This is a genomic window from Kitasatospora sp. NPDC057940 (assembly GCF_042887425.1).
Taxonomy (GTDB): domain Bacteria; phylum Actinomycetota; class Actinomycetes; order Streptomycetales; family Streptomycetaceae; genus Kitasatospora.
This window is the reverse complement of the sequence record NZ_JBHVPH010000007.1, coordinates 282908-326745: the sequence shown is the minus strand read 5'-3', so window position 1 is coordinate 326745 and position 43838 is coordinate 282908. Positions and strand designations below refer to the sequence as shown.

Here is a 43838-nt window from a genome sequence, read left to right as displayed (position 1 = left end):
CCTCCCGGGCGCCGGGGCGCGCCCCGCAGACCTATCGCGGCCGCCTCCGGGCCTGGCCCGGAGCGCGCCGAAGTACGGGCACCTGCGATGGCGCGTCGCACTCGACCATCAAGCGCGAGCTGTCGGCAGGGCCGGCCGGGTCAGCAGGAGATGTTGCCGCCGCCGACGTCGGTGCCGAGGATGCCGACGAAGTTCCGGAAGAGGTTGATGCGGTCGTTGCGCTCGTCCGGGTTCTTGCCGTCGCATTCGAGGGCGCCGTTGATGCTGCGGATGGTCTCGCCGAAGCCCCTGCCGTTGACGATGGCGTCGTGCGCGGTCATCGTCCCGGCGCCGCTCTGGGTGTCCCAGAACCAGAGGCCGGTCTTCCACGAGACGGCGGAGTCCCGTTCCACCTGGTACGGGTCGTGCAGCAGGTCGATGTGCAGGGCGTCGCCCGCCGCCTTGTAGTTGAAGTTCCAGCTGATCTGGAGCGGGCCGCGCCCGTAGTAGGCGCTCTGGCCGGCCGGACAGCCGTAGGACTGCGAGGCGTCGCAGTAGTGGCTGTAGTTGGCGGTGTTCTGCTCGACGACGTACCGCAGGCCGCCGGTCTCGTGGCTGACGTTGGCGAGGAAGGCGGCCGCCTCCCGCTTGCGCGTCGCGTCGTCGCCGGTGGTGGCGAACCCGGGGTAGGCGCTCAGCGCATTGACCAGGCCGTCGTACGTGTAGAAGGAGTTCCGGCTCGGGAACATCTGGTTGAACTGCGCCTCACTGACCACGAACCCGTCGGCGGAGGCGGGCGTCGCCGGAACGGCGACCGCCAGCCCGCTCGCGACTGCGGCGGCGCTCAGCACGGCCAGAACGCGGGACCGGGTCCGGGAGAGGGCGCGGGATACCGACATCTGCACTCCTTGGGTGGCGTGGACCGAGTCGCTGGGCCCCTTCGGGCAGCCGGCTCGGATGCCCGAAGATTCGTGGCCGAAGCAACGTTCGCAGAATGGCACGCACTTGGAGTGAGCAGGCGCGGAACTGACGGTGATTCACTCGACGGGGGTGTGGCTCATCGAGGGTTGACGCCGCGGTGGCCGGACCCGGTGGCCTCGCGCTCCTCGGCCCGGAACGGGCGCAGCGCCGCGTCCGGGGCCCGTCCCCCCTCGCCCGTCCCTCTCGAAGGTTCCGAACCGGGCCGGGCCCGGCCGTCGGGGTCAGCCTTCCTCGCGCCAGCCCTCGTGCTCGACGGCGATGGCGTCCAGGGCGCGCAGCAGGGCCGGGGTCCAGCCGTCCTCCGGGGGCTCGACGACGACCAGCCACTGGGCGTCCTCGGCGTCGTCCTCGCCGGCCAGGGCGTCCCGGACGAGGTCGAGCTCGCCGAGGTCGGGGTGGGCGGCGCTGAGCTCCTCGGAGGCGTCCTCGGCGGCGTCGCGGTCGGGCAGGACGAGCAGTTGCCGGGCGTGCGGGTCGTTGACGTCCGGCAGGTCGGTGGTGTGGTTCTCGGTCACCGGACCATTGTCCAGGTCGGGTGACCGGCACGGTCGGGCAGGTCTGGTCAGGCGGGCCGGGCCGGAGAATCGGGGCCGGAGAGGCGGGGCCGGCGGCCAGGGGGGCCGGGGCCGCCCCGGGTGGGAGTGTCCGTGCCCCGTGGGATGCTGGTAGGCGATGGCCAGGAAGAGTGCACCCGACGACCTGCTCGCCCCGCTGACCCTCGCGGTCGGCCAGGAGGAGCTGCTGCTGGACCGCGCGGTCGCCCAGGTGGTGGCGGCGGCGAAGGCGGCGGATCCGGACACCGACGTGCGGGATCTGCCGCCCGGCGGCCTGCAGCCGGGCAGCCTGGCCGAGCTGACCACGCCGTCGCTGTTCGCCGAGCGCAAGGTGATCGTGGTGCGGGCCGCGCAGGACCTCTCCGCCGACTCGGTGAAGGAGGTCAAGGCCTACATCGAGGCGCCGGCCGAAGAAGTGATCATGGTGCTGGCGCACGCGGGCGGGGCCAAGGGCAAGGGCCTGCTGGACGCCGGGCGCAAGGCCGGCGGCCGCGAGGTGGCGTGCGCGAAGCTGACCAAGGCGAGCGAGCGGCTGGCCTTCGTCCGGGGCGAGTTCCGTACGCTGGGCCGCTCGGCGACGCCGGAGGCCTGCCAGGCCCTGCTGGACTCGCTCGGCAGCGACCTGCGCGAGCTGGCGGCCGCGTGCAGCCAGTTGACCTCGGACGTCGAGGGCACGATCGACGAGACGGTGGTGGCCCGCTACTACAGCGGCCGGGCCGAGGCGACGGGCTTCGAGGTGGCCGACCTGGCGGTCACCGGCCGGGCCGCGGAGGCGCTGGAGCGGCTGCGCTGGGCGCTGGCGGTGGGCCAGCCGCCGACCGGCATCACCTACGCGCTGGCCTCCGGCGTGCGCAGCATCGGGCGGCTGGCGACCACCGGGCGGAACATGCGTCCGGCCGACCTGGCCCGCGAGTTGGGCATGCCGCCGTGGAAGGTCGACCGGGTGCGCCAGCAGATGCGCGGCTGGACGGGCGACGGGGTGGCCACCGCGCTGACCGCGATCGCCCAGGCGGACGCCGCCGTCAAGGGCGGCTCGGACGATCCGGCCTTCGCGCTGGAGCGCGCGGTGGTGGCCGTCGCCCGGGCGGCCCGGGCCGGGTCCCGCCCGGCGTACTGACGGCGCGGCCACCGGACCGGACCCAGGACGAGCCGGACCCGGCTGCCGGCTGCCCGCCTGCCCCGCTACCCACCCGCCCGGCCCCGTTACCCGCCTACCCGGCCCCCGTCGACCCGCCCGCCCCGCTACCCGCCTACCCGGCCCCCGCCGACCCGCCTGCCCCCGCCTGCGCGCCCATCGAGCGGACGGCCTCCCAGGCGTCGGCCCGCAGCGCCGCCCGACCCTCCGGAGCCCCGTTCGCGCGTGACCGGCAGGCGACAGCGCTCGGGCCACGGAACGCGACAGGCGCCGTAGCGGGCCTCTGGGGAGAGGCCGACTACGGCGCCTGTCGTACTGCTTCGTACACCGCACCCGCGTGGCGAACGCAGGCCGCGTGCGGTGCGAGTCTCGCGCGCCTCAGGGGTCCGGGTAGAGGGCCGGGTCCGTCCCGAGGCGGTGGGGGCCGAGGCCCCCGAGGCGTCAGGCCTGGGCGGCCGCGTTGACGCGCTTGGTGATGGCCGACTTCTTGTTGGCGGCCTGGTTGGCGTGGATGACGCCCTTGCTCACGGCCTTGTCCAGCGCCTTGGAGGCGGCGCGGGCCAGCACGGTGGCCTTCTCGGTCTCGCCGGCGGCAGCGGCCTCACGGGCCTTGCGCAGGGCGGTCTTCAGCGAGGACTTGACGGCCTTGTTGCGCAGGCGCGCCTTCTCGTTGGTCTTGTTGCGCTTGATCTGGGACTTGATGTTCGCCACGAAGGAGCCTCAGTCTTGTCTAAAAGGATTGAACGGGCTGCACCGCGCGGCCGCCGGGCAGCTGAGAGGGCATGCCGGGGCCAGGTGCAGCAGCCCACGCTACCAGGGGCCCGCCACCCGCCCCAAACCGGGCGCCCGGCCCCGCGGCCGGGCCGCCTGCGCGGTAGCGGGTCGCCTACGCACTGAGCACCGGCTCCCCGTAGTGCTCGACCTCCGGGAACGGCCGGTAGAAGCGGTGCAGCAGCTCCCGCCACCGCAGGTACTCGGCTGAGCCGCGGAAGCCCTCGGTGTGGTCCGCGAGCGTCTCCCATTCCACCTGGAGGAGGAATCGCGAGCCGCGTCCTTCGTCGAGGCAGCGGCGCAGCTGCAGGGAGCGGAAGCCCCGCTGGACGGCGATCAGGGGCCGGGCCTCGGCGAAGGCGGCGAGGAATTCGTCCTCCTGGCCGGGCAGGACGTCGAGCAGGGCGCTTTCGAGGATCACGGGGTGCCATCCTGCCGCCTGGCGCGGGCCCGGAGGAGGTCCGGGCGTACCGAACGGCGGCCCGCGCCGTGGTCGTGGGAGGATGGGAGGAACTATTTCGATCGGACGAGACTGTCCGGTCCCCGGGAAAACCGGTCAGCGATGACCAGGACACCCCCGGCCCCGGACCAACGGAGAATCGGACCAAGGTGCCCGCGACCCCCAGCAATGTGCCAGAGCCCAGCCGTACCGACCCGGCGCTGATCCGCAACTTCTGCATCATCGCCCACATCGACCACGGCAAGTCGACGCTCGCAGACCGGATGCTGCAGATCACGGGCGTCGTCGACCCGCGGCAGATGCGCGCCCAGTACCTCGACCGCATGGACATCGAGCGCGAGCGCGGCATCACCATCAAGTCGCAGGCGGTCCGCCTCCCGTGGGCGCCGAAGACCGGTCCGAGTGCCGGGACGACGCACATCCTCAACATGATCGACACCCCCGGCCACGTGGACTTCACGTACGAGGTGTCCCGCTCCCTCGCGGCCTGCGAGGGCACCATCCTGGTGGTCGACGCGGCCCAGGGCATCGAGGCGCAGACCCTCGCCAACCTGTACCTGGCGCTGGAGAACGACCTCACGATCGTCCCGGTGCTGAACAAGATCGACCTGCCGGCCGCCCAGCCGGAGAAGTACGCGGCGGAGATCGCGCACATCATCGGCTGCGACCCCTCGGACGTGCTGCAGGTCAGCGCCAAGACCGGCCTCGGCGTCGAGGACCTGCTGGACCACATCGTCAACACCGTCCCGGCCCCGGTCGGCGTCAAGGACGCCCCGGCCCGCGCGATGATCTTCGACTCGGTGTACGACTCCTACCGCGGCGTGGTCACCTACGTGCGTGTCGTGGACGGGCAGCTCACCAAGCGCGAGCGGATCGCGATGATGTCCACCGGCGCCACCCACGAGCTGCTGGAGATCGGCGTCATCTCGCCCGAGCCGAAGGTCGCCGACGGCCTGGGCGTCGGCGAGGTGGGCTACATCATCACCGGCGTGAAGGACGTCCGGCAGTCCAAGGTCGGTGACACCATCACCTCGATGCACAAGGGTGCGACCGAGGCGCTGGGCGGCTACAAGGACCCGCGCCCGATGGTGTTCTCCGGCCTGTACCCGCTGGACGGCTCGGACTACCCGCTGCTGCGCGACGCCCTGGACAAGCTGCGGCTGAACGACGCGGCGCTGGTGTACGAGCCGGAGACCTCGGTCGCGCTCGGCTTCGGCTACCGCTGCGGCTTCCTCGGCCTGCTGCACCTGGAGATCATCCGGGAGCGCCTGGAGCGCGAGTTCAACCTCGACCTGATCTCCACCGCCCCGAACGTGGTCTACCGGGTGATCATGGAGGACGGTACCGAGCACACCGTCACCAACCCGAGCGAGTTCCCGACCGGCAAGATCGCCGAGGTGTACGAGCCGGTCGTGCGCGGCACCATCCTGGCGCCCAACGAGTTCGTCGGCGCGATCATGGAGCTCTGCCAGTCCCGCCGCGGCAACCTCCAGGGCATGGACTACCTGTCCGAGGACCGGGTCGAGCTGCGCTACACCCTGCCGCTCGCCGAGATCGTCTTCGACTTCTTCGACCAGCTGAAGTCCAAGACCCGCGGCTACGCCTCGCTCGACTACGAGCCCATCGGCGAGCAGTCCGCCCAGCTGGTGAAGGTCGACATCCTGCTGCACGGCGACGCGGTGGACGCCTTCTCCGCGATCGTGCACAAGGACAAGGCCTACGGCTACGGCGTGATGATGGCGGGCAAGCTGCAGAAGCTGATCCCGCGCCAGCAGTTCGAGGTGCCGATCCAGGCGGCCATCGGCTCCCGGGTGATCGCCCGTGAGACGGTCCGCGCGATCCGCAAGGACGTCCTCGCCAAGTGCTACGGCGGTGACATCTCGCGCAAGCGCAAGCTGCTGGAGAAGCAGAAGGAAGGCAAGAAGCGGATGAAGATGGTCGGCCGCGTGGAGGTCCCGCAGGAGGCCTTCATCGCCGCGCTGTCCACCGACGCCGAGGCGCCGAAGGAAAAGAAGTAACCACAGGCGCGTGAGAGGGGCCCGGGCGGACGACCGCCCGGGCCCCTCCTCGTTTTCCCCGCCGGATCGGGCCGCCGTAGCTTCCCCGCCGTAGCTTCCCCGCCGGAGCGAGCCGACGTCCGACGCACCACGGACGAGGAGCCGGGGCGGTTCGGGCCCGCCCCGGCTCGGCGCCGGCGGTGTGCGACGGTCAGTCCACCTCGGCCACGGCCTCCGCGAACTGCGCCTGGTACAGCCGCGCGTAGGCGCCGTGCGCGGCGATCAGCTCGTCGTGCGAGCCCTGTTCGACGATCGAGCCGTTCTCCATCACCAGGATCACGTCGGCGTCCCGGATGGTGGAGAGCCGGTGCGCGATCACGAAGCTGGTGCGGCCGGTGCGCAGCCGGGCCATGGCCCGCTGGATCAGCACCTCGGTGCGGGTGTCGACGGAGCTGGTCGCCTCGTCCAGGACGAGGATCGACGGCTGGGCGAGGAACGCCCGGGCGATGGTGATCAGCTGCTTCTCGCCCGCGCTGACCCCGGCGCCGTCGTCGTCGATGACGGTGTCGTAGCCGTCCGGCAGGGTGCGCACGAAGCGGTCGACGTGGGCGGCCTTGGCGGCCTCGATGACCTGCTCGCGGGTGGCTCCCTGGGCGCCGTAGGCGATGTTGTCGGCGATGGTGCCGCCGAACAGCCAGGTGTCCTGGAGCACCATGCCGATGCCGGAGCGCAGTTCCTCGCGGGACATCGCGGAGACGTCGACCCCGTCGAGGGTGATCCGCCCGGAGCTGACCTCGTAGAACCGCATCAGGAGGTTGACCAGGGTGGTCTTGCCGGCGCCGGTGGGGCCGACGATGGCGACGGTCTGGCCGGGTTCGACCTTGAGCGAGAGGTCCTCGATGAGCGGCTTCTCGGGGTCGTAGCGGAAGGACACGTCCTGGAAGGCGACCCGGCCGTGGATGGTGTCGGGCCGCTCGGACGCGGTCGGTTCGGGGGTCTGCTCGGGGGCGTCCAGCAGCTCGAAGACGCGCTCGGCGGAGGCGACCCCGGACTGCACCAGGTTGGCCATGCTGGCGACCTGGGTGAGCGGCTGGCTGAACTGCCGCGAGTACTGGATGAACGCCTGCACGTCGCCGATGGACAGCGCGCCGCTGGCCACCCGCAGGCCGCCGACGACCGCGACCAGCACGTACTGCAGGTTGCCGATGAGCATCATCGCGGGCTGGATGATCCCGGAGATGAACTGCGCCCGGAAGCTGGAGGTGTACAGCGCCTCGTTGTGCTCGCGGAAGGTCTCGGCGGACTCGCGCTGGCGGCCGAACACCTTGACCAGGGTGTGGCCGGTGTACATCTCCTCGATGTGCGCGTTGAGTTGGCCGGTGGACTTCCACTGCTGGACGAACTGGGGCTGCGCCCGCTTGCCGACCTTGGCGGCGACGGCCACCGACAGCGGCACCGAGATCAGGGCGATCGTCGCCAGCAGCGGGGAGATCCAGAACATCATCGCCAGCACGCCGATCACGGTGAGCAGGGAGTTGACGACCTGTCCCATGGTCTGCTGCATGGACTGGCTGATGTTGTCGATGTCGTTGGTGACCCGGCTGAGCACCTCGCCGCGCGGCTGCTTGTCGAAGTAACTGAGCGGCAGCCGGGCGAGTTTGGCCTCGACGTCCTGGCGCAGCCGGTAGCCGGCCCGCTGGATCGCCGCGGTGGCCAGCCGGCCCTGGACGATGCCGAACAGGGCGGAGGCGAGGTAGATGACCAGCACCCAGAGCAGGACGGTGCCGATGGCGCCGAAGTCCATGCCCTGGCCGGGGGTGAAGTCCACCGAGGAGAGCAGGCCGGCGACGCCGCCCTCGCCGTGGGCGCGCAGCCCTTCGACGATCTGCGTCTTGGAGGTGCCGGGTTCGAAGCGGGCGCCGACGACGCCGGCGAAGATCAGGTCGGTGGCGTTGCCGAGGACCTTGGGGCCGGTGACGGCGCAGCCGATGCTGAGCACGCCGAGGGCCAGCACGCCGGAGATCAGGTTGCGTTCGGGGCGCAGCAGGGCGAGCAGCCGCTTGCCGGAGCCCTTGAAGTCCATGGACTTCTCGGTGCCCTGGCCGCCCATGAAGCGGCCCGGTCCGGCGGGGCCGCGGCGGGCGGCGGCGGCCTGCGAGTCGCTGGGCAGTTCGTCGGCGGTGTCCGCGGCCTTGGTGTCCGGGTCGGGCTTCGCGGGGTCGGCGGTCCCGGGGTCCACGGTTCTGGTGTCCGTGGCCTCGGGGTCCGCTGTCGCGGTGTCCGCGGTCCTGGTGTCCGCGTCGGGCTTGCCGGGGGTGGTCACGCCGCCTCCTGCTCGGTGAGCTGGGAGAGCACGATCTCCCGGTACGTCGGGTTGTCGGCCATCAGTTCGTGGTGGGTGCCGGTGCCGACGACCGCGCCTTCGTCGAGGACGATGATCCGGTCGGCGTCGCGGATGGTGGAGACGCGCTGGGCGACGATCAGCACGGTGGCGTCGGAGGTCTCGCGGGCGAGGGCCTTGCGCAGCCTGGCGTCGGTGGCGTAGTCGAGCGCCGAGAAGGAGTCGTCGAACAGGTAGACGTCGGGCTGGCGGACCAGGGCCCGGGCGATGGCCAGGCGCTGGCGCTGGCCGCCGGAGACGTTGCCGCCGCCCTGGGCGATCGGGGCGTCCAGGCCTTCGGGCAGGTCCTCGACGAAGTCCTTGGCCTGGGCGATCTCCAGGGCGTGCCAGAGTTCCTCGTCGGTGGCGTCGGGCCGGCCGTAGCGGAGGTTGCTGGCGACGGTGCCGGAGAACAGGTAGGGCTTCTGCGGGACGAGGCCGACGCTCTCGGCGATCGCCTCGGGGGCGAGTTCGCGCACGTCGACGCCGTCGAGCAGGACCTGGCCGGAGGTGGCGTCGAACAGCCGGGGCACGAGCCCGAGCAGGGTGGACTTGCCGCTGCCGGTGGAGCCGATGACGGCGGTGGTCTCGCCGGGGCGGGCGGTGATGGCGATGCCGCGCAGCACCGAGGCCTCGGCGCCGGGGTAGCGGAAGTCGACGTCGCGCAGTTCCAGGTTGCCGCGGCGCAGCACCTCGGTGATCGGCGCGGCGGGCGGGACGACGCTGGAGGAGGTGCCGAGGACCTCCTCGATGCGCTCGGCGCAGACCTCGGCGCGCGGCACCATCATGAACATGAAGGTGGCCATCATGACGCTCATGAGGATCTGCATCAGGTAGGAGAGGAAGGCGGTGAGCGCGCCGATCTGCATGCCGCCGTTGTCGATCCGGTGGGCGCCGAACCAGAGCACGGCGACGCTGGAGACGTTCACGACCAGCATCACGGCGGGGAACATGAACGACATCAGCCGGCCGACCTGGAGGGCGGTGTCGGTGAGGTCCCCGTTGGCCTTGGCGAAGCGGGCCTGCTCGTGGTCGTCCTTGACGAAGGCGCGGATGACCCGGATGCCGGTGATCTGCTCGCGCAGGACCCGGTTCACGGTGTCGATCCGGGTCTGCATGCTGCGGAACTTGGGGCGCAGCGAGCGGACGAGGAGGACGACGACGGCGCCGAGCAGCGGGATGACCGCGAGCAGCAGGCCGGACAGCGGCACGTCCTGGTTGAGGGCCATGATGATGCCGCCGACGCACATGATCGGGGCGGCCACCATGAGCGTGAAGCTCATCAGGGCCAGCATCTGGACCTGTTGGACGTCGTTGGTGGTGCGGGTGATGAGCGAGGGGGCGCCGAACTGGCCGACCTCGCGGGCGGAGAAGCTCTGGACCCGGTCGAAGACGGCGGCGCGGACGTCCCGGCCGAAGGCCATGGCGGTCTTGGAGCCGTAGTAGACGGCGCCGATCGAGCAGAGCGCCTGGACCAGGGTGATGCCGATCATCACCCCGCCCACCTGCAGGATGTAGCCGGTGTCGCCCTTGACCACGCCGTCGTCGATGATGTCGGCGTTGAGCGTCGGCAGGTAGAGCGCCGCCAGGGTGGACACCAGTTGGAGCCCCACGAGCAGCGCGATCGGTCGGGAGTACGGGCGCAGGTACGCCCTGAGGAGTCTGATCAGCACTGGCACACTCTTGTCGTCGACGGGTGGATTCGCATCCCGATTCTCGTTCTTTGGTGGACTCGTACAGGAGATTCACGAGTTGTGGACCGCAGGTTTGCCCAGTCCTTTGCCGAACCGTACGGCGGGCCCGATGGCCCGGGTTCACCGGGGCGCGGGCGGAGTCGTCGTCGGGCACCGGCGGCGCGGCGGTGTGCCGTCCGGGTCCCGCCCTCTTACGGAATGACCGGTTTCCCCCTAGGCTGCTGATTGCCCCCTTGTTACTCGCCGGTATCGCCCGGGTTGACCGGGGGCCCGGCGACCGCCCCCCACGGGCGCCGAAACCATCCCTCAGACGGCCACCCGCCCCCGGAGGTCCTCGTTGAGTTCCGCGCAGTCCCTGATCGACTCCGGCAGTGCCGACTTGGTCGCCGGGCGTCCCGCCTCCGTCGCCCACCTCTTCCTGGAGCGGGTCGCCGCCACCCCGAACGCCGAGGCCTACCGCTACCCGGCCCCGGTGGACGAGCACGCCGCGGACAGCGCCCCGGGCGCCGAGCAGTGGCGCTCGCTCACCTGGGCGCAGACCGCGGCCCGGGTCAAGGCGGTGGCCGCCGGCCTGATGGCGCTCGGCATCCAGCCGGAGGACCGGGTGGCGCTCGCCTCCTCCACCCGGCTCGAATGGATCATCGCCGACCTCGGGAACATGTGCGCGGGTGCCGCCACGACGACCGTCTATCCCAGCACCAACGCCGATGAGACCGCGTTCATCCTCTCCAACTCCGGTTCCAGAGCACTGTTCGCGGAGAACTCCGCCCAACTCGCCAAGGCCGTCGGCCAGCTCGGACAGCTGCCCGAGCTGCGGACCGTCATCCTGTTCGACGCCCCCGAGGCCGGCGCCACGGAGACCGGCACCGCCGGGGCCCCCGAGACTGGTACCCCCGGGGCCGACGGCCTGAACGCCCTCACCGTGCTCACCCTCGCCGAGCTGGAGCAGCGCGGCGCCGAGTACCTGGAGCAGCACCCGGACGCGGTCGAGAAGGCCGTCGCCGCGCTCGACAAGGAGCAGCTGGCCACCCTCATCTACACCTCCGGCACCACCGGCCGCCCCAAGGGCGTGCGCCTGGTGCACGACTGCTGGGCGTACGAGGCCCGGGCCCAGGAGGCCAGCGGGCTGCTGCGCTCCGACGACGTCCAGTTCATGTGGCTGCCGCTGTCGCACGTGTTCGGCAAGACGCTGATCTCCGGCCAGATCGCCACCGGCCACGTGATGGCCGTGGACGGCCGGGTCGACCGGATCATCCACAACCTGCCGGTCATCCGGCCGACCGTGATGGCCTCGGCGCCGCGCATCTTCGAGAAGGTCTACAACGGCATCGCCGGCCGGGCCCGGGCCGAGGGCGGCGCCAAGTACAAGATCTTCCGGTGGGCCGCCAAGGTCGCCCGCGAGCACGCCCGCGCCGTCCAGGAGAGCCGGATCGCCACCGGCGCCGGCACCGCCCCGCTGGGCCTCAGGCTCCAGCACGGCCTGGCCGACAAGCTGGTCTACGCCAAGATCCGCGCGGCCTTCGGCGGCCGGCTGCGCGGCGCCGTCTCCGGCAGCGCCGCGCTCGCGCCCGAGATCGGCTACTTCTTCCTCGGCGCCGGCGTGCCGATCCTGGAGGGCTACGGCCTCAGCGAGACCAGCGCCGGCTCCTGCGTCAACCGCGAGGAGGACATCCGGATCGGCACCGTGGGCCGCCCGCTGCCCGGCACCGAGGTCCGGATCGCCGAGGACGGCGAGATCCTGCTGCGCGGCCCCGGCGTCATGCGCGGCTACCACGACCTGCCCGAGAAGACCGCCGAGGTGCTGGAGGCCGACGGCTGGTTCCACACCGAGGACATCGGCGAGCTGGGCCCGGACGGCTTCCTGCGGATCACCGACCGCAAGAAGGACCTGTTCAAGACCTCCGGCGGCAAGTACGTCGCGCCCAGCGAGGTCGAGGGCAGGTTCAAGGCGGTCTGCCCGTTCGTCAGCAACATCCTCGTGATCGGCAACGGCCGCAACTTCTGCACCGCGCTGATCGGCCTGGACGAGGCGGTCATCATGCCGTGGGCCGCCGAGCACGGGCTGAAGGACAAGTCCTACGCCGAGGTGGTCGCCGACCCGCAGGTGCACCAGCTGATCGAGGGCTTCGTCAAGCGGCTCAACGCCGACCTCCAGCGCTGGCAGACGATCAAGAAGTTCCACCTGCTGCCGCGCGACCTCGACATCGAGCACGGCGAGCTCACCCCGAGCCTGAAGATCAAGCGCCCGGTGGTCGAGCGGACCTACGCGGACGCCGTCACCGCGATGTACGCGGGCGCCAACGAGGCCTGATCGGCCCCGACCCCGTACGGCTCACCGGTTCGGGTGAGCCGTACGGGACAATGGGGTCATGCCCTCCGCACTCCCCGACGGCGAACCGGTGCCGTCCGACGGTTCCCTGCCCGCATCCGCCCGCACCGGACTCGGTCAGCGGCCGTTCGGCTTCTACCTGCACGTTCCCTACTGCGCCAGCCGCTGCGGCTACTGCGACTTCAACACCTACACCGCCACCGAGCTGCGCTCCTCCGGGGCCGTCGCCTCCCAGGAGACCTACGCGGACAACGTGGTCGCCGAGATCCGGCTGGCCCGCCAGGTCCTCGGCCCGGTCGACCTGCCGGTGCAGACCGTCTTCCTCGGCGGCGGCACCCCCACCCTGCTGCCCGCCCGCGACCTGGTGAAGATGCTCGCCGCGCTGCGCGAGGAGTTCGGGCTCGCCGACGGCGCCGAGGTCACCACCGAGGCCAACCCGGAGTCCGTCGACCCGGCCTACCTGGCCGAACTGCGCGAGGGCGGCTACAACCGGATCTCCTTCGGCATGCAGAGCGCCCGCCCGCACGTCCTGAAGCTGCTCGACCGCCACCACACCCCGGGCCGCCCCGAGGCCTGCGTCGCCGAGGCCCGCGCCGCCGGCTTCGACCACGTCAACCTGGACCTCATCTACGGCACCCCCGGCGAGTCCGACGACGACTGGCGCGCCTCCCTGGACGCCGCCATCGGCGCCGGGCCCGACCACGTCTCGGCGTACTCCCTGATCGTCGAGGACGGCACCAAGCTCGCCGCCCGGGTCAAGCGCGGCGAACTGCCGATGATCGACGACGATGTGCACGCCGACCGCTACCTCATCGCCGAACAGGCCCTCAGCGCCGCCGGCTACACCTGGTACGAGGTCTCCAACTGGGCCACCACCCCCGAGGGCCGCTGCCGCCACAACGAGCTGTACTGGACCGGCGCCGACTGGTGGGGCGCCGGCCCGGGCGCGCACAGCCACGTCGGCGGCGTCCGCTGGTGGAACGCCAAGCACCCCGCCGCCTACGCCCAGGCCCTCGCCGAGGGCCGCACCCCCGCCCTGGGCCGCGAGGTGCTCGCCGAGGAGGACCGCCGGGTCGAGCGCATCCTGCTGGAACTGCGCCTCGCCGAGGGCATCCCGCTCACCCTCCTCACCGACACCGGCCGCCACGCCGCCGCCCGCCACCTCGCCGACGGCCTCCTCGCCGCCGAGCCGTACGCCGGGGGCCGCGCCGTCCTCACCCTCCAGGGCCGACTGCTCGCCGACGCGGTCGTGCGTGACCTGGTGGACTGACATTCGTTAGCGTGGACGTCAGCCGTCGGAGGGAGCGTGCGATGACCGCCATCGATGACCGGATGACCGGGATCTTCGAGAACCTGGAGGTGCCGGAGGGCGTCAAGGCCGAACTCATCAGGGGGGAAATCGTGATGATGGCCGGGCCGGACCTGGTCCACAACCTCATCGTCGAGTGCATCGTGGATCAGGTCCCGAGGGCTCTCTGGCACCGGTTGCAGACCCAGGACCTGGCATTCGCGCACGAGGCCAGCGAGCCGCAGCCCGATCTGGTGGTGATCGAGCGGGGCGCGGTGGAAGCCCCCGGACGGTTGGTTCCGGCACCGGCGGTGACCATGGTCGTCGAGGTGGTGTCGAAGACCAGCGCCTATCGCGACTACCACGTCAAGCGGGAGATGTACGCGGGCGGGACGATCGAGGCCTATCTGATCGTCGACCCCTTCAAGGGGGAGTGCCTGCTGCTCACCGAACCCGGCACCGCTACTGCGTCGGGCGTCCCGGACTACGCGGTCGGGCAGCCCTTCAAGTTCGGCGACCCCGTCCGGGTCGACGCCCTGGGCGTGACGCTGGACACGGGTGAGTTCGGAACGCTCTGACAGTCACTCCGGAGTCGTCACGAAGTCGATCAACTCCTCGACCTTGCCCAGCAGTTCCGGCTCCAGGTCCTTGTAGCTGTCCACCGCGGAGAGGATCCGCTTCCAGGCCGCGGGGGTGTTCACCGGCCAGCCGAGGCGGCGGCAGACGCCCTCCTTCCACTCCTCTGCGCGCGGGACGGCGGGCCAGCCGGGGATGCCGACGGAGGCGGGCTTCACGGCCTGCCAGATGTCGATGTAGGGGTGGCCGACGACCAGGACGGCGTCGCCGGTGACCTGGGCGGCGATGCGGTGCTCCTTGGTGCCGGGGAGCAGGTGGTCGACCAGGACGCCGAGGCGCCGGCCCGGGCCGGGGGCGAAGTCGGCGACGATCGCGGGCAGGTCGTCCACGCCCTCCAGGTACTCGACGACCACGCCCTCGATCCGCAGGTCGTCGCCCCAGACCCGCTCGACCAGTTCGGCGTCGTGCCGGCCCTCGACGTAGATCCGCGACTCGCGGGCGACCCGGGCCCGGGCGCCGGGGACGGCGACCGAGCCGGAGGCGGTGCGGCCCGGCGTGCGGGAGGGGGCGGGGCCGGCCGGGCGCACCAGGGTGACGGTCCGGCCCTCCAGCAGGAAGCCGCGCGGCACCAGCGGGAACACCCGGAGCTTGCCGAAGCGGTCCTCCAGGGTGACGGTGAAGCCCTCGGCGGTCTTCTCGCAGCGCACCACCGCGCCGCAGAAGCCGGTGGCGGCCTCCTCCACCACCAGGTCCCGTTCGGCGGTCACCTCCGGGGCGGGCTGCTGCTTCTTCCACGGCGGGGTCAGGTCGGGTCCGTACTGGCGGCTGCGCATGAAAGCGACTATACGGACGGACCGTCAGAGGCCCGGCGCGCCCCAGACCGGGAACCAGCGGCTGAGGTCCTTCTCCAGCCGCAGGTCGTTCCCGAGCATCGCGTTGACCTGGAGCTCCAGCGGGCTGTTGCGCCGCTCCCCGCCGCCGGGCATCGGGGCGAAGGGGTAGAAGGTGCCGCGCTTGTAGAGGTAGACCAGGGCCAGCGACTGCCCGGCAGGGTTGCGGAAGCCGACCAGCGAGCAGAGCAGCTGCGGCCCGAAGCCGTTCGCCTCCAGCTCGCTGTTGACCGCGTGCAGGTCGTTGACCAGGTCCGGCAGTTCCTCGGGGGTGTGCCGGGCGAGCAGCCAGGAGTAGCCGTAGCCGTCCTTGGAGGCCTCCACCGGGACGCCGCCGCGCTCGGTGTCGGCGTCGAGCAGTGCCCGCACCTGCTGTTCGACCTGGACGAAGGCCGCGCCCTCGACGGCGGCGAAGCAGACCGAGCCGAGCCCGGTGGGGGTGAACCCGGCCGCGGCCTCCAGGGTGAGGGCGGCGGACGGGACGCCGAACAGCTGGTCGAGGTCGGGCTTGACGGGCTTGGTGCGCCCGAACAGGGTGTCCAGGATTCCCACGGCGGTCCTTTCGGAGGAGGGAGTCGGGAGGAGTCGGGAGGGGGTCGGGAGGGCCGTAGGCGGCGGGGCCTCAGCGGCCGAGCTGCTCGGAGATCTTCGCCAGCTCCGCGAGCCGCTTCTCCAGCGTCGGGTGGGTGGAGAACAGCTGTGAGGCGGTCTCCCGGGCGCTCAGCGCGGGGGCGAAGTAGAAGGCGTTGTAGGGCTGCGCCTGGCGCAGGTCCTTGCTGGGGATGGCGGCGATCTGGCCGGTGACCTTGGTGAGCGCGGAGGCGAGGGCGCTGGGCCGACCGGTGAGCTGGGCGGCGGCGCGGTCGGCGGCGAGTTCCCGGTAGCGGGACAGGAGCCGGGTGAGCAGGAAGCTGATGGCGTAGACGACCATCGACACCAGCGGGATGATCAGGGCGACGATGGCCGCGTTCTGGTCGTTGTTGTTGCGGTTGCCGCCCATGAACCCGCCGTACATGGCGATCCGGGTCATGGCCCCGGCGAGGACGCCGAGGAAGCCGGCGATGGTCATCACCGCGACGTCCCGGTGGGCGACGTGGGACAGCTCGTGGGCGAGGACGCCCTCCAGTTCCTCGGGTTCCAGCCGGCGCAGCAGGCCGGTGGTGACGCACACCACGGCGTTCTGCGGGTTGCGGCCGGTGGCGAAGGCGTTCGGCATGTCGTTGTCGGCGACCGCCACCCGGGGTTTGGGCATGTCGGCCAGCGCGCAGAGCCGGTCGATGGTGCCGTGCAGTTGCGGGTACTGCTCAGGGGTCACCTGGTGGGCGCCCATCGCCCGTTCGGTGATCTTGTCGCTGAACCAGAACTGGGCCACGAACAGCCCGCCGGAGATCAGGACGATCAGTGGCCAGGCGCCGCGCAGCAGCACGATCAGCAGACCGGTGAAACCGACGTACAGCAGCCCGATCACGAACATCGTCACGACCATGCGGCCGGTCAGGCCGCGGTCGGGCGCGAAACGGGTGTGCTGGCCCGAGCTCGACATTGCTTGCTCCTCCATTCGCCGTCGTCTTCGATGCTGCCACCCGGACGGCCCTGCGGCACCACCCCCGCGCCGGGAACTGCGGGCAGGATCACTCCGGCCGGGCCGTTCCTGCCGTTGGGCCCGGGCCTTACACTGGCAGGTACGGTTTTGGCACTCGCAGGTTCAGAGTGCCAAAGCGGGTGCCGGAGCCGGGATCCTCCCGGAGCGGGCAGCAGCATGCGTGACACGAACGGACAACGTGCGAAGACGGAGGTGTGTGCCCCATGGCCGGTGAGGTTCGCCAGCTGGACGACCGCAAGCTCGCCGTGCTCCGCGCGATCGTCCAGGACTACGTGGGCACCGAGGAGCCGGTCGGTTCCAAGGCCCTGGTGGAGCGGCACAACCTCGGAGTCTCCCCGGCGACCGTGCGCAACGACATGGCGGCGCTGGAGGAGGAGGGCTACATCCACCAGCCGCACACCAGCGCCGGGCGCATCCCCACCGACAAGGGGTACCGCCTGTTCGTCGACAAGCTCGCCGAGGTCAAGCCGATGAGCGCCCCCGAGCGCCGGGCGATCCGGCACTTCCTGGACGGCGCCGTCGACCTGGACGACGTGGTCATGCGGACGGTGCGGCTGCTCGCCCAGCTCACCCGGCAGGTCGCGGTGGTGCAGTACCCCTCGCTGTCGCGCTCCACCGTGCGGCACATCGAGCTGGTGGCGCTGGCCCCGACCAAGGTGATGCTGGTCCTGATCACCAACACCGGCCGGGTCGAGCAGCGGATGGTCGACTGCCCGGGCCCGGTCGGCGAGACGGTCCTGGCGGACCTGCGGGCCCGGATCAACGCGCGGGCCGTCGGCCAGCGGCTGCCGGACGTGCCGGGGTTCCTGGAGGAGCTCCCGGCGGGTTTCGAGCCGCCGGACCGCCCGACCGTCAGCACGGTCCTGGCGACGCTGTTCGAAGCGCTCGCCGAGCAGAACGAGGAGCGGATCATGCTGGCCGGCACGGCCAACCTGACCCGCTTCGGGCACGACTTCCCCCTGACCATCCAGCCGGTGCTGGAAGCCCTGGAGGAGCAGGTCGTCCTGCTCCGCCTCCTGGGTGAGACGGCGGACGCCGCGATGACGGTCCGGATCGGGCGGGAGATCGCCTACGAGGGGCTGAATTCCACCTCGGTGGTGTCGGTCGGTTACGGTTCGGGCGACGAGAGCGTGGCCAAACTGGGTGTGATCGGTCCGACCCGGATGGACTATCCGGGCACAATGGGGGCGGTGCGTGCGGTGGCGCGGTACGTGGGCCAGATCCTGGCCGAGTCGTAGCACAGGCCGCCGTCGGAACCTCTGACGGCGGTGTCCAGTCGCAGCACTACTACAGGCGGAACAAGCGGAGCATTTGGTGGCCACGGACTACTACGCGGTACTCGGCGTCCGACGGGATGCGGGGCAGGACGAGATCAAGAAGGCCTTCCGGCGCCTGGCACGCGAACTGCACCCGGACGTCAACCCGGACCCGAAGACGCAGGAGCGGTTCAAGGAGATCAACGCCGCTTACGAGGTGCTCTCCGACCCGCAGAAGCGCCAGGTCTACGACCTCGGCGGTGACCCGCTCTCGCCGGGCGGCGGGGGCGCGGGCGGCTTCGGCGCGGGGGCGGCCGGATTCGGCTTCTCCGACATCATGGACGCCTTCTTCGGCGCCGCGGCCGGCCAGCGCGGCCCGCGCTCGCGCACCCGCCGCGGCCAGGACGCCATGATCCGGCTGGAGATCACCCTGGAGGAGGCCGCCTTCGGCACCACCAAGGAACTCCAGGTCGACACCGCCGTCACCTGCACCACGTGCAGCGGTGAGGGCGCGGCCCCCGGCACCTCCGCGCAGACCTGCGACATGTGTCGCGGCAGGGGCGAGGTCTCCCAGGTCACCCGGTCGTTCCTGGGCCAGGTCATGACCTCCCGGCCCTGCCCGCAGTGCCAGGGCTTCGGCACCGTCGTGCCGACCCCGTGCCCGGAGTGCGCCGGCGACGGCCGGGTCCGCGCCCGGCGCACCCTGACCGTCAAGATCCCGGCCGGTGTCGACAACGGCACCCGGATTCAGCTGGCCGGCGAGGGCGAGGTCGGCCCCGGCGGCGGCCCGGCCGGCGACCTGTACGTCGAGATCGCCGAGACCACCCACACCGTCTTCCAGCGGCGCGGGGACGACCTGCACTGCACCGTCACCATCCCGATGACGGCCGCGTCCCTCGGCACCCAGGTGCCGCTGCAGACCCTGGACGGGCTGGAGGAGGTCGACATCCGGCCCGGCACCCAGTCCGGCCAGTCGATCCCGCTGCACGGCCGCGGCATCACGCACCTGCGCGGCGGCGGCCGGGGCGACCTGATAGTGCATGTCGAGGTGCAGACGCCCACCAAGCTCGACCCCGAGCAGGAGGAGCTGCTGCGCCGGCTCGCGGTGCTGCGCGGCGAGGAGCGGCCGTCCGGCCAGTTCGCGCCGGGCCAGCAGGGCCTGTTCTCGCGCCTCAAGGACGCGTTCAACGGCCGCTAGGCCCTAGGCCGGGGCCGCTACTGGGCCCTGGCCGTCCGCGCGGGGGTGCCGGGTTCCGCCCGGCGCCCCTTTCGCGTTCCCGATCCGCCCCACCCCCCGGAGGTTCCCCGCATGACCGCCCCCGTCTTCGTCGTCGAGACCGAGCGGATCGCCGCCGCCGCGCCCGGCTCCGTGGTGCGCCTCGACGGGCCGGAGGGGCGGCACGCGGCCGCGGTGAAGCGGCTGGCGGCGGGCGAGGCGGTGACCCTCGCCGACGGGCTGGGCCTCGGGGTGGACGGGACGGTCGCCGCGGTGCTCGGCAAGGACGCGATCGACGTCACGGTGGCCGCCGTCCGCCGGGAGCCCGAGCCGGCGCCGCGGATCGTCGTCGTCCAGGCGCTGCCCAAGGGCGACCGCGGCGAGCTCGCGGTGGAGACCATGACCGAGGTCGGCGTGGACGTGATCGTCCCGTGGGCCGCCTCGCGCTGCATCACGCAGTGGAAGGGCGACCGGGGCGCCAAGGCGCTCGCCAAGTGGCGGGCCACCGCCCGGGAGGCCGGCAAGCAGTCCCGCCGGCTGCGCTTCCCCGAGGTGCGCGAGCCGGCGACCACCCGGCAGCTGGCGCCGCTGCTGGGCGGGGCCGCGTTCGCCGCCGTGCTGCACGAGGAGGGCGCCGAGCCGCTGGCGCTGGCCCCGCTGCCCGCGGCCGGGGACGTGGTGCTGGTGGTCGGCCCGGAGGGCGGGGTCTCCCCGGAGGAGCTGGCCGCGTTCGCCGAGGCGGGCGCCGGGCCGTACCGGCTGGGCCCCTCGGTGCTGCGCACCTCCACCGCCGGGGTGGCCGCCGGCGCCCTGCTGCTGGGGCGCACCGGCCGCTGGTCGTAGCCGGCCCGCCCGTGCGGCCGGAGTCCGCCCGATCGCGCACCTGGTCGACGGCACCCTCGTCCCCCGGCCCACGTACGCGTACTGGCTGGAGAACTGCGGCTGGGGCGTGCAGAACCACGGCGTCGACCCGGACGTCGAGGTGCCGATGGCCCCGCCCCGCACGGCCCCGCCGATGCCCCGGGCGCGGGGCGCGCCCCCGCCGCCCCGGCGGGCGGGAGAGCGGCCGAACGGGAGGTCGGCCGGGCCGACTTCCCGCTAGGCTGCGCCCGTACGGCCCCAGACCAGACACGAACCGAGGAGAAGCCGATGGCCGGCGAGCCGCAGCCCGACTGCCTGTTCTGCAAGATCGTTGCGGGCGAGATCCCGGCGACCGTGGTGCGCAAGACCGAGCGCGTCCTCGCCTTCCGCGACATCGCCCCCAAGGCGCCGCTGCACGTCCTGGTCATCCCGCACGTCCACTACCCGAACGCCGCCGCGCTGGCCGCCGCCGAGCCGGAGATCGCCGGTGAACTCCTCGCCGAGGCGGGCGCGGTGGCCAGGGACGAGGGCGTCGAGGACTACCGGCTGATCTTCAACACCGGCGCCGGCGCCGGCCAGACGATCTTCCACGCCCACGTCCACGTGCTCGGCGGCAAGCCGATGACCGAGAACATGGTCTGACCTACGTGTCACAGCGCGAACTCGTCGTCCTCGGCACCGCCAGCCAGGTGCCCACCCGGCACCGCAACCACAACGGCTACCTGCTCCGCTGGGACGGCGAGGGCCTGCTGTTCGACCCCGGCGAGGGCACCCAGCGGCAGATGCTGCTGGCCGGCGTTTCGGCCACCCAGATCACCCGGATCGCCGTGACGCACTTCCACGGCGACCACTGCCTGGGCCTCGCCGGGGTGATCCAGCGGATCAACCTGGACCGCGTCCCCCACCCGGTGGACGTCTACTTCCCGGCCTCCGGCGAGGTCTACTTCGAGCGGCTGCGGCACGCCACCGCCTACCACGAGACGGCCGTCCTGCGGCCCCGGCCGATCGACGAGCCGGGCCCGCTGCCCGCGCCCGGCGCCCGCTTCGCGCTGGACGCCGTACGGCTGTCCCACCCCGTGGAGTCCTTCGGCTACCGGCTGTCCGAGCCGGACGGCCGCCGCCTGGTGCCCGAACGCCTCGCCGCGCTGGGCGTCTTCGGCCCCGCCGTCGGCCGCCTCCAGCACGAGGGGGCGATCGAGGCGGACGGCCGGCGGGTCACCCTGGAGGAGGTCAGCGAGCCCCGGCCGGGCCAGCGCTTCGCCTTCGTGATGGACACCCGGCTCTGCGACGGCGTGTACGAACTCGCCGAGGGCGCCGACCTGTTGGTCGCCGAGTCGACCTTCACCGACGCCGACGCCCGGCTCGCCGAGGAGCACGGCCACCTCACCGCCGGGCAGGCCGCCAAGGCCGCCGCCGAGGCCGGCGCGCGCACCCTGGTGCTGACCCACTTCTCCCAGCGCTACCCGGACCTCGGCCAGCACCTGGCCGACGCCCGCAAGCACTTCGACGGCGAGCTGGTGGTCGCCGCCGACCTCACCCGGGTGCCCGTCCCCGTCCGGCGCCAGCCGTGAACCCGGCCCGCACCCCGTGAAAAGCGCTCGCGCCGCTCCCCGATCTGCCGCAGCATCGTCGGGTGCGGCCCCGCCGCCCGCCGCGACGACCACGTGCGCGGCGTACCCTGGTGCCCCGGAGAGACCGATCGGCACACGACACCACGGATGGGATGAGGCAGGCCCAGCGCCGACCTATGAGTGACACATCGCAGACCCGTACGAACGGACAGTCGCGCCCCGAACCGGCCGAGGACGGTCGTGTCAGCGCCCGGATCGTCATCCCCGAGAAGCACCCGATGGTCACCCTGCTCGGCACGGCGGACTCGCTGCTGCGCGTGATCGAGCAGGGCTTCCCCGCCGCCGACATCCACGTCCGCGGCAACGAGGTGACCGCCACCGGAGCGCGCGCCGAGGTCGCCCTCGTGCAGCGGCTCTTCACCGAGATGATGCTGGTGCTGCGCACCGGCCAGCCCTTGACGGAGGATTCCGTGGAGCGCTCCATCGCCATGCTCCGCGGTGCCGCGGAGGACCCGGACAGCCCGGCGCCGTCCAAGGTGTTCACCGCGAACATCCTGTCCAACCGGGGCCGCACGATCCGCCCCAAGACCCTCAACCAGCAGCGCTACGTCGACGCGATCGACAAGCACACGATCGTCTTCGGCCTCGGCCCGGCCGGCACCGGCAAGACCTACCTCGCGATGGCCAAGGCCGTCCAGGCCCTCCAGGCCAAGGAGGTCAACCGGATCATCCTGACCCGCCCGGCCGTCGAGGCGGGGGAGCGGCTGGGCTTCCTGCCCGGCACCCTCTACGAGAAGATCGACCCGTACCTGCGCCCGCTGTACGACGCGCTGCACGACATGATGGACCCGGACTCCATCCCGCGCCTGATGGCGGCCGGCACCATCGAGGTCGCGCCGCTGGCGTACATGCGCGGCCGCACCCTCAACGACGCCTTCATCATCCTGGACGAGGCCCAGAACACCTCGCCCGAGCAGATGAAGATGTTCCTCACCCGCCTCGGTTTCAACTCCCGGGTGGTGGTCACCGGCGACACCAGCCAGATCGACCTCCCGGGCGGCACCCGCAGCGGCCTCAAGGTCGTCCAGGACATCCTGGTCGACGTGCCCGACATCCACTTCTCCGTCCTCACCAGCACCGACGTGGTCCGCCACAAGCTGGTCGGCCGGATCGTGGACGCCTACGAACGCTGGGACGCCAAGCAGGAGGCCGAGGAGAACCCCTCGCCCGCCCGCAAGCCGGCCCAGCGGCGCGGCTCCCGCGCACCCCGCCAGTCCCATCGCACCGAAAGCTGAGTACGCAGCCCGTCATGTCGATCGACATCGCCAACGAGTCCGGTTGGGACGCCGATGAGGAAGCCATCCTCGACGTCGCCCGCTTCGCCCTGGACAAGATGCGGATCCACCCGCAGTCCGAACTGTCCGTGATCCTGGTGGACGGAGCGGCGATGGAGGAGCTGCACATCCAGTGGATGGACCTCCCCGGCCCCACCGACGTGATGTCCTTCCCGATGGACGAGCTGCGTCCCGGCAAGGAGGGCGAGGAGCTGCCGCAGGGCCTGCTCGGCGACATCGTGCTCTGCCCGGAGGTCGCCGAGCAGCAGGGCAAGGCGGCCCCCTCCAAGCACTCGATGGACGAGGAGCTCCAACTGCTCACCGTCCACGGGGTGCTGCACGTCCTCGGGTACGACCACGAGGAGCCCGAGGAGGAGGAGGAGATGTTCGCCCTCCAGAAGCGCATCCTGGACGACTGGCGGGCGGGCCGGGGCCTCGGTGGTCTCTCCCCGGCCCCCACCACCCACTGAGCGCGGAGCCCGAACTCCTGTGAGTGGTGAAAGTACGAGCTTCATCCTGGGTGCCGTGCTCCTCGTCGTCCTCGGCTGGCTGGCCGCGTGCGCCGAGGCGGGCATCTCCCGGGTCTCCCGGTTCCGGGCGGAGGAGGCCGTGCGGGCCGGGCGGCGCGGCTCGGCCCGGCTGCTGACCGTCGCGTCCGACCCGATCCGCTACCTCAACCTGGCGACCCTGATCCGGGTGGCCAGCGAGATGGCGGCGGCCGTCCTGGTCACCGTGGTGTGCGTGCGCAACGTGGAGCCGATCTGGCAGGCCGTGCTGCTGGCGTTCGGCGTGATGGTGCTGGTGTCCTTCGTCGCGGTGGGGGTCTCGCCGCGCACGATCGGGCGCCAGCACCCGCTCACCACCGCGACCGCCGCCTCCTTCGTGCTGCTGCCGCTGGCCGCGGTGCTCGGCCCGATCCCGCGGCTGCTGATCCTGCTCGGCAACGCGCTGACCCCGGGCAAGGGCTACCGGGAGGGGCCGTTCGCCTCCGAGGCCGAACTGCGGGCGCTGGTCGACCTCGCCGAGAAGGACGACCTGATCGAGGACGAGGAGCGCCGGATGGTGCACTCCGTCTTCGAGCTGGGCGACACCATCGTCCGCGAGGTGATGGTGCCGCGCACCGACCTGGTGATGATCGAGCGGCACAAGACCGTCCGGCAGGCGCTCACCCTGGCGCTGCGCTCGGGCTTCTCGCGGATCCCCGTGGTCGGGGACAGCGAGGACGACGTGGTCGGCATCGTCTACCTGAAGGACCTGGTCCGGCGCACCCACATCAACCGGGAGGCGGAGTCCGAGGAGGTCGGCGCGGTGATGCGCCCGGCCGTCTTCGTCCCGGACTCCAAGCCGGCCGGCGACCTGCTGCGCGAGATGCAGCAGCGCCGCTCGCACGTGGCGATCGTGATCGACGAGTACGGCGGCACGGCCGGCCTGGTCACCATCGAGGACGTCCTGGAGGAGATCGTCGGCGAGATCACCGACGAGTACGACCGGGAGATCGCGCCGGTCGAGGACCTCGGCGACGGCTCGTACCGGATCACCGCCCGGCTGCTGGTGGAGGACCTGGGCGAGCTGTTCGGCATCGAGCTGGAGGACGAGGACGTCGAGACCGTCGGCGGCCTGCTGGCCAAGCACCTCGGCCGGGTGCCGATCCCCGGCTCGGCCTGCGAGATCCCGCTGCCCGAGCCCGCCGGCACCGGGCTGACCGGCATCCTGCTGACCGCCGAGTCCTCGGCCGGGCGCCGCAACCGGATCGGCTCGATGGTCGCGACCCCGGTCCGCAAGGCCGCGGAGGCCGGGGTCGAACCCGGCGAGTAGCGGTCGCGCCCGGGCGGAGCGACCATGGACAGCATGACGCATCAACTTCGCGCGGAGTACGGCCCGCAGGGTGCGACCGGCGGGGTCAAGGTCTGGCACGTGGTGCGCGACGGAGACCCCGCGGTGGCGCTCTGCGGCCGCAGCCTGGCCGACGACGCCGAGACGCGGCCCGAGCAGGAGTGGGGCACCGGGCTGCGCTGCTGCCAGCAGTGCGGTTCGCTCTACATGCACGAGGTGCCGCACATGCAGGGGAGCCATCCCTACAGCTAGGCCGGCGTGGCCGGTAGGCCGGCCAGGCCATGGTGGAGGTCACCATGAAGCTGCAAGACGAACTGCCCGTGAACAGCCGGCTCGCCACGGTGTGGCGGATCGGGGCGGGGCTCGGGGGGATCTTCCTGATCGTGTTCGGGTGCCTGGGGCTGGCCGATCACCCGGGCTTCCTCGCCACCCACGGCGACCGGATCGCCGGGCTGTCGACCAACGGGGCGCTGAGCATCCTGTCCATCGTGGCGGGCGCGATCCTGGTGGCGGGGGCGGTGGTCGGCGGCAACTTCGCGTCCAACCTGAACATGGTGGTCGGCGTGCTGTTCGTCCTGTCCGGCTTCTACGGCCTGACGGTGCTCGGGCGGCCGGACGCCAACATCCTGAACTTCCGGATGTCGAACGTGCTGTTCGCCTTCATCTTCGGAGTGATCCTGACGACCTTCGGGATGTACGGCCGGGTGAGCAGTCACCTGCCGCACGACAACCCGTTCTGGCGCGAGCGCACGGAGCACGAGGCGGCGCGGCCGTCCGGTCCGAAGACCTTCGTCAAGGTCCTCAACCCGAACCCCGGTCCGACCCACCCGGTCGGCCACTGAGCGGCCGCGGGGGCCGCCTATGCTCGGCGGCATGAGTGACATCGTCGAGCTCGACCCCGAAGACAAGAAGATCATCACCCTGGCCCGCTCGGCCCGCGCCCGCAACGGCGTCGCCGAGGGGGCCGCGGTGCGTGACGAGACCGGCCGGACGTACGTGGCCGGGACGGTCGCGCTGGAGTCGCTCCGGCTGAGCGCGCTGCAGACGGCGGTGGCGATGGCGGTGGCCAGCGGCGCGAAGTCGCTGGAGGCGGCGGCCGTGGTGAGCGAGGCGGAGCAGCCGGCCGAGGCCGACCTGGCGGCCGTCCGGGACCTCGGCGGGGCCGGGACGCCCGTGCTGCTGGCCGGTGTGGACGGGACGCTGCGGGTGGCGGCCGAGGCCCGCTGAGGGCTGCTGGGGCCGCCGGGGGTCTGCTGGGGCCCGCTGCGGCGGGTGACGGCGGCGGCCTGGCGAACACCTGCCCGAACCGAGCCGATAGTCTCACCGGGGGAGTGAACTCGGTGAGGGGGCTGGGCACATGGGGGCGGTGGCGTTCTTCGCCGGGCTGCTGCTGTTCGTGATGGGGATGGGCAAGTGGCAGGAGACCGGCTCGCCGTACTGGCTCTGGGGTTCGGTCGCCTTCCTGGTGCTGCTGGTGGTGATGTCGGTGGTCTCGCGGGGCGGCCGCAAGGGCTGATCGGGCGGTGCGGGCGGGCCCGGACAGCGCGACTCCGGTGATCAGGGAGAATGGAGCACATGAGTGCCCCTTCCTCCTCGTACCGCTCCGGCTTCGCGTGCTTCGTCGGCCGACCCAACGCGGGCAAGTCGACCCTGACCAACGCTCTGGTGGGGACGAAGGTCGCGATCACCTCCGACCGCCCGCAGACCACCCGGCACACCGTGCGCGGCATCGTGCACCGCCCGGACTCCCAGCTCGTCCTGGTCGACACCCCCGGCCTGCACAAGCCGCGCACCCTGCTCGGCGAGCGCCTCAACGACCTGGTCCGCAGCACCTGGGCCGAGGTCGACGTGATCGGCTTCTGCCTGCCCGCCGACCAGAAGCTCGGCCCCGGCGACAAGTTCATCGCCAAGGAACTCGCCGAGGTCAAGAAGACCCCCAAGGTCGCCATCGTCACCAAGACCGACCTGGTCGACTCCAAGCGGCTCGCCGAGCAGCTGATCGCGATCCACCAGCTCGGTGAGGAACTGGGCATCGAGTGGGCCGAGATCATCCCGGTCTCGGCCGTCGGCGACAAGCAGGTGGAACTGGTCGGCGACCTGATCACCAAGCTGCTGCCGGAGGGCATGCCGCTCTACCCGGACGGCGACCTCACCGACGAGCCCGAGCAGATCATGGTCGCGGAGCTGATCCGCGAGGCCGCCCTGGAGGGCGTCCGGGACGAGCTGCCGCACTCGCTGGCCGTCGTGGTCGAGGAAATGCTCCCGCGCGAGGGCCGCCCGGCGGACCGCCCGCTGCTGGACATCCACGCCAACGTCTACATCGAGCGGCAGAGCCAGAAGGCGATCGTCATCGGCGCCAAGGGCGCGCGGCTCAAGCACGTCGGCACCACCGCCCGCAAGCACATCGAGGCGCTGCTCGGCACGCCGGTCTTCCTGGACCTGCACGTCAAGGTCGCCAAGGACTGGCAGCGCGACCCGAAGCAGCTGCGCAAGCTCGGCTTCTGAGCCCCGGCTCCCAGCGAAGGCCTGCCCGGATCCGTCGATCGGGCGGGCCTTCGGCGTGTCCGGGGCCGGTGGGGTCAAGCAGGATCAAGCGGGATCAGGCAGGATCAGGCGCCTTCGCGCAGGACCAGCGACACCAGTTCGCGCTGCGAGTCGGTGAGCTTCGGGTCGGCGCAGTAGACCGTCCGGCCGTCGACGGTGATCTCGTAGTGGAAGCCGTCCGGCACCCCGTACGAGGGCGCCCGCAGCCCGCCCGCGACGGCCTCGCGGGCGAGCGCGTGGACGTGCGGGGCGTCCGTGCGGTCGACGGTGTCGAGTTCCGCATGGCGGACGATCCCCGCGAAGCCGCCGGTCCGGGTCACCTGGATACGCATGGTGTCCATGGTGCTACCAGGGGAGGGAGTTTGCCGGTCTTTTCCCGGACCGTGACCTTAAGCGCGGCTCAACCCGGCCTCAACCGTCCTCGCTCGGGGCCGTCCGAGGGGTTCGGCCGGGGCCTGAGGGGGTTCAGCCGGGGCTGACGCCGACCTGCGCCCAGGAGGCCGTCACGGTGTCCGCCACCGAGGGCTGGTCGGGGTAGCGGGCCTTGGCGGCGGCCACGGTGGCCCGGGCGAAGGCGGTGAAGTCGGCGCCGGCGGTGAGCCGGCCGCCGGTCAGGGCGTCGTACCAGATCCGCCCGGCGCGGTCCCAGGCCTGGCCGCCGAGGGCGGTGGCCAGCAGGTAGAACGCGTGGTTGGGGATGCCGGAGTTGATGTGCACGCCGCCGTTGTCGTCGGTGGTGTCCACGTAGTCCCGCATGTGCGCGGGCTGCGGGTCCTTGCCGAGCCGGGGGTCGTCGTAGGCGGTGCCGGGGGCCTTCATCGAGCGCAGCGCCACGCCCTGGACGCCGGGGGCGAGCAGGCCGGCGCCGATCAGCCAGTCGGCGTGGGCGGCGTCCTGGCCCAGCGAGTACTGCTTGACCAGCGAGCCGAAGACGTCGGAGACCGACTCGTTGAGCGCGCCGGGCTGGTCCTGGTACTGCAGGCCGGCGGTGAACTGGGTGACGCCGTGGGTGAGTTCGTGGCCGATGACGTCGACGCAGGCGGTGAAGTCGCCGAAGATCTCGCCGTCGCCGTCGCCGAAGACCATCTGGTGGCCGTTCCAGAAGGCGTTGTCGTAGTCCTGGCCGTAGTGCACGGTGGCGTCCAGGCGCAGCCCCCGGTTGTCGATCGAGCGGCGGCCGAAGACGGTGGCGTACAGGGCGAAGGTGTCGCCGAGGCCGTCGTAGGCGTGGTTGACGGACTGGTCGGCGACCGGGGCCTGGCCCTCGGTGCGGACGGTCCGGCCGGGCAGCCGCTGGCTGTGGGCGGTGTCGGCGATCAGCCGGCTGGGGGTCGGGCCGGTGCTGACGGGCGGGGGAGGGGCGAGGCGGGCCGCGCGGTGCGCGGTGTCGAGCAGGAGGGAGCGGACGGCGGGCTCGTGACCGGCCTCGGCGAGGCGGTCCAGGACGTACGGCGGGACGATCGCGCAGATCGGAACTGCTGCAGTCATGTGGCCCAGGGTGAGGCTTCGATGACCGGTTGTCACCACTCTTGGCGCGACCGGTCGGTGTCTCAAGGGGTGGAACGGTGGCCCGGATCACTTCGGGGGCGCGCGGCCCTGGGTTACGCTGGGGCCATCATGCGCAACGGGCTGCTTCTTCTTAGCTGCCGCGTCGAGGGCCTGTAGTCCACAGGGCCGGCTCCCTCGCCGCGGGGATCGAGCTGTGCGCGTCATCCGGCGATCCAACGGAGGGTCGCGAGCGGCAGCTGCCGGCCAGTCGGTGTCGACCACCCCGACCCGCCCCCGCACCACGCATCACAGGAAGCCGAGAGTCATTCCATGACCGAGCAGAGCTCCGCCGCGCCCATCCCCGCCGGTCGCGCCTTCGTCGACCGCCCCACCCCGATCACCGCCGCGTCCGTGCGCCAGCTGCCCTCCGGCATGCGGTACGGGCGCTACCTGCCGTTCGACACCGTGGACCTGCCGGACCGCACCTGGCCGAGCAAGGTGATCACCAAGGCGCCGCGCTGGCTCTCCACCGACCTGCGGGACGGCAACCAGGCGCTGATCGACCCGATGTCCCCGGCCCGCAAGCGCAAGATGTTCGACCTGCTGGTCGCGATGGGCTACAAGGAGATCGAGGTCGGCTTCCCGTCCTCCGGCGCCACCGACCACGCCTTCGTGCGGTCGCTGATCGAGGAGGGGGCGATCCCCGAGGACGTCACCATCTCGGTGCTGACGCAGGCCCGCGAGGAGCTGATCGAGAAGACCGTCGAGTCGCTGGTCGGCGCCCCGCGCGCGACGGTCCACCTGTACAACGCGACGGCGCCGCTGTTCCGCCGGGTGGTGTTCCGCAACGACCGGGCCGCCACCAAGGCGATCGCCACCGACGGCACCCGGCTGGTGATGGAGTACGCGGAGAAGCTGCTGGGCGAGGAGACCGTCTTCGGCTACCAGTACTCGCCGGAGATCTTCGTGGACACCGAGCTGGACTTCGCGCTGGAGGTCTGCGAGGCGGTCATGGACGTCTGGCAGCCGGGCGAGGGCCGCGAGATCATCCTGAACCTGCCGGCCACCATCGAGCGGGCCACCCCGAACGTGCAGGCCGACCAGTTCGAGTGGATGTCGCGCAACCTGTCGCGCCGCGAGTTCGTCTGCCTGTCGGTGCACCCGCACAACGACCGCGGCACCGCCGTCGCCTCCGCCGAACTGGCCTACATGGCGGGCGCGGACCGCATCGAGGGCTGCCTGTTCGGCCAGGGCGAGCGGACCGGCAACGTCGACCTGGTGACCCTGGGCATGAACCTGTTCTCGCAGGGCATCGACCCGCAGATCGACTTCTCCGACATCGACGAGGTGCGCCGCACCGCCGAGTACTGCAACCAGATGGAGGTGCACCCGCGCCACCCGTACGCCGGCGACCTGGTGTACACCTCCTTCTCCGGCTCGCACCAGGACGCGATCAAGAAGGGCTTCGACGCCCTGGAGGCGGACGCCGCGGCGGCGGGCGTCCCGGTGGGGGAGCACACCTGGGGCGTGCCGTACCTGCCGATCGACCCGAAGGACGTCGGCCGCACCTACGAGGCGGTCATCCGGGTCAACAGCCAGTCCGGCAAGGGCGGTGTGGCGTACGTCCTGAAGAACGACCACAAGCTGGACCTGCCGCGCCGGATGCAGATCGAGTTCTCCCGGATCATCCAGGCCAAGACCGACGCCGAGGGCGGCGAGGTCACCCCGGCCGAGATCTGGCGGGTCTTCGAGGACGAGTACCTGCCGACCCCGGACAACCCGTGGGGCCGGATCTCGCTGAGCGGTTCGCGCACCCTGACCACCGAGGACGGCCGGGACGCGCTGATCGCCGGCGCGCTGGTGGACTCGGTACCGGTGACCCTGACCGGTGTCGGCAACGGCCCGGTCTCCGCCTTCACGGACGCGCTGGCCCGGATCGGCCTGGACGTCCGCGTCCTGGACTACGCCGAGCACGCGCTGAGCGAGGGCGGCGACGCCCAGGCCGCCGCGTACGTCGAGTGCGCGGTGGACGGCAAGGTGCTGTGGGGCGTCGGCATCGACGGCAACACCGTGCTGGCCTCGCTGAAGGCGATCATCAGCGCCGTCAACCGGGCACAGCGCGGGTAGTTCGTACGAGTGAGATGTGGCGGGGCCGTCCTCCGGGGCGGCCCTTCGCCGCGCCTGGGGCCAGTTGTGTCCTGCGCCACATTTTTTCGGGTCGGAAGCCGTTCGAGGTACTGACACGTGCCGGTAACCATGGCAACATCGATCCACCGGAAAGCCGGGTCGGTGGGACGGCCTCGGTGTCCGGTCGCGTGACCTGCCCATTGTTGTGCAGGCCGTCTGCCATGTCTGGGGAGTGGCGCCGTGACCAGGTTGTGGGGTGTTCGCCCGCGGTGGCGGACTGACGTTCTCGGTGACTTCTTCTGCCCGGGCTGTGGCGGGGACCGCAACTACCGCCGGCAGCACGGTCGGCGGTGGCTGCGGTTGCTGGGGACCCCGGTGGCCCCGCTCGGCCCGGTGATCGGCAGCGTGCAGTGCACCAGCTGCCACGGCCGCTACGGCGTCGAGAGCCTGGAACAGCCCACCTCGGTACGGCTCGGCGCGATGCTGCGGGACGCGCAGTACACCATCGCGCTCGCCCTGCTCGCGGCCGGCGGCACCGCGCACCGCGCGGCCCGCGAGGCAGCCTGCACGGCGGTGCGCGAGGCCGGGTTCGAGGACTGCGGCGAGGCCCAGGTGCTGGCCGCGCTCGCCGCGCTGTCCGGGCTCGGCGGCGAACTCTACGACGCCCACGGGATGGCCGGCGGCCTGGCCGTGGAACTGCACGCGGTGCTCGAACCGCTCGCCCCGCACCTGGCCCACCAGGGCCGGGAGCGGCTGCTGCTGCAGGGCGCGGCGATCGCCCTGTCCGACGGGCGCTACCTGCCGCAGGAGCGCGAGGCGCTGGCCGCGGTCGGGCGCTGTCTGGATCTACCGCAGTCGCGGGTCGGGGCGCTGCTGGAGGCGGCGACCCGGGCTCCGTACTAGACCTTCTCCGCAGCAACCCTGACCTCCTGCGCAGGACGGACGTCCTCCGCAGTACCGGGCCCGCTCCGCGGTGCCGGGCCTGCCGCGCAACCCCCGAGCCATCTCCGATCCCCCACAAAACGGGCCCGCAATCCCCCTCCGGGCCCGCCGTGACCCGCACCGCTCGGTCCTCCCCCACGGACTCGGTGCGGGCAACACGGCTGTCGGCGGCCGGGGCGCGCCGTGGGGGAGAATGGCTCCCATGAGTCTTTTCCGGGACGACGGCGTCGTGCTGCGGGCGCAGAAGCTCGGCGAGGCCGATCGGATCATCACCCTGCTGACCCGGCACCACGGCAAGGTGCGGGCGGTGGCGCGCGGGGTGCGCAAGACCAAGTCCAAGTTCGGCGCCCGGCTGGAGCCGTTCTCGCACGTGGACGTGCAGTTCTTCAGCCGGGGGAGTGAGCTGATCGGCCGCGGGTTGCCGCTGTGCACCCAGGTGGAGACGATCGCGCCGTACGGCGGTTCGATCGTCACCGACTACGGCCGCTACACCGCCGGGACGGCGATGCTGGAGACGGCCGAGCGGTTCGCCGAGAACGAGGGCGAACCGGCCGTCCAGCAGTACCTGTTGCTGGTGGGCGCCCTGCGCACGCTGGCGGCCGGGCTGCACGAGTCGCACCTGGTGATGGACGCCTTCCTGCTGCGCTCGCTCGCGGTGAACGGGTACGGCGCGAGCTTCACGGACTGCGCCAAATGCGGGCTGGAGGGGCCGAACCGTTTCTTCTCCCTGCCCGCGGGCGGGGTCCTCTGCCCGGACTGCCGAGTGCCCGGATGTGCCGTACCCTCCCCTGAGACACTGGTACTGCTCGGGGCGCTGCTGTCAGGGGACTGGCAGACGGCCGATTCCTGCGAGCCGAGGTACTGGCGGGAGGGCAGCGGCCTGGTCGCGGCCTATCTGCAGTGGCATTTGGAGCGGGGCATCCGCTCGATGAGATACGTGGAGAAGTGAGCACATGGCAGCGCGACGGCTCTTCGGCGGCGGCAAACAGAGGGAGTACCTCCCCCCGACCCCGCACCCCAGTGGCGCAAAGCCCCCGAAGATTCCCGGCGAGCTGGTCCCCGACCACGTCGCCATCGTGATGGACGGCAACGGCCGCTGGGCCAAGGAGCGCGGACTGCCCCGCACCGAGGGCCACAAGGTCGGCGAATCGGTCGTGCTGGACGTCCTCAAGGGCGCGATCGAGCTCGGCGTGAAGAACATCTCGCTGTACGCGTTCTCCACCGAGAACTGGAAGCGCTCGCCCGACGAGGTGAAGTTCCTGATGAACTTCAACCGGGACGTCATCCACCGCCGCCGCGACGAGATGGACGCGATGGGCGTGCGGGTCCGCTGGGCGGGCCGGATGCCGAAGCTGTGGAAGAGCGTCGTCCAGGAGCTCCAGGTCGCCGAGGAGCAGACCAAGGACAACGACGCCGTCACGCTCTACATGTGCGTCAACTACGGTGGCCGGGCCGAGCTCGCGGACGCCGCGGCGGCCCTCGCGGCCGACGTCGCCGCCGGGAAGCTGGACCCGAAGAAGGTCAACGAGAAGACCCTCGCCAAGTACATGTATCACCCGGACATGCCGGACGTGGACCTGTTCCTGCGCCCCAGCGGCGAGCAGCGCACCTCCAACTTCCTGCTCTGGCAGTCCGCGTACGCCGAGTTCGTGTTCCAGGACGTGCTCTGGCCGGACTTCGACCGCCGCGACCTGTGGCGCGCCTGCGAGCAGTACGCGAGGCGCGACCGCCGCTTCGGCGGGGCGATCCCGAACGAGGTGCAGCCCGAGCCGCTGGACCTGCCCACCCAGCGCTGACGCGGCACGGCGGAGGTACGGCGAAGGGCCCGTGGGAATCGCTCCCACGGGCCCTTCGCCGTACCGGTGCTCCGCTGCTCAGGCCTTCTTGGCGCACTCCGCGCAGGTGCCGAAGATCTCCAGGGTGTGCGCGATGTCGCTGAACCCGTGCTCCGCGGCGACCGCGTTGGCCCAGCGCTCCACCGCCGGGCCCTCCACCTCGACGGTGGCGCCGCAGTGCCGGCACACCAGGTGGTGGTGGTGCCCGCTGCTGCACCGGCGGTAGACGGCCTCGCCGTCGGCGGTGCGCAGCACGTCCACCTCACCGGCGTCGGCGAGCGACTGGAGGGTGCGGTAGACCGTGGTCAGACCGACGGAGTCCCCGCGGTGCTTGAGCATGTCGTGGAGCTCCTGCGCGCTGCGGAAGTCCTCGATCTCGTCCAGGGCCGCCGAGACGGCGGCACGTTGCCGGGTCGAGCGGGCGCGCGGCGACGGGCCTGCGGTGGTCACCGTGGGTCCTCCTGGGGTGGTGGGCGTCTCGCACCTCATTGTGCCAGCCCTGCCCCCCGCTCCGGAGTGATCGCGTCGGAGGAACCGCGGCCCGGGAGTTGCCCCGGGAGTTGCCCCGGGATCTGCCCGGGGATCTGATCCGGTGATTGACCCGGGAATTGTTCCGGCAGGGCGACGTCGCAGACCTTCGGTCCGGGGTCCGCGGCGCCCCTGCGGTGGCGCCGCCGGGCGAGCGGCGCGGCGAGCAGGCTGAACACCGCGAAGACCGCGATGGCGAGCAGCACGATGGCCGGGCCGGAGGGCACGTTGAGGTGGTAGGAGCCGGTGACGCCGGCCAGCGAGACCACCACGCCGAGCGCGATCGAGGCCGCCTGGGTGGCGGCGAAGGACCGGGTGAGCTGCTGGGCGGCGACCACCGGGACCACCATCAGGGCGCTGACCAGCAGCAGTCCGACCACCCGCATCGCGACGGTGACGGTGACGGCGGCCATCACCGCGAGCAGCAGGTTGAGCGTGCGCACCGGCAGGCCGGTGACCCGGGCGAAGTCCTCGTCCTGGCAGATCGCGAAGAGCTGCCGGCGCAGGCCGACGGTGACCGCGACGACGACCGCGCCGAGCACCGCGATGGTGATCAGGTCGGTCGGGGCGACGGTGAGGATGGAGCCCCACAGGTAGCTCTCCAGCGAGCCGGCGCCGGCCTGGGCGGAGAGCGAGACGAGCAGCTTGCCGCAGGCCATGCCGCCGTAGAAGAGCATCGCCAGGGCGATGTCGCCGCGCTGGTTGCCGCGCGAGCGGACCAGTTCCATCGTGACGGCGCCGAGCACGCAGACCAGCACGGCCATCCAGACCGGGCTGGTCTGGAAGATGAAGCCGAGGCCGACGCCGGTCATCGCGACGTGCCCCATGCCGTCGCCCATCAGGGCCTGCCGGCGCTGCACCAGGTAGATGCCGACGGCCGGGGCGGTGATCCCGACCAGGACGGCGGCGAGCAGGGCGCGCTGCATGAAGTCGTAGGAGAGCATCTCGGTCATGCCAGCAGCCTCGGCGGGGTGTGGTCGGCGTGCGGGTGCACGTGGTCGTGGCCGGGCAGCGCGTGCAGTCCGGTGTTGGGCACGGGCGGGCCGTCGTGCGCGACGCAGCCGTCCCGCAGCACCACGGCGCGGTCGATCAGCGGTTCCAGCGGCCCGAGTTCGTGCAGCACGAGGAGGACGGCGGCGCCGCGGGAGACCTCGGCGCGCAGGGTGTCGGCGAGCACCTGCTGGCTGGCGGCGTCCACGCCGGCCATCGGCTCGTCCATGATCAGCAGGTCGGGGGTGCCGACCAGGGCGCGGGCGATCAGCACCCGCTGCTGCTGGCCGCCGGACAGGTCGGCGACGCCGTCCCCGGCGCGCTCCAGCATGCCGACGGCGGCGAGCGCGCGGTCCACCGCCGCGCGGTCCCGGCGGCGGAACGGCAGCAGCCGGTGCTGCGGCAGCCGCCCGGTGGAGACCACTTCGCGCACGGTGGCCGGCACGCCGGAGGCGGCGGTGGTGCGCTGCGGGACGTACCCGATCCGGTGCCAGGCGCGGAAGCCGGCGTACGGGATGCCGAACAGCTCCAGCGTGCCCTGCCCCAGCGGGACGGAGCCGATCACGGCCTTGACGGTGGTGGACTTGCCGGAGCCGTTGGCGCCGAGCAGGGCGACCACCTCGCCGGGCTGGACGGTGAGGTCGACGCCGCGCAGCACCGGCCGACCGCCGCGCGAGGCGACGGCGTCGCGGAGGCGGACGGCCGGGGGTATCGGGTGGGTCATGGTGCTGTCGTCCCGTCAGCTGGTGGGGGTGCCGGTCGCGGTGGGCGTGGTGCCGGTCGTGGCGGGGGTGGCGCCGAGGGCGGCCTGGAGGTTGGCCAGGTTCTGCTTCATGACCGAGAGGTAGTCCTCCTTGGCCGGGTCCTTGACGCCCTCCAGCGGGTCCAGGACGGCGGTCTTGAGGCCGAGGTCCTTGGCGACGGTGTCGGCGAGCTTGGGGCTGACCAGGGTCTCGAAGAAGATCGTGGTGACGCCGTTGTCCTTGGCGGCCTTCTGCACCTCGGCGAGGCGGGCCGGGGTGGGCTCGGACTCGGGGTCGACGCCGTTGATGGCGACCTGGGTGAGGCCGTAGTGGTCGGCGAGGTAGCCGAAGGCGGCGTGGCTGGTGACGAAGGTCTTGGACTTGGCGTCCTTCAGGCCGTCCCGGAACTCCTGGTCCAGCGCGGTCAGCCGGCCGACCAGGTCGTCGGTGTTCTTGCGGTAGTCGTCGGCGTGGGCCGGGTCGGCCTTGGCGAAGCCGTCGCCGACGCTCTTGGCGATCGCCGCGTAGCGGGTCGGGTCGAGCCAGATGTGCGGGTCGCCGGCCGGGCCGTCGTGCTGGTGGCCGTCGGTCTCGGTGATGCCCTCGTCGAGGTGGTGGTCGACCAGCGGGCTGGCGGCGGTGGCGTCGATCTTGTACTTGGCCGAGGACTGGCCGACGGCCTGGTCGACGGTGGGCTGGAGGCCCTTGAGGTAGATGATCGCGTCGGACTTCTGGACGGTGGCGACCTGCTTGGCGGTGAGCTCCAGGTCGTGCGGCTCGACGCCGGCCGCGGTGAGGTCGGTGACCGCGACGTGCTCCTTGCCGATCTGCTGGGCCAGGTACTCCATCGGGTAGAAGGAGGCGACGACCTTCAGCTTGCCGTCGGCGCTCTGGGCGCTGCTGCTGCCACCGCAGGCGGTCAGGACGAGGGAGGCGGTGAGGGCGGTGGCGGCGATGGCTATGGAGCTGCGGGTACGTCGTCCGATCATCATGACAATCATTCTCATCTTATCTGGAAATGATTGTCAACTCACTCGGACGGGTGAACGGCAGGTGGCCGTGGCCGGGAGGGGTCGGACGATACCGATTTGAACCCCGTACCCATATGGCCGGTAACCTGAGGTATTCGGGTACGCGCAACCAGCCGTGCCCTGACCGTGCCGTACGTACTGAAGAGAGCACTGTGGCCGCCGACAAGATCGACACGATCGTCAGCCTGAGCAAGCGCCGTGGCTTCGTCTACCCCTGCAGCGAGATCTACGGCGGCACGCGTGCCGCCTGGGACTACGGGCCGCTGGGTGTCGAGCTGAAGGAGAACATCAAGCGCCAGTGGTGGCGCACGATGGTCCAGGCCCGTGAGGATGTCGTCGGACTCGACTCGTCGGTCATCCTGGCCCGCGAGGTCTGGGAGGCCTCCGGCCACGTCCAGACCTTCAACGACCCGCTGACCGAGTGCCTCTCCTGCCACAAGCGCCACCGGGCCGACCACCTGGAGGAGAAGTACGAGGCCAAGCACGGCTTCCCGCCGCCGAACGGCCTCAAGGACGTCAACTGCCCCGACTGCGGCACCAAGGGCCAGTTCACCGAGCCCAAGGACTTCTCGGGCATGCTGAAGACCCACCTCGGTGTCACCGAGGAGGCCAGCGGCCTGGCCTTCCTGCGGCCCGAGACCGCCCAGGGCATCTTCACCAACTTCAAGGCCGTCCAGACCACGTCGCGCAAGAAGCCGCCGTTCGGCATCGCCCAGACCGGCAAGAGCTTCCGCAACGAGATCACCCCCGGCAACTTCATCTTCCGCACCCGCGAGTTCGAGCAGATGGAGATGGAGTTCTTCGTCAAGCCGGGCGAGGACGAGCAGTGGCACGAGTACTGGCTCCAGCAGCGCTGGGACTGGTACGTCGGCCTGGGCCTGCGCACCGAGAACATGCGCTTCTTCGAGCACCCGAAGGAGAAGCTCTCCCACTACGCCAAGCGCACGGTGGACATCGAGTACCGCTTCAACTTCGGTGGTAGCGAGTTCTCCGAGCTGGAGGGCGTCGCCAACCGCACCGACTACGACCTGCGGGTGCACAGCGAGGCGTCCGGCCAGGACCTCAAGTACTTCGACCAGGAGAGCGGCGAGCGGTACTTCCCGTACGTCATCGAGCCGGCGGCCGGCCTCAACCGCGCCATGCTGGCCTTCCTGATCGACGCCTACTTCGAGGACGAGGCGCCCAACGCCAAGGGCGTCATGGAGAAGCGCGTCGGCATGCGGCTCGACCCGCGCCTGGCCCCGGTCAAGGTCGCCGTCCTGCCGCTGTCGCGCAACGCCGACCTCTCCCCGAAGGCCCGCGGCCTCGCCGCCGACCTGCGCACCGCGTGGAACGTCGAGTTCGACGACGCCGGCGCCATCGGCAAGCGCTACCGCCGCCAGGACGAGATCGGCACGCCGTTCTGCGTCACCGTCGACTTCGACACCCTCGAGGACAACGCGGTGACCGTCCGTGACCGCGACACCATGTCGCAGGAGCGCGTCTCGCTCGACCAGGTCAAGGCGTACCTGGGCGCGCGGCTGATCGGCTGCTGAGCCCGCTCCGCCCGTCTGGAGCCCCCGCCCGCCCCGGTCCGTCCGGGGCGGGCGGGGGCTCCCGCGCGTTCCCGCCGCTTCCGCCCCCTGCTCACCGCTTCCGCTCCCTGCTCACCGTCTGCCCCAGCGGGAACGGGGGGCCGCGGCCGGTTCGGTCGGCAGGCCGGTGCTGCGCAGGGCGGCCAGCGTCGTCCGGTGCCGGGCGCCGTCGGCGAGCAGCGCGGCGAGCAGCCGCCCGTACAGCTCCGGGCTGCTCTCCAACGCGGCCGCCAGCTTGACCAGTTCCACCGGCGGGCGCAGCGCCGCCAGCTCGTGCAGCAGGACGGTCGCGAGCTCGGTCGGCAGCTCCGTCGCCAGCGCAGCCAGCTCCGCCGTCGGCCGGCCGGCCGCCTGGCGCAGCAGCGTCCGCACGTCGGCGTGCCGGCCCGTGCGGCGCAGGCCGGTCGCCAGCGCCGTGAGCTCCGGCGTCGGCGCCGAACCCCACTCCCACAGCAGCGTCGCGCCGTCCGCGCCCTGCCCGGCCCGCTCCAGCGCGGCCAGCAGGGCGGGCAGGGCCGACGCCGGGTAGCCCCAGAACGCGTGGAACAGTTCCGTCGCCTCCTCCGCCAGCCCCAGCTCGCGCAACTCCGCCAGCATCGCCACCGCCTGCTCGGGGGCGCACTGCGCGGCGCTCCTGGCCAGGTGCAGGGACGCGCCCGTCGGGCCGCGCCGGGAGAGCATGCCGGCCAGCAGCGCGGCGTCCGCCGGATCGAGGCCGGTGGCCGCCCGGGACAGCAGCTCCGTCGCCTCGGCGAAGGCGCCGGCACGGTGCAGGGCCGCCACCCGCTCGGCGAGGGCGCCGATGTCGGGCCGGTCGGATCGCCCGGGCCGGTCCTGGGGCGGCGGGGCCTGGGCCGGTTGCGGCTCCGGCTGCCGGCTCCGCAGCCGGTTCTCCAACGCCTCCAGCCGATCGCTGAGTTGGAGGCAGCGGGCACCCAGGCCCTCGCGCAGGGTGCGCGCCTGGGCCAGCTGCCGCAGCAGGTCCCCGTCCGGCCGCTGGCGGCCCGGCGACGCCCGGATCGCCTCGTTCAACCGCCGCTCCCGCTGGCTCGCGTAGCGGCTCGCGCGCAGTAACTCGTCCAGCTCCGCCCGGAGTTCGTACGCCTGTTGCTCGCCCTCCGGGTCCTGGCCCGCAGGTTGTGCCGTCGGCCGCATGCGCATGATCGCCCCACCCCGTCCATCTCTCCCCTGACTGCGGGACATCCTGGCGTCGCTATGTGGCGGGGGAGTTAAGGGAGCACGTCCAGTCGTGCGCGACTGGTGTCAAGGAGCGCGCAGACGGCGGTCGTTGCGAGAAGTGCGCCGGTCGCGCTCCGCAGCAGGGTCGCCTCGTAGTACGAGCCGGGCGCGACCGCGGCGACGGCGTACCCGACGGCCGCCCCGACCACGGCGGCGGGGACCAGGCGGACCGTCCGCACCGCCGGCAGGAGCACCACGAGCCCCGCGGCGGCCGCCAGTTCGGGGGTGCCGAAGGAGACGCCGTAGCGGACGGCCAGCGCGGGGACGAAGAACAGCACGAGGGCCCGCCCGAGCGTGCCGGTCAGCGCGGTGGTGTGCGGGCCGGCCGGACCGCCGCTCCACGGCACGAACCGGGTGGCGGTCAGGACCGCCAACGCGACCAGCGCGCCGGTGAGATGGTCGCCGAGCCGGGCCAGGTCGTACAGCAGCGCGGTGTCGTACAGCGTCAGCATCAGCGTGCCGAACGCCCACAGGTCGAGCGTGAACAGCACCGGGCCGCGGGGTGGCCGGGCCCGTTCGCGAGAGGCCAGCCAGACGGGCAGCGGCGGTGTGACGAGCGCCGAGGCCGTCCGCAGCACGATGTCGTCCACCGTGTACGGATTCCGCAGGTCCCACTCCACGGCGCAGAACGCCACCGTGTACGAGGCGGCCGCGAGCCCGGTCAGCGGCGAGCGCATCGTCCGGACGTAGAGGCCGTGGTCCAGGCGTCGCAGCACGGCGGCGAACGCCAGCAGCACCAGCGGGAGTTCGAGGAACGCCTGGACGCGGAGCACGGTGGGCGCGAGCAGCTCGGGTGCGGGGAAGTGCGCCGCCAGCCAGTCGACCGCCGGGTTGCCGCGCGGCACGTCGAACCACCCGGGCGGCAGGTGGCGGGCGATGAACGCCGTACTCCCGCCCCGCACCCGCTGCACGTACACGGCGAACAGCACCTGGTTCAGGTAGACGAGCGCCACGACCAGCGCCAGCGCCCCCTCCGGGCCGAAGCGCCCCCCGCGCCCCGGCCGGACCTCCCGCCGCCACACCCCGGGCGCCAGGGCCAGCGCGGCGGCGGCCGACACCACCACCGTGCCGTCCAGCACCAGGCCGACCGCCCTCATGCGGCCAGCCGCGCCCGGGCCTCCATCAGGGCGAAGCCGAGCAGGTTCAACCCCCGCCACTCGTCGGGCCGTTCCGCGCGGATGTCGTCGGCCGCGAGCCCGATGCCCCAGATCCGGTCCACCGGGCTGGCCTCGACCAGGACGCGGTCGCCGGTGCCCAGCAGGTAGGCGCGCAGCGCCTCGTCCTGGCCGAACTTCGCGACGTTCCCCTCGACGACCAGCTCGAACCGGCCGGCCGTCCAGGCCGCGTCGTCGAACTTCGCGACCAGCCGCCCCAGCTTCTTGGCCTCGGCCGGCGTGCGGGCCGCCAGCACCTGCTGCTCGATGGCCTCGTCCCCGAACATCCGGGCCTTCCCCGCCATCATCCAGTGCTCGGCGGACGCGTACGCGACCCCGTCGACGGTGAACTCCCCGGGCCACCACTGGCTCAGGCACTCCCGCCGCGTCCCCCCGCCCTTCCGCTCGGTGTGCCCCCAGAACATCAGCCACTTCGGCCGCACCCCGGCGGCCGTCAGCGCCGCCAGCTCCGCCCGGCTACGGACGTCGGCAGGGCTCCCCACGCGCATCTCGCTCATATCGTCATTCTGACGCAAAGGGGGCCGTCGGGCCAGCGGGTTTTCGGTGGCCGGTCGGGTCAGCCGGCGGGCAGGGCGTTCGCCATGTCCCGGAAGCGGGGCGACACCCGCATCAAGCCGTCCGAGCCGACGTTGAGGTTCTCGATCCAGCCGTCCCGGTACCAGAAGAGCGACGGGGTCAGCGGGGCCGGATCGCCGGCCGCGAGCTCCTTCGACAGGTCGATCAGGAAGCGGATGGCGTTCAGTGACAGGCTGGTGCGGATCGGCACCGCGCAGAGCGTGTTGTTCGTCGGCAGGGCGACCAGGGCCCCGTTGGGCAGCTCGATGCCCCCTCCCAGGGCGTTCTCCAGGCGCAGCGCGTGGGCGGCTCCGGGCCAGGCCCCCGTGCCGTTGACGGTGTGGATGGTGTCGCCGTTGGACGCGTCGAAGACCTGCCGGTTCAGTTGCTCGCCGGCCAGGTTCGCGAAGGCCCGCTCCCACAGCTCGGCCCGGCTGATGCTCCACTGGTCGGCGGCGTGTTCGGCTATCGACAGGGCCTCGGTCTTGCCGGCCCGCTTGCCGGCGTCCACGCAGAGGACGACCGACAGCTCGTCGTCGATCTGCCGCGCCATCGGATCGGGCCCCAGGCCGCGGCTCCTGGTGATCAGGAGCCGCAGCCGGTCCCGGACCTCGAAGACCGAGATCTTCGCCAGCTCCTGGCACGGGCCGTGCTCGTCGCACAGCGGCCTCGGAAGGTTCTTGCGGCTGCCGAACAGCGGCATGGGTGACTCCCCGGGTGGTTGCGGTGGTCGGACCGAGCCACAGCATTCCATCGGTCGGCCCCGCCGTCCCGAGATCACCCGATTCCCGGAGGCGTTCTGTCGGTAAGTCAGATGGCGGCGTGTTCCCAGCGGAGGGCGGGGTGGCCGTCGATCCAGTAGCGGGTCGCCCGGTCGGTGATCCGCAGGCGGACGGCGGTGAGGTCGGGGCGGCCCGCCTCCTGCCAGGCGGTGAGAATGCGCTCGACCTCGTCCCACAGGGCGACCGGTCCGCTCTGGTGGACCGTCCAGCCGTAGGTGTCGTCGGCGACCTCGGCGACGGATCCGGGGGTGGCCAGGCAGTAGATCGACTCCAGGTCCGCCCCGACCGATACGGTGAACTTGGATTCAGGGAAGGCGAGTTGGGCGAGGATGGCCGGTGTCGGTTCGTTGAGGAGGGTGGGGGAGACGTGCGCCGGCCGCTTCGGCGCGGCCGCCCCCGCCGGGGCCGCGCGGCCCCCGACCCGCGCGGCCAGGGGCTCGGGTCGGACGGGCGGGAGGGTGGAACGGCCGATGAACCGGCCGTCGGCGGTGCCGTCGGCGGCGACGGTGACCCTGGCGAGGCCTGCGCCCTCGGGCCAGGTGCCGACCGTGGCCAGGATCGCGCCTCCCGGCCTGGTCCGCCGGACCCAGGCGTAGGGGATGCGGCGCACCGCGTGGGTGGCGATCACCCGGTCGTGGGTGACCTCGGGATCGCCCTCGGCGGTGCTGACGTTGCGCTCGCCGAGGAGGTGGCGGAGCAGGGCCGTCGAGTAGCCCGTGCCGGTGCCGATCTCCAACACGGTGTGCCCGTCCTCGGCGCCCAGGGTGTCGATCATGCGGACGGTGGCGGCCGGGGCGGTGGTGGAGGCGGTGGGGAAGCCCCGGACGGGTGCGGAGACCTGGTCGGCGGTCAGATGGCCGTTGAGCTGGGTGACCAGCGACCGGTTGCTGTGGGCGAGTTCGACCCACTCGGCAGGGTCGGCATCGGGCTCGGTCACCGGACGCCAGCGGCGCCTGCCAGTGGACACGAACACCCCGGGGCGCAGGAACGGCTCCCGGGGCACGGCCTCCACGGCCGCCCGCAGTGCCGGGCCGGTCAGGGCGCCGTCCGCCTCCAGCCGGTCGGCGAGCGCGCGGCGGGCGGCGGCGGTGTCCGGGGTCATGGTTCTCCTCCCTGGGGCGGCTGTGTGCACCTCCGCGAGCGCCTCACCGGCGTGGTGCGCTGAGGCCTAGGAGTAGTGCTTGTGCAGGTCGTCGCTGATCAGCCCGGTGCCGTGGTGGACGGCCTGGCTGGAGTACGTCCCGCGCAGTTGGGCGGCATGCGCGGTTCGCTGGTGTTCGATCAGCAGCCCCTCGGTGTCGTCCGAGTGGCCGCTGCGGGCGCGCTCTCGGCGCCCCAGGAAGACGGTCGTGCCGATGATGGTGGCCACGAGTGCGACCAGGAACGCGATGACGAAGGTCATGAGGTCCCACCTTTCCCCCGGGCCTGGATCGTCCCATGACGAACCATCTCCACGGAAGGGCCAATTCCCCCCGACCCGCCCGCCCAGTCGTGGAACGGGCCGGGCTCTAGTGGGGCGGGGCACGGGGTTGGGGGGCCCGTACAACGAGGAGATAGGGGAGGGGGGGTGTGAACAC

Annotated in this window: 44 protein-coding genes; 23 read left to right on the top strand and 21 right to left on the bottom strand. The window is 71.9% G+C overall.

Going from position 1 to position 43838, the window contains the following annotated elements; genetic code table 11:
- Positions 1-140 precede the first annotated feature (140 nt).
- A complete protein-coding gene (locus ACFVTF_RS15025; RefSeq protein WP_387813685.1) occupies positions 141-878 on the bottom strand; it encodes a chitinase in 738 nt (245 codons plus the stop codon).
- Between the two features lie 303 nt (positions 879-1181).
- Entirely contained in the window at positions 1182-1475 is a 294-nt protein-coding gene (locus ACFVTF_RS15020; protein ID WP_350878232.1) for a hypothetical protein, read from the bottom strand.
- A gap of 157 nt (positions 1476-1632) precedes the next feature.
- On the opposite strand from ACFVTF_RS15020, the gene holA reads away from it, so the two are divergent.
- Entirely contained in the window at positions 1633-2631 is a 999-nt protein-coding gene (gene holA, locus ACFVTF_RS15015; protein ID WP_371516906.1) for a DNA polymerase III subunit delta, read from the top strand.
- 459 nt (positions 2632-3090) lie between these two features.
- Here holA and rpsT read toward each other — a convergent pair whose 3' ends face one another.
- On the bottom strand, positions 3091-3360 hold the full coding sequence (gene rpsT / locus ACFVTF_RS15010; RefSeq protein WP_270147017.1) for a 30S ribosomal protein S20: 270 nt from the start codon (positions 3358-3360) through the stop codon (positions 3091-3093).
- Between the two features lie 175 nt (positions 3361-3535).
- Positions 3536-3841, bottom strand: a complete 306-nt coding sequence (locus ACFVTF_RS15005; protein ID WP_387813682.1) for an antibiotic biosynthesis monooxygenase family protein — start codon at positions 3839-3841, stop codon at positions 3536-3538.
- Positions 3842-4029: 188 nt separating this feature from the next.
- Here ACFVTF_RS15005 and lepA point away from each other — a divergent pair, with 188 nt between their 5' ends.
- Positions 4030-5898, top strand: coding sequence for a translation elongation factor 4 (lepA, locus tag ACFVTF_RS15000; protein WP_387813680.1), 1869 nt, complete (start codon positions 4030-4032; stop codon positions 5896-5898).
- 190 nt (positions 5899-6088) lie between these two features.
- On the opposite strand, the gene ACFVTF_RS14995 is transcribed toward lepA, so the two are convergent.
- Together ACFVTF_RS14995 and ACFVTF_RS14990 are read right to left on the bottom strand one after the other, a co-directional pair.
- Positions 6089-7987: an ABC transporter ATP-binding protein gene (locus ACFVTF_RS14995; protein WP_387813714.1), complete on the bottom strand. Its 1899-nt coding sequence runs from the start codon at positions 7985-7987 to the stop codon at positions 6089-6091.
- Positions 7988-8196: 209 nt separating this feature from the next.
- Complete coding sequence (locus ACFVTF_RS14990) at positions 8197-9930, bottom strand: ABC transporter ATP-binding protein (protein ID WP_387813678.1); 1734 nt, start codon at positions 9928-9930, stop codon at positions 8197-8199.
- 358 nt (positions 9931-10288) lie between these two features.
- Here ACFVTF_RS14990 and ACFVTF_RS14985 point away from each other — a divergent pair, with 358 nt between their 5' ends.
- Genes ACFVTF_RS14985 through ACFVTF_RS14975 form a run of 3 tightly spaced genes read left to right on the top strand, consistent with a single transcriptional unit; the run spans position 10289 to position 14146 of the window.
- A complete protein-coding gene (locus ACFVTF_RS14985; protein ID WP_387813676.1) occupies positions 10289-12262 on the top strand; it encodes an AMP-dependent synthetase/ligase in 1974 nt (657 codons plus the stop codon).
- A gap of 58 nt (positions 12263-12320) precedes the next feature.
- Positions 12321-13550, top strand: coding sequence for a radical SAM family heme chaperone HemW (hemW, locus tag ACFVTF_RS14980; protein ID WP_363369926.1), 1230 nt, complete (start codon positions 12321-12323; stop codon positions 13548-13550).
- 41 nt (positions 13551-13591) lie between these two features.
- A complete protein-coding gene (locus ACFVTF_RS14975; RefSeq protein ID WP_387813674.1) occupies positions 13592-14146 on the top strand; it encodes a Uma2 family endonuclease in 555 nt (184 codons plus the stop codon).
- Positions 14147-14149: 3 nt separating this feature from the next.
- Here the strand turns inward: ACFVTF_RS14975 and ACFVTF_RS14970 are convergent, their stop codons facing one another.
- The 3 genes from ACFVTF_RS14970 to htpX all read right to left on the bottom strand — a co-directional run bounded on the left by ACFVTF_RS14970 (position 14150) and on the right by htpX (position 16577).
- The gene (locus ACFVTF_RS14970; RefSeq protein ID WP_387813670.1) at positions 14150-14977 is read right to left on the bottom strand and encodes a DUF3097 domain-containing protein; all 828 of its coding nucleotides are present in this window, start codon (positions 14975-14977) and stop codon (positions 14150-14152) included.
- Between the two features lie 24 nt (positions 14978-15001).
- On the bottom strand, positions 15002-15586 hold the full coding sequence (locus ACFVTF_RS14965; RefSeq protein ID WP_387813668.1) for a hypothetical protein: 585 nt from the start codon (positions 15584-15586) through the stop codon (positions 15002-15004).
- 70 nt (positions 15587-15656) lie between these two features.
- Positions 15657-16577: a zinc metalloprotease HtpX gene (gene htpX, locus ACFVTF_RS14960; RefSeq protein WP_063347524.1), complete on the bottom strand. Its 921-nt coding sequence runs from the start codon at positions 16575-16577 to the stop codon at positions 15657-15659.
- A 263-nt stretch (positions 16578-16840) separates the two neighbouring features.
- Here htpX and hrcA point away from each other — a divergent pair, with 263 nt between their 5' ends.
- The 13 genes from hrcA (at position 16841) to era (ending at position 27213) form a co-directional block, all read left to right on the top strand.
- On the top strand, positions 16841-17875 hold the full coding sequence (gene hrcA, locus ACFVTF_RS14955) for a heat-inducible transcriptional repressor HrcA (protein ID WP_063347523.1): 1035 nt from the start codon (positions 16841-16843) through the stop codon (positions 17873-17875).
- A 76-nt stretch (positions 17876-17951) separates the two neighbouring features.
- Entirely contained in the window at positions 17952-19091 is a 1140-nt protein-coding gene (gene dnaJ, locus ACFVTF_RS14950) for a molecular chaperone DnaJ (RefSeq protein WP_350878218.1), read from the top strand.
- A gap of 111 nt (positions 19092-19202) precedes the next feature.
- Positions 19203-19952, top strand: a complete 750-nt coding sequence (locus ACFVTF_RS14945) for a 16S rRNA (uracil(1498)-N(3))-methyltransferase (protein ID WP_371516898.1) — start codon at positions 19203-19205, stop codon at positions 19950-19952.
- Positions 19953-20258: 306 nt separating this feature from the next.
- Entirely contained in the window at positions 20259-20612 is a 354-nt protein-coding gene (locus ACFVTF_RS14940) for a histidine triad nucleotide-binding protein (protein ID WP_350878214.1), read from the top strand.
- Positions 20613-20617: 5 nt separating this feature from the next.
- Positions 20618-21541, top strand: coding sequence for a ribonuclease Z (locus tag ACFVTF_RS14935; RefSeq protein ID WP_387813664.1), 924 nt, complete (start codon positions 20618-20620; stop codon positions 21539-21541).
- A gap of 176 nt (positions 21542-21717) precedes the next feature.
- Entirely contained in the window at positions 21718-22836 is a 1119-nt protein-coding gene (locus ACFVTF_RS14930) for a PhoH family protein (protein ID WP_371516896.1), read from the top strand.
- Positions 22837-22850: 14 nt separating this feature from the next.
- Positions 22851-23345 carry an rRNA maturation RNase YbeY gene (gene ybeY, locus ACFVTF_RS14925; protein ID WP_063347517.1) on the top strand — a complete coding sequence of 165 codons (495 nt, stop codon included), beginning with the start codon at positions 22851-22853 and terminating at the stop codon, positions 23343-23345.
- A 19-nt stretch (positions 23346-23364) separates the two neighbouring features.
- The gene (locus ACFVTF_RS14920; protein WP_371516895.1) at positions 23365-24690 is read left to right on the top strand and encodes a hemolysin family protein; all 1326 of its coding nucleotides are present in this window, start codon (positions 23365-23367) and stop codon (positions 24688-24690) included.
- 33 nt (positions 24691-24723) lie between these two features.
- Positions 24724-24960, top strand: coding sequence for a hypothetical protein (locus tag ACFVTF_RS14915; RefSeq protein WP_371516894.1), 237 nt, complete (start codon positions 24724-24726; stop codon positions 24958-24960).
- A 44-nt stretch (positions 24961-25004) separates the two neighbouring features.
- On the top strand, positions 25005-25550 hold the full coding sequence (locus tag ACFVTF_RS14910; protein ID WP_371516893.1) for a DUF4383 domain-containing protein: 546 nt from the start codon (positions 25005-25007) through the stop codon (positions 25548-25550).
- 31 nt (positions 25551-25581) lie between these two features.
- Entirely contained in the window at positions 25582-25935 is a 354-nt protein-coding gene (locus ACFVTF_RS14905) for a hypothetical protein (RefSeq protein ID WP_063351091.1), read from the top strand.
- Between the two features lie 130 nt (positions 25936-26065).
- Positions 26066-26224 carry a hypothetical protein gene (locus ACFVTF_RS14900; protein WP_159398424.1) on the top strand — a complete coding sequence of 53 codons (159 nt, stop codon included), beginning with the start codon at positions 26066-26068 and terminating at the stop codon, positions 26222-26224.
- A 59-nt stretch (positions 26225-26283) separates the two neighbouring features.
- The gene (era, locus tag ACFVTF_RS14895; protein WP_063347514.1) at positions 26284-27213 is read left to right on the top strand and encodes a GTPase Era; all 930 of its coding nucleotides are present in this window, start codon (positions 26284-26286) and stop codon (positions 27211-27213) included.
- Positions 27214-27317: 104 nt separating this feature from the next.
- Here the strand turns inward: era and ACFVTF_RS14890 are convergent, their stop codons facing one another.
- On the bottom strand, positions 27318-27584 hold the full coding sequence (locus ACFVTF_RS14890) for a protealysin inhibitor emfourin (protein ID WP_063351090.1): 267 nt from the start codon (positions 27582-27584) through the stop codon (positions 27318-27320).
- A gap of 133 nt (positions 27585-27717) precedes the next feature.
- On the bottom strand, positions 27718-28740 hold the full coding sequence (locus tag ACFVTF_RS14885) for a M4 family metallopeptidase (RefSeq protein WP_387813660.1): 1023 nt from the start codon (positions 28738-28740) through the stop codon (positions 27718-27720).
- A 330-nt stretch (positions 28741-29070) separates the two neighbouring features.
- Between ACFVTF_RS14885 and leuA the strand changes: the two genes are divergently transcribed.
- The 4 genes from leuA (at position 29071) to ACFVTF_RS14865 (ending at position 33605) form a co-directional block, all read left to right on the top strand.
- Positions 29071-30867: a 2-isopropylmalate synthase gene (gene leuA / locus ACFVTF_RS14880; protein ID WP_350878208.1), complete on the top strand. Its 1797-nt coding sequence runs from the start codon at positions 29071-29073 to the stop codon at positions 30865-30867.
- 360 nt (positions 30868-31227) lie between these two features.
- Positions 31228-31770, top strand: coding sequence for a TerB family tellurite resistance protein (locus ACFVTF_RS14875; protein WP_350878207.1), 543 nt, complete (start codon positions 31228-31230; stop codon positions 31768-31770).
- A gap of 241 nt (positions 31771-32011) precedes the next feature.
- Positions 32012-32758, top strand: coding sequence for a DNA repair protein RecO (gene recO / locus ACFVTF_RS14870; RefSeq protein ID WP_063347510.1), 747 nt, complete (start codon positions 32012-32014; stop codon positions 32756-32758).
- A 4-nt stretch (positions 32759-32762) separates the two neighbouring features.
- Complete coding sequence (locus ACFVTF_RS14865; RefSeq protein WP_371516891.1) at positions 32763-33605, top strand: isoprenyl transferase; 843 nt, start codon at positions 32763-32765, stop codon at positions 33603-33605.
- A gap of 78 nt (positions 33606-33683) precedes the next feature.
- On the opposite strand, the gene ACFVTF_RS14860 is transcribed toward ACFVTF_RS14865, so the two are convergent.
- From ACFVTF_RS14860 to ACFVTF_RS14845, 4 genes are read right to left on the bottom strand one after another with little or no spacing between them, the layout of a single operon-like run.
- Entirely contained in the window at positions 33684-34094 is a 411-nt protein-coding gene (locus tag ACFVTF_RS14860) for a Fur family transcriptional regulator (RefSeq protein ID WP_350878206.1), read from the bottom strand.
- A gap of 35 nt (positions 34095-34129) precedes the next feature.
- Entirely contained in the window at positions 34130-35125 is a 996-nt protein-coding gene (locus ACFVTF_RS14855; RefSeq protein ID WP_387813657.1) for a metal ABC transporter permease, read from the bottom strand.
- Positions 35122-35886, bottom strand: a complete 765-nt coding sequence (locus tag ACFVTF_RS14850; protein WP_063347507.1) for a metal ABC transporter ATP-binding protein — start codon at positions 35884-35886, stop codon at positions 35122-35124. The genes ACFVTF_RS14855 and ACFVTF_RS14850 overlap by 4 nt, the downstream gene beginning before the upstream one ends.
- A 15-nt stretch (positions 35887-35901) precedes the next feature.
- Complete coding sequence (locus tag ACFVTF_RS14845; RefSeq protein WP_387813655.1) at positions 35902-36897, bottom strand: metal ABC transporter substrate-binding protein; 996 nt, start codon at positions 36895-36897, stop codon at positions 35902-35904.
- A gap of 191 nt (positions 36898-37088) precedes the next feature.
- Here ACFVTF_RS14845 and ACFVTF_RS14840 point away from each other — a divergent pair, with 191 nt between their 5' ends.
- Entirely contained in the window at positions 37089-38471 is a 1383-nt protein-coding gene (locus ACFVTF_RS14840) for a glycine--tRNA ligase (RefSeq protein ID WP_371516888.1), read from the top strand.
- A 111-nt stretch (positions 38472-38582) separates the two neighbouring features.
- Here ACFVTF_RS14840 and ACFVTF_RS14835 read toward each other — a convergent pair whose 3' ends face one another.
- The 6 genes from ACFVTF_RS14835 to ACFVTF_RS14810 form a co-directional block, all read right to left on the bottom strand.
- A complete protein-coding gene (locus ACFVTF_RS14835; RefSeq protein ID WP_387813653.1) occupies positions 38583-39671 on the bottom strand; it encodes a hypothetical protein in 1089 nt (362 codons plus the stop codon).
- A gap of 68 nt (positions 39672-39739) precedes the next feature.
- Positions 39740-40846, bottom strand: a complete 1107-nt coding sequence (locus tag ACFVTF_RS14830; protein ID WP_387813651.1) for a hypothetical protein — start codon at positions 40844-40846, stop codon at positions 39740-39742.
- Entirely contained in the window at positions 40843-41421 is a 579-nt protein-coding gene (locus ACFVTF_RS14825) for an NADAR family protein (protein WP_387813649.1), read from the bottom strand. The genes ACFVTF_RS14830 and ACFVTF_RS14825 overlap by 4 nt, the downstream gene beginning before the upstream one ends.
- A 59-nt stretch (positions 41422-41480) precedes the next feature.
- Entirely contained in the window at positions 41481-42182 is a 702-nt protein-coding gene (locus tag ACFVTF_RS14820) for a hypothetical protein (RefSeq protein ID WP_387813647.1), read from the bottom strand.
- A gap of 107 nt (positions 42183-42289) precedes the next feature.
- Complete coding sequence (locus ACFVTF_RS14815; RefSeq protein WP_387813645.1) at positions 42290-43363, bottom strand: methyltransferase; 1074 nt, start codon at positions 43361-43363, stop codon at positions 42290-42292.
- A gap of 66 nt (positions 43364-43429) precedes the next feature.
- Positions 43430-43663 (bottom strand): hypothetical protein, encoded by a 234-nt coding sequence (locus ACFVTF_RS14810; protein ID WP_387813643.1) that lies wholly within the window; start codon positions 43661-43663, stop codon positions 43430-43432.
- Between the last annotated feature and the right edge of the window lie 175 nt (positions 43664-43838).

Bases quoted from the DNA above. Each gene is read 5' to 3' on its own strand.
- ACFVTF_RS15025 (WP_387813685.1), bottom strand. From the start codon at position 878: ATGTCGGTATCCCGCGCCCTCTCCCGGACCCGGTCCCGCGTTCTGGCC.
- holA (WP_371516906.1), top strand. From the start codon at position 1,633: ATGGCCAGGAAGAGTGCACCCGACGACCTGCTCGCCCCGCTGACCCTC.
- ACFVTF_RS14995 (WP_387813714.1), bottom strand. From the start codon at position 7,987: ATGGGCGGCCAGGGCACCGAGAAGTCCATGGACTTCAAGGGCTCCGGC.
- hemW (WP_363369926.1), top strand. From the start codon at position 12,321: ATGCCCTCCGCACTCCCCGACGGCGAACCGGTGCCGTCCGACGGTTCC.
- ACFVTF_RS14975 (WP_387813674.1), top strand. From the start codon at position 13,592: ATGACCGCCATCGATGACCGGATGACCGGGATCTTCGAGAACCTGGAG.
- ACFVTF_RS14970 (WP_387813670.1), bottom strand. From the start codon at position 14,977: ATGCGCAGCCGCCAGTACGGACCCGACCTGACCCCGCCGTGGAAGAAG.
- htpX (WP_063347524.1), bottom strand. From the start codon at position 16,577: ATGTCGAGCTCGGGCCAGCACACCCGTTTCGCGCCCGACCGCGGCCTG.
- hrcA (WP_063347523.1), top strand. From the start codon at position 16,841: ATGGCCGGTGAGGTTCGCCAGCTGGACGACCGCAAGCTCGCCGTGCTC.
- ACFVTF_RS14945 (WP_371516898.1), top strand. From the start codon at position 19,203: ATGACCGCCCCCGTCTTCGTCGTCGAGACCGAGCGGATCGCCGCCGCC.
- ACFVTF_RS14940 (WP_350878214.1), top strand. From the start codon at position 20,259: ATGGCCGGCGAGCCGCAGCCCGACTGCCTGTTCTGCAAGATCGTTGCG.
- ACFVTF_RS14930 (WP_371516896.1), top strand. From the start codon at position 21,718: ATGAGTGACACATCGCAGACCCGTACGAACGGACAGTCGCGCCCCGAA.
- ybeY (WP_063347517.1), top strand. From the start codon at position 22,851: ATGTCGATCGACATCGCCAACGAGTCCGGTTGGGACGCCGATGAGGAA.
- ACFVTF_RS14915 (WP_371516894.1), top strand. From the start codon at position 24,724: ATGACGCATCAACTTCGCGCGGAGTACGGCCCGCAGGGTGCGACCGGC.
- ACFVTF_RS14910 (WP_371516893.1), top strand. From the start codon at position 25,005: ATGAAGCTGCAAGACGAACTGCCCGTGAACAGCCGGCTCGCCACGGTG.
- ACFVTF_RS14905 (WP_063351091.1), top strand. From the start codon at position 25,582: ATGAGTGACATCGTCGAGCTCGACCCCGAAGACAAGAAGATCATCACC.
- ACFVTF_RS14900 (WP_159398424.1), top strand. From the start codon at position 26,066: ATGGGGGCGGTGGCGTTCTTCGCCGGGCTGCTGCTGTTCGTGATGGGG.
- era (WP_063347514.1), top strand. From the start codon at position 26,284: ATGAGTGCCCCTTCCTCCTCGTACCGCTCCGGCTTCGCGTGCTTCGTC.
- ACFVTF_RS14890 (WP_063351090.1), bottom strand. From the start codon at position 27,584: ATGCGTATCCAGGTGACCCGGACCGGCGGCTTCGCGGGGATCGTCCGC.
- ACFVTF_RS14885 (WP_387813660.1), bottom strand. From the start codon at position 28,740: ATGACTGCAGCAGTTCCGATCTGCGCGATCGTCCCGCCGTACGTCCTG.
- leuA (WP_350878208.1), top strand. From the start codon at position 29,071: ATGACCGAGCAGAGCTCCGCCGCGCCCATCCCCGCCGGTCGCGCCTTC.
- recO (WP_063347510.1), top strand. From the start codon at position 32,012: ATGAGTCTTTTCCGGGACGACGGCGTCGTGCTGCGGGCGCAGAAGCTC.
- ACFVTF_RS14865 (WP_371516891.1), top strand. From the start codon at position 32,763: ATGGCAGCGCGACGGCTCTTCGGCGGCGGCAAACAGAGGGAGTACCTC.
- ACFVTF_RS14855 (WP_387813657.1), bottom strand. From the start codon at position 35,125: ATGACCGAGATGCTCTCCTACGACTTCATGCAGCGCGCCCTGCTCGCC.
- ACFVTF_RS14850 (WP_063347507.1), bottom strand. From the start codon at position 35,886: ATGACCCACCCGATACCCCCGGCCGTCCGCCTCCGCGACGCCGTCGCC.
- ACFVTF_RS14845 (WP_387813655.1), bottom strand. From the start codon at position 36,897: ATGATGATCGGACGACGTACCCGCAGCTCCATAGCCATCGCCGCCACC.
- ACFVTF_RS14835 (WP_387813653.1), bottom strand. From the start codon at position 39,671: ATGCGCATGCGGCCGACGGCACAACCTGCGGGCCAGGACCCGGAGGGC.
- ACFVTF_RS14830 (WP_387813651.1), bottom strand. From the start codon at position 40,846: ATGAGGGCGGTCGGCCTGGTGCTGGACGGCACGGTGGTGGTGTCGGCC.
- ACFVTF_RS14825 (WP_387813649.1), bottom strand. From the start codon at position 41,421: ATGAGCGAGATGCGCGTGGGGAGCCCTGCCGACGTCCGTAGCCGGGCG.
- ACFVTF_RS14820 (WP_387813647.1), bottom strand. From the start codon at position 42,182: ATGCCGCTGTTCGGCAGCCGCAAGAACCTTCCGAGGCCGCTGTGCGAC.
- ACFVTF_RS14815 (WP_387813645.1), bottom strand. From the start codon at position 43,363: ATGACCCCGGACACCGCCGCCGCCCGCCGCGCGCTCGCCGACCGGCTG.
- ACFVTF_RS14810 (WP_387813643.1), bottom strand. From the start codon at position 43,663: ATGACCTTCGTCATCGCGTTCCTGGTCGCACTCGTGGCCACCATCATC.